The organism is Nisaea sediminum (assembly GCF_014904705.1).
Classification (GTDB): domain Bacteria; phylum Pseudomonadota; class Alphaproteobacteria; order Thalassobaculales; family Thalassobaculaceae; genus Nisaea; species Nisaea sediminum.
The window spans coordinates 114,653-170,963 of the sequence record NZ_JACZCQ010000013.1; the positions used below are offsets into that span (position 1 = coordinate 114,653).

A 56,311-nucleotide genomic window follows, 5' to 3' on the forward strand; every position below is an offset into this window, starting at 1 on the left:
AAAGACTTGTAGGTCAGGATGAATTCCTGGTGACCGAGATCCTCGGACCGGGTCTTGGCACCGCCCGCGACCGCGAGAACGAGATCGCGGATCTCCGCGCCGACCTCGTCCAGTTCCGCGTGTCCTTCGAGGATCCGGCCGGCATCGACATCCATGTCGTCCGCCATCCGCCGGTAGGTCTCCGGATTGGCGCAGATCTTGATCACCGGCGAGATGGCGGAGCCGACGACGGAACCGCGTCCGGTGACGAAGAGATTGATATGCGCGCCGCAGGCCATCAGCTCGGCGATCTCGGCATTGTCGTTGATGTTCGGAAAACCGAAGCGGACCTCGCCGTCCGGCACCACGTCGAGCAGGTAGAGCCCGCCCGTCGGCGGCAGGTCGCCGGGTTTCAGCAGACCGACGATGGGCGAGGCGCCGGACTTGGCATAGGCGCCCATCGACTTCTCCTCGATGGTGGTCAGCCCGCCGGTCGCGTTGCCTGCCGCGAAGGATCCGTAGCCGAGCGTCGCGTAATAGCGCGCCGCCTTTGCGACGCTCGCCTCGAGCTCGGCGGCCAGCGCCGGGGTCGCGGCGCGGGCCGCCATGATGTGCTCGCAGCCGATCAGCTCGCCGGTTTCCTCGAAGATGCAGGCCGCGCCTTCCGCGATCAGCTTATCGAAGGCACGGCCGGCCGCCGGGTTTCCGGTGATCCCGGAGGTGCCGTCTGAGCCGCCACAGATCGTGCCGATTACCAGCTCAGACGCCTCCATCGGCAACCGCTCAGCCGCTTCGAGCGCGGGGAGATGCTCCGCAACAAAGGCCTCGCCCTCGTCGATGGCGGCGCGCGTGCCGCCGACCTGCTGGATCGTGATTGTCTTCACCGGACGACCTGTCGCGGCGATCTCCTCGCGCAGAAGCCGGGCGTTGAAGGACTCGCAGCCGAGCGAGAGCAGCAGCGCGCCGCCGACATTCGGATGGGTGCAGAGCGCCCGCATCATGCGCTGGGCATAGTCGTTGGGATAGCAGCCGGGGAAACCGATGAGATGCACGTCCCGGTCCCGGAACCGAAGTGTAATCTCCCGCGCCACATGGTGCGCGTACTCGACCAGATAGGCGACGACGAGGACGTTCCGGATCCCCTTCCGCCCGTCGCTGCGAGGATATCCGGCGAACGCGCTCATGTTCCCTCGTCCGGCAGCGAGTAGGTCGGTGTGTAGTTGCTCCGGACATTGTGCACGTGGACATGCCCGCCGGCGGCGATCGGCTCGGTCGCCACGCCGATGACAGCACCGTATTTCAGGATCGGTTCTCCTGCGGCGATGTCCCGGCGGGCGACCTTGTGGCCGAGACTGAGACTCCGGTCGGCAACCGCTTCCCCCGCCCCGAAATCGAAACGCTCTCCGGCCTCTATGCCCCGGCGGAGGACGAGGACATTGTCTTCTGGAGAGAGCAGCAGCAGGCGCGGGTCGGTCATGGCGCAAGGATGCGCGTCTCCCGAAAGGAACCGCAAACGAAAAACCGGTTGTATTACTGCGCCACGGGCATTTCAGCGTTCGATCCCGATCCGCCCGGGGTTTTTCCAATTGGAAATTTTGGAAATTCCAAATTTTCCCAAAATTCCAATCTTTTCCGAAACTTATCCCATGATATGCGGACCAGACTTGCTCCTCGGACAGATATGGCCGAGGAGCATGCGGGCCGTCACATCTGTCCGCGAGCAAGCGCTTTCTCCGAGCCGCGCGAGCTGTGGATCGGTCTCCTGCAATCCGAAAGGCGTGAGGCTCTGCAATGCAGTTTGCGATTGAAACAGGCGGAACAGGCAGCGATTTCGGCAACGCGATCCAGGTCGACAGCAGTGGCAACAGCTACGTCACCGGGTATTTCAACGGCACGGTGGATTTCGATCCCGGCGCCGGCATCACCAACCTGACCAGCGCTGCCGGGGACGATATATTCATCGCCAAATACAGCAGCAGTGGCGAGCTCGTCTGGGCGAAGAGCGTTGGAGGAACGAGTACTGATCAGGCTCTGTCGATCACAATCGACAGCAGCGGTAACAGCTACCTCACCGGAAAATTCGCGGGAACGGCGGATTTCGATCCCGGCCCGGGCACCACGAACCTGACCGGCTCCGGGTTCGACATCTTCGTCGCCAAGTACGACAGCAGCGGAAACCTCGTCTGGGCGAACAAAGCCGGTGCCGGAGGTAACGATGAAGGCGTTTCGATTGCGGTAGATGGCAGCGGCAACAGCTACGCCGCCGGAACGTTTCGCTTCACGGTGGATTTCGATCCCGGCGCCGGCACCACGAATCTAACCAGCCTCGGCCAGGACGATATCTTCATCGCCAAATACGACAGCAGCGGCGCCCTGACCTGGGCGAACAGGATCGGCGGAACAAGTCACGACACCATCGGCTCGATCAACGTCGATAACGCCGGCAATCACTATGTCTCCGGATCCTTCATCGGCACGGTGGATTTCGATCCCGGCGCCGGCACCACCAACCTGACCAGCGCCGGTGGCGGCAACCCTGACATATTCATTGCCAAGTACGACAGCAGCGGCGCCCTGGTCTGGGCGAAAAATGTCGGCGGGACCACATCCGACAAGGCCTTGGCGAGCGCGCTCGACAGCAGCGGCAACAGCTACGTCACCGGATTTTTCAACGGCACTGTGGATTTCGATCCCGGCGCCGGCATCAGCAACCTGACCAGCTCCGGTCTGACCGACATCTTCATCGCCAAGTATGACAGTAGCGGCAACTTCGTCTGGGCAAGAAGCACTGGCGGTACGAATGATGAACAAGGCGTATCGATCGCGGTTGATGGCAGCGGCAACAGCTATGCCACGGGAAAGTTCGCGGGAACGGTAGATTTCGATCCCGGCGCCGGCACCACCAACCTGACCAGCTCTGGTTCGGACGACATCTTCATCACCAAATACGACGGTAGCGGCAACTTCGTCTGGGCAAGAAGCGTCGGCGGCACCGGCAGCGATCTAGCGAACTCGGTCAAGGTCGACAGCAGCGGCAACACTTACCTCACCGGATACTTCCAGGGGACGGTGGATTTTGATCCGGGCAGCGGGACCAAGACCCTGACCAGCGCCGGCGGGGCCGACATATTCCTGCTGAAGCTCGACAGCGACGGTAATTTCGTCTCGGTCTCGTCGCAATCCTCGAGCAGCTCCGGCAGCGGCCTGACGGTCACGAGCCAGTCGCTCACCGGGTCGGAACTCAGCCAGACGCTGACGAACAATACCGGTACCGACGCGACCGGCCTGCTGGTGAGCGACACCGGGAGCGGCAATACGATCACCGCCACCCTGCCGGCCGGACTCTCCCTGACGCAGACCGGCACGGTTTCGGCGGTCAGCGGCACGGCAGCGGGAACGGTTCTCAGCGGGCAGGTTCAGGCAAGCGCTGCATCGGCTTCGAACCAGAGTTTCCTCGATGGCCACGGCCAAGCCTACATCAACGGCCTCGGCGGAACTCCGCTCGACATCCGGACCATCACCTTTTCCGATCCGAGCGGCGCGCAACAAACGGTCCAGTTCACCGGGACCACCAATGGCGGCGGAGAGGCCTTCGTCATCGACACCTCCGGGCTCGCGCCGGGCTCGACTGTGAAACTCGATCATATCGACTTCGCCGCCGTGCTCGGCAATGCCACCGTCAGCGGTGGCGATGGCCCGGGCTATGCCGTCGGCGACGATGCAGTACAGTTGATCTCCCTCGGCGCCGCGAACGACACGATCGCGGGCGGCGGCGGTGACGATACGGTCGGCTCCGGCTGGGGCGAGGATATCCTCTACGGCAACCAGGGGGCGGACCTGGTTTTCGGCGGCGGCGGCAAGGACACGCTCTATGGCGGACAGGGCCGCGACATCGTACGCGGCGACAACGACAATGACCTGCTCTACGGCAACAGGGGTGAGGACACGCTCTCCGGCGGCAACGGCGACGATCTGCTCTACGGCGGTCAGGACAACGACATCGTCTACGGCAATGCCGGCAACGACCGCCTGTTCGGCAATACCGGCGCCGACACGCTCTGCGGCGGCCGCGGCGACGACGTCCTCGCGGGCGGCAACGGCGACGACCGGCTGGAGGGCAACACGGGCGACGATACCCTCTCCGGCGGCGACGGGGCGGACACCTTCGTCTTCAGCTTCAACGGCGGGAACGAGACGGTGAGCGACTTCGCGGCGGGCACCGACACGCTGGCTCTACAGGCCGGGCTCGGGGTCAGCGACGGGACGGAGAGCGGCGGCAATACCGTCGTCACCTTCTCCGACGGCGGCACGGTGACCGTGATCGGCGTCAGCAAGACCGATCTCGCCGCGGCAACAGGCTGGGAACTCGGGTAACGCAAGCGACCGGCGAATTTCCGAATTTGTCCATTTTGGAAATTCCAATTCTTCCAATTATTCCAACAAAAAGACCCATAATTCCAATATCTTAATTGTCTTTATGCCCGCATGCTGGTGCGCTGGATGTTTCCTGAAAAAACACGGATCGCGCGCGGTATGATTGTCGGCAAAGACTATCTGTTCATCGATCTATCGGTCCGTGAAGCGGATCACCTGGTCGCCGGCCTACGCGCCGGCACGACGGTCCACCGGCTCGCCGTCTCGGGAGACCCGCTGTCGGAAATCGCGGCGGTGCTCACCGGTCGCGCAGGCGTCCGGCGAATCTCGATCCTCGCACACGGCGCTCCCGGCACGGTCGAACTCTCGGGACGACGGATCGACGCCGCCGCCCTGAGGGCCGCCCCGAACAGTCTCAGCCGCATAAGATCCACTCTGGCACCAGGCGCCGAACTGGCGCTGATCTCCTGTGAGGCCGGCGCCGGACGCGCCGGGGGTGAACTGGTCGATGCTCTTGAAGCAGCGCTTGGCGCGACCGTATGGGCCTCCAGCCTCCCGCTCGGCGGCGATGCCGGATGGTCCGGTCTCCCGGTTGCGGGAGCCTTCTTCTCTGCCGAAGCGCTGCACGCCTACCCGGAGCGCCTCGCCGTCACCGGGACTCCCTCCACCGGAAACGACACGCTGACCAGCGATGGCGCGGCGGACAACATCGATGCGCTCGGCGGCAACGACATTGTCTACGGCAACGGTGGCAACGACACGCTGTCCGGCAATGGCGGCAACGACACGCTCTATGGCGGTACCGGCAACGATTCCCTCCGTGCCGGGACCGGGAGCGACGTGCTTTTCGGCGGCGACGGAAACGATACGCTCCACTCGTTATTCGACAGCGGTGCCGACACTTTCTATGGCGGCGACGGGGACGATTTCACCCAGAGCTTCGTCTCGAATGCCGGTGCGGTCTTCTATGGCGGCGACGGGAACGACACGTTTCACCCGCTCGGCGGCGCCGGGACCGGGACGTCCACCGGGATCACGATCTACGGCGATGCCGGCGACGATTTCATCTCCTCGGACGACGGCGCGGACACAATTTATGGGGGCACCGGCAACGACACGATCTACGGAGACGACGCTGGCGGCAAGGCCCTCAACCTGATCTATGGCGACGACGGAAACGACGTACTCTATTCTGGTGCTTTCCCCGTAGACGGTGACGGAGGAACCGGAAGCACGGTTTATGGCGGCTCCGGCGACGACACCTTCTATGCCTGTTCGGACAGGGACATCCTTGTCGGCGGATCGGGCGCCGATGTCTTCGCCGGCCAGTTCAACGTCACGAATTTGAACGGTGATACGATCTACGGCCTCGAGGTCGGCGACGCGATCTTTGCCAAGAGCACCGACCTCAGCTCCCTCAACGGATCGATCGTCGGCAGCACGATCAGTCTCGGCGGCTCGAACGCGGTGAACATCGCGAACGCGTCCGGCAGCCTGCAGATCTCCGTCTCGTTCGACGGCACGCATTCCACCCTGACATTCTCGCTGGCGCCCCCGTCTTCCGCCACCAGCCTTAGCGTGCGCGACCAGAGTGCCGGGGACGGCACGGTGACGAACCAGACCCTGACCAACAATACCGGCGCCACGGCGAGCGGCCTGCTGATCGGCGGCACCGGCAGCGGCAACACGATCACCGTCACCCTGCCGGCCGGGCTCTCCGTGACGAACGCAGGCACCGCGACCGCCGTCAGCGGCAGCACGGCCGGGACGACCCTGACGAGCCAGCTCCGGGGAAGCGGCGCTTCGACCGCAAACCAGACCTTTCTCGACACCCACGGCCAGGGCTATGTCAACGGCCTCGGCGGAACTCCGCTCGACATCCGGACCCTCACCTTTTCCGGATCCGACGGCACGCAACAGACGGTCCAGGTCACCGGCACCGCCAACGGCGGCGGAGAGGCCTTGATCATCGACAGCTCGGGACTGATGCCGGGCTCCACGCTGCAGCTCGACCATATCGATTTCGCCGCCGTGCTCGGCAACGCCACCGTGATCGGCGGCGCGGGCACGAACTATGTCGTCGGCGACGACGCCGCCCAGTTCGTCTCGCTCGGCACCGGGAACGACACAATCGCCGGCGGCGGAGGCAGCGACACGCTCAACTCCGGCTACGGCGAGGACCTGATCTACGGCAACCAGGGCGCGGACTCGATGCTAGGCGGCGGCGGCAGGGACACGCTCTTTGGCGGACAGGACGGCGATGTCCTGCTCGGCGGAAACGACAACGACCTGCTCTACGGCAACAAGGGCGCGGACACGATTTCCGGCGGTGGAAACGACGACGTGCTCTTTGGCGGGCAGGACAACGACATCCTCTACGGAAATGCCGGCAACGACAGCCTCTTCGGCAATCTGGGGGCCGATACGCTCTGCGGCGGTCAGGGCAATGATACGCTTGCCGGAGGAGACGGCGCCGACCGGATTGAAGGTAACCGGGGCGACGACGTGCTGAGCGGCGGCGCGGGTGCGGACACCTTCGTTTTCAGCTTCGGCGACGGGAACGAGACGGTCACGGATTTCGCGGCCGGCACCGACACGCTCGCGCTGCAGAACGGTCTCGGCGTCAGTGGCGGAGCGGAGAGCGGAGGCAACACCCTTGTCACCTTCTCCGATGGCGGCACGGTGACCGTCATCGGCGTCAGCAAGACCGACCTCGCAGCCGCGACAGGCTGGGATCTCGGGTAACGATCCCCTGGCCCCCGGCCTCCGCCGGGGTTGACGGTCGGAACAAGTTATCCCCGCATCAAGCTGCCTTTCGGGTCGTGCAACGGTGTATCGACCCGATGCGCCTTCAGGATCTTGCCGAGAATCTCGACCTCGAAGCCATCTGTCTTCTCCGTATATTCCCGTGGCACGTAGCCGAGCGCGATGCTCTTGCCCACCGTGTGGCCGTAGCCGCCGGACGTGATCCAGCCCACCGCCTTGCCGCCGTGGAAGATCGGCTCGTCGGCGATAGGATCGATCTCCTCCACGTCTATGGTCAGCGCGATCAGCCGGTATTTGCCGCCGCCCGCCGCCTGCTCGGCGGCCAGCGCCTCGCGGCCAATGAAGCTGTTCTTCGACATGTCGACGAAGCGCTCGAGCCCCGCCTCGAAAGGCGAATAGTCGGGCGTGAATTCGCGGAGGAAGCCGCCGAAACTTTTCTCCAGGCGAAGGGAATTCAGCGCCCGTCCGCCGAAATGCCTGAGCCCGAATTCGGCGCCGGCCTCGACCAGCAGGTCGTAGAGCGCGATCAGATAGTCCGGCCGCACCCAGATCTCGTACCCCCGCTCGCCGGTGAAGGAGAGCCGGCCGACCATGGCATGCAACAGGCCGATATTCGTCTCGCGGAAGGACATGAAGGGCATCGCCGCAGTGGAGACATCCTCGTGCGTGACCTTGGCCAGCAGGTCCGCCGCCTTCGGCCCGGCGATGGAAAGACCGACGAGATCCTGGCAGCGGCTGCGGATCTCGACCCCGCTCTCCGGCAGATGGTCCCAGAACCAGCGGAGATGGAACATCTCGGCGACGCCGGAGCCGAAGATCATGAAGTGGTTCTCGGCCAGCTTGGCGATGGTGAAGTCGCCGATGATCTTGCCCTGCCGGTTCAGCATCGGCGTCAAAACGATGCGTCCGGTGCGCGGCATCCTGTTGGCCATCAGTTCGGAGAGCCAGGCTTCCGCCCCCTCGCCCGTCACCTCATACTTGGCGAAGTTTGAGATCTCCAGCAGGCCGACACCCGATCGCACCGCCCGGCACTCCTCGCCCACCGGGCCGAAGGCGTTGGAGCGGCCGAACGTCACGTTCTCCACCGGCTCCATGCCTTCCGGCGCGAACCAGAGCGCGTGCTCCAGCCCGTAGGAGGCGCCGAAGACCGCGTTCTTCGCCTTCAGCCGGTCATAGATCGCCGTCATGCGATGCGGCCGCGCCGCCTTCAGTTCCTCGTTCGGGAAAGTGATGGAGAAGCGGCGGGAATAATTCTCCTTCACCTTCTCGTAGGCATAGCCCTTGGTCGCATAGTTGCCGAAGCGGGCGCAATCCATGGCAAAGACGTCCATGTCCGGTTCGCCCTCGATCATCCACTGGGCGAGCGCGAGACCGACACCGCCGCCCTGGCTGAAGCCGGCCATCACGCCGCAGGCGAGATACATGTTCTTCAGCCCCGGCACCGGCCCGACCAGCGGGTTGCCGTCGGGCGCGAAGGTGAAGGGCCCGTTGATCATCGACTTCACCCCCGCCTGCGCCAGGAAGGGGAAGTGCTGGTAGGCGACGTCGAGCGAGGGCGCGATGCGGTCGAGGTCCGGCTGCAGCAGCTCGTGGCCGAAATCCCACGGCGTCTCGTGCGGCGACCAGGGCACGCAGGCCTTCTCGTAGGTCCCGAGCAGGAAGCCGACGCCCTCCTGGCGGGTATAGATCTCCGCCTCGAAATCGATCAGATGCGGCAACTCGTTTTCCAGCGCCTTGATCTCGTCCAGCGGCTCGGTGATCAGGTAGTGATGCTCCATCGCCAGCACCGGCAGTTCGAGCCCGACCATGCGGCCGACCTCGCGGGCCCAGAGACCGCCCGCATTCACCACCTTCTCGCAGCGGATCGTGCCCTTGTCGGTGACGACGGACCAGGTGCCGTCCTTTTCCGCGACCAGCTCCTCGACCTTGGTGTGGCGGTAGATCTCCGCCCCGCCCTTGCGCGCCGAGATGGCATAGGCGTTGGTCACCCCGGAGGGATCGACATGGCCCTCGTTCGGATCGTAGACCGCGCCGACGAAATGCTTCGCATCGCAGAGCGGATGCAGGCGCTGCACCTCGTCGAGCGAGATGAAGTCGATGTCGAGGCCCATATATTTCGACTTCGCGACCATGGTCTTCAGGTAGTCGACACGGGATTGCGTGCCCGCCGCCATGATGCCGCCGGAGAGATGTACGCCGGTCGCCTGCCCGGAGATCTCCTCGATCTCCTTGTAGAGGTCGATGGTGTATTTCTGCAGCTTGGTGACGTTCGGGTCGCTGTTCAGCGTGTGCATGCCGCCCGCGGCGTGCCAGGTCGAACCGGAGGTCAGCTCGCTGCGCTCCACCAGGACCACGTCCTTCCAGCCGAGCTTGGTCAGGTGATAGAGCACCGAACAGCCGACGACGCCCCCGCCGATGACCACGACCTGCGTGTGCGATTTCATGAAGCCTCTCCCCTGCCCGACATCATTGTGCAGGGGTTAGTCCAACAGGTCCGCACCGAAGAGGCGAGCCGCACGGCGACACCGGCCCGGTGCGCCACGTCGCAATTGGAGCATTGGCCGCAACGCAAGAAAGCCCCGCCCGAGTTTGGTCCTTGGGCGAAGCCTTCCCGGATAGCGGATTAAAAATTTTAGCATGGATCAGTTATTCTTCACGACCTTGAAGACGTAGACCTGCGCCTTCCAGTTCGAGGAATGCTCCACCCGGTATTGATTGCAATAGTCACTGAGAGTTGTGATCTGACTGTGCATGAACGTATATGGGGGATCGGCGACCCGTATTTCACATGAATTGTCGCCGTCCTGCATCAGGATCGTGCAGTCTTCCTCGTCGCCAGCGCTGTTTGAGACACCGTCGACCAACCAAACACCATCACTGTCCTGGCCTTTTGCGGTCGCCTGACAGTACTCGATCACGCCAGGGTCCTGATGCTTCACTGTCAGCTTGAACGGCGCCTGCAATTCCCAGACATTAGTCGCGGATGCGCTTCCGGCAAAACCCAAGACCATACACAAGACCAAAAAACTAAATGCTGCCTTCACGGCGCCCTCCTCTATTGAACAACCGAATAGAGGACCTTCAACTCATACGCGTCAATTCTGATTGTGTATCAACTTGTGACACTCATCATTGGCGCACTGGCCGGAAAGCGAAGGCCACAAAACTTTCGTCGCACGAAGACAAGATATGTTTGACGAGATCACGCGAATCATTTGCCAATTTCCCCATTCACCTTAGGCTCTCCCGCAACGACACCGAAGGAGGTTTCGATGGCGACAGTCGATATGAGTGTGAAACTGGCGGCACCGGCGGCCGATGTCTGGGCCGTGGTCGGGGATTTCCTCAATATCCATGAGTGGCATCCGGCGGTCGACCGGATCGAGGCGATGGGCGCCGGCGGGATCCGGCGGGTCCATAGCGCCAATGGCGGGCCGGTCTTCGACGAGGTCCAGCTAGAACGCGACGAGGAAGGCCGCCGCATGCGCTACGCCATCCTCGGCAAACCCTTTCCGCTGGAGAATTATTCCGCCTGGATGAGCGTCGAGGATGCGGGCGGCGGCTCGGTCGTTCGCTGGCACTCCGCCTTCGCCCCGGACGAGGGACGCGAGGAGAAGGCGGCCGGCATCGTGAAGTTCATCTACAAGAGCGGCTTCGACGCGCTTGTGGAGAGGTTCGGCGCCGGCTGAACCGCAGGCCGCGCCGGCAGATTGATCAGCGCGACCCCAATCATCGCGGCGAGAATGCCGAGACCGGTGGAGAGCGTCAGTTCCTCGCCGAGGATCGCCATGCCGAGACAGACGCCGACCCCGGCCCGCAGATAGGCCTGGCTCGCCACGCCCATGGAGCCGAGGGTGCGCACCAGGCGGAAATAGAGGATCAGCGCCGTCCCGGTACAGAAGAGACCGAGCGCAAGCGCCGCGCCGAGCGCCTCGGCGGACGGCTGCAGCTCCCAGGGCCGGTCGACGAGGCAGGCGAGCGGCACGAGCACCGCCATCGCCCAGAGCATCGTGCCGGCAGCGGTGACGGGCGCCGGCATGCCGGAGAAACGCCGCCCGTAAATGGCGGCGCCCGCGTAGAGCAGCGCGCCTCCGATGGCGGCGAGCTGCCCCAGGACACCCTGTCCGAGGCCATCGAGCGCATCGAGGCCGACGATCAGCACGACACCGATCAGGCCGAGCAGCGCCCCCCCGAGCCGCGCGAGGCCGGTCCGCTCGTGACGGGTGAAGAGCAGGGTGATGAAGAAGATGAAGATCGGCGCCGTCGAGTTCAGAACGCTGGCGAGGCCGCTGGCGATGAACTGCTGCCCCCAGGCCAGCAGGGTCCAGGCGCCGATGCTGTTGAAAAATGCCTGCACCAGAAGGCGCCCCCAAGTACCGGCATCGGAGGGCAGGCGCAGCTTCCGGAACGAACAGAGGCACAGCAGAAAGAGTGCGGCGATGGTGACGCGCGCGGCGATCAGGGTAAGCGGCGGAATCTCCGCCAGCGCCACTTTTGTCAGGATATAGGAGGACCCCCAGAGCAGCGCGAGCGCCCCCAGCAGGCCGAGTTCGAGGGGAAGGAAAGGTTTGTCGTCCATCGTCGCGCTCTCCGGGAGAAGGAAAGACGCGATGATAGAAGCGGACTCCACAAATATGCTTCGCCGAACATCGAACTATGGAAGATTTTCAGCGAACCCGATCGACTGAACGGACGGCGGCAGCCACCAGCAGGCCGAGGAGACCGACGCCGATCATCGGCAGATGGCCGTTCGACCAGCCGCCGAAATAAGTCACGACGGTGGCGAAGATCGGTGCCGCCAGCAGGTTGCCGAGATTGGAGCCGTGCACCACGACGCCGCTGCAGGTCGCGACCTCGGTCGCGTTTCGGGCATGTGCCGGCGCGCCGGCGAGGCAGGCCGCCGGGAGCACGCCGCAGATGCAGGACATCGCCACCGCGGCCGGCACACGGAGAATGTCCGGTGCGCTTCCGGCGAAGACGAACCAGGCCGTCGCGATCGCGCCGAGAAAACTGATCGCGATGATGACCCAGCGCGGCAGGCCACGGTGCATCAGCCAGGCCGCCCCGAGATTTCCGACCACATTTACCAGCACGACGAGCGCACCGAGGAGCGCCGCGCGCTCAAGCGAATAGCCCAGGCGCTCGATCAGGAAGGTCGGCATCCAGGTCATCAGGGCGAAGACCGCGCAGGCATAGAAAAAGAAGGCGAGCGCGAAGAGATAGGGGGCGGGCAGGCGCAGCGTCTGGAGCACATCGCGAAGGCCGCGGCCACGGTGCGGCTGCGGCACCCCGGACCAGCGGCCGGGCCGGACCATGATCCAGAGAAAGAGGGCCATGGCGATGCAGATGACCGTGTCCGCGAACCAGAGCCCACGCCAGCCCCAGGCGCCGAGAAAGGCCGGAGCCGCGACCATGGCGATGGCGGCACCGACCGGGAAATAGGCTGACCAGCAGCCGAGCGCGAGGGAGCGGTCGCGTGGGCGGGCGGCGGCAACGATCAGCGTCGGCGCGGCAATCGAGGTCGCAAGGAATCCCAGACTTTCAAGCGCGCGGCCGGCGAACAGCAGGGAAGCCGAACCGGACACCACGCCGAGGGCAGAGCCCGCCGCCATGATCAGCATCGCCCAGACCAGAAGCCGCGCCGGCCCGAGCCGGTCGGTCGCCATGCTCATGCCGATGGCGAGGATCGCGGCGAAGACATGCAGAAGAGAGGCGAGCCAGCCGCCGCCGACCAGCGAGAGACCGAGATCGGCACGCAGCTCCGGCAGTGCCGGCGGCACCTTGCCTACCTGCAGCGCGGAGACGACACCTGCCAGGACCGCGAGGGTCACGATGTCCCAGCGGGTCTTCCCCTCCGCCCTGGCGCTCACGGTATGGCCAGGCGGGCCAGCTCGTCCGCGCGCTCGTTCTCCGGGTGGCCGGCATGGCCCTTGACCCAGTGCCAGTCGATCTCGTGCCGTCCGCAGGCCGCCTCGAGCCGCTGCCAAAGCTCGACGTTCTTCACCGGCTTCTTGTCGGCGGTGCGCCAGTCGCGCTTCTTCCAGCCGTGGATCCACTTGGTGATGCCGTCGCGGACATAGGTGCTGTCGGTATAGAGATCGACATGCATCGGCCGGGTCAGCGTCTCCAGCGCGGTGATCGCCGCCATCAGCTCCATGCGGTTGTTGGTGGTTTCCTTCTCGCCTCCGGAGAGTTCCTTCTCGGCCTCGCCATAGCGCAGGATCGCGCCCCAGCCGCCCGGACCCGGATTGCCGCTGCAGGCGCCGTCCGTGAAGATCTCGACCCTCTTCGAGACCATCAGATGCCGTAGCCCGCGCTCGAGGAGACGGTCTGATGGAAGCTCAGCTTGCGGTGATATTCCATCGGGTCCTTCGGCTTCACGAAAGCGCCTTCCGGGTGATTGATCCAGTCATAGAGGCGGGTCAGCAGGAAGCGCGTGGCGGAGCCGCGGGCGAGCACCGGAAGCGCGTCCAGCTCCTCTTTCGAGAGCTTGCGGACGGCGTCGTAGGACGAGATCATCTGCCGCGCCTTGGTCACATTGAAGCTGCCGTCGGTCTCGAAGCACCAGGCGTTGAGGCAGATCGCAAGGTCGTAGACCAGCATGTCGGTGCAGGCGAAATAGAAATCGATGAAGCCCGACAGCCTGTCGCCGAGGAAGAAAACATTGTCCGGGAAGAGATCGGCATGGACCACGCCGCGCGGCAGGTCCTTCGGCCAGTTCCTCTCCAGGAAATCGATCTCGGCCTCGAGAAAGGCATAGAGCCCGGCCTTCACCTCGTCCGACTGCGGACCGCAGGATCGGAGCAGCGGACGCCAGGAGGCGACGGAGAGATTGTTTTCCCGCACCATCGAGAAATCGGCGCCGAGCGCGTGCATCCGGGCAAGCTCGCCGCCGAGCGCGTGGCAGTGCGCGGGCGTGACTTTCCGGTGCCAGACACCGTCGAGAAAAGTCACCACCGCCGCCGGCCGGCCGTTCAGCGTACCGAGCACCGTGCCGGAGCGGGCGCGCACCGGCTGCGGGCAGGACAGCCCCTTGGCCGAGAGATGATCCATCAGGTTGAGGAAGAAGGGCAGATCGTCGGGGTTAACCCGCTTCTCGTAGAGCGTGAGGATGTAGGTGCCTACGGTCGTCCGGACCATGAAATTCGAGTTCTCGACCCCCTCGGCGATGCCTGCGAAGGAGATCGGCTCGCCGATATCGTAGGTCTTCAGGAAGGATGCGAGATCCTCGTCGGAAACGGAGGTATAGACGGCCACGGGGTCAACTCGCCAGTTCGCGGGGCAGTTTGAAACGGACGTCCTCACGGGCGACGGTGACTTCCTCGATGGTGACGTTCCGCTGCGCCCGGCAGGCCTCGATCACCTCGTCCACCAGCACTTCGGGCGCGGAGGCACCGGCGGTGATGCCGAGCACGCTCACATCCGCCATCCAGTCCCAGTCGATGTCGGTGGCGCGCTGGATCAGCAGCGCCTTCTCGCAGCCGCGGGTCCTTGCGACCTCGACCAGACGCTTGGAATTGGAGGAGTTCGGCGCGCCGATCACGACCATCCCGTCGCAGCGCTCCGCGATCGCCTTCACCGCCTCCTGGCGGTTGGTGGTGGCGTAGCAGATATCTTCCTTGGCCGGCGCGACCATCTTCGGAAAGCGGCTCTGCAGCACCGAGACGATCTCCGCCGTGTCGTCCACCGAAAGCGTCGTCTGGGTGATGTAGGCGAGATCGGGATCGCCCTCGAAACTGACGGCCTCGGCATCCGCACGGGTCTCGACCAGCGTGATCGTCCCCTCGGGCACCTGACCCATGGTGCCGATCACCTCGGGATGCCCGGCATGGCCGATCAGCACGATATGGCGGCCCTGCTTCAGATGCCGCTCGGCCTCGAGATGCACCTTGCTGACCAGCGGGCAGGTCGCGTCGAGATAGACCATCTTGCGCCGCTCGGCTTCCGCCGGGACCGATTTCGGCACCCCGTGGGCGCTGAACACGACCGGCGCATCGAGCGGCACCTGGTCCAGCTCCTCGACGAACACCGCGCCCTTCTTCTCCAGCCCTTCGACCACGTAGCGGTTATGCACGATCTCGTGCCGCACATAGACCGGCGCGCCGTATTTCTCGAGGCTGCGCTCGACGATCTGGATCGCACGATCCACCCCGGCGCAGAAACCGCGCGGCGTTGCCAGCAATATGGTGAGATCGGCTCGGGTCATGCCTCGCGATGTAGTCCCTCTGCCGGAACTTGTCCATAGAAGAGAGGCCATGTCGCCGAGGACGCTCCGGGCCATTTGCGGGCGCGGAGTGAAAGGGTTAGTGTGGCCGCGTTTCAACCCTGACAGAGCTGGCTCCATGTTTTCTCGTCCGCGTTTCCGCTCCGTGACCCGCATCGCGCTCCCGTTGGCGCTGCTGGCTCTTGTGGCGGCCTGCTCCTCGGACAAGGGCCCGCCGCCGGGATGCCCGAAAACCGATTTCGTCAGCGACCTCGACCACATGACGGCCTTTGCCGATGGCGCGGTCGGCGACCTGACCGACGTCCGATTCGATGCCCGCCTCGGCGGCCTCACCGCCATCTGCAATTTCGAGAAGAGCGAGCTGGTGATGGATGTCGCCTTCCAGGTCGTCGCCACGCGCGGCCCGGCGAACAGGGACAACCAGGCTGAGGTCACCTATTTCCTCGCCATCGCCGACGAGACCGGCGCGGTCATCGCCAAGGAAACCTTCAGCAACACCCTGCCCTTCAAGGGCAACCTCCGCCGCGTCGCCATCACCGACGAGTTCGCGCCGAGGATCCCCTACACGGCGGACAAGCTGACCCTGAACAGCTACCGGGTGCTGATCGGCTTCCAGCTCACCCCCGAGCAGCTTGCCTACAATCGCCGGCAACAGCGCTAGGGCCACGGTTTCCGATTCGGCGCGACAACGGCGGCTTTCGCAGCCGCAGTCAGCCGCGAGCGTCGGCGATAAGGGAAATCAGCCGGTCGAACTCCCGCGGGCTGGTGAACCGATGCTCGCGACAGAACGCGCTGCTCAGGCCCGCCTCCGTGCGGCAGTCCAGCACAATCCGCTCCAGCGCCGCGTCACCGTCCACACCCTCCCTCTGGAGTGCCAGCCACCGTTTCAGGAACTCCGATGTATCGGACTGGTGGACGATCACGGTGTTCCAGGCGGGAATGACGAACACCGTCTGCTGGCCGAGTCCCCAGGCGAAGAAGCTTCCCTCGGGCAGACCGGTGTCGCGCGACGGAACCCACCAGAGATAGCCATGCCCGGCGCGCAGCCCCTCAATTCCCGTCTCCGCGTAGTCCGCCGTGATGCGGTGCACCCAGGACGCCGGCATGACGGCGCGGCCATCCACGACACCCCGGTCGAGAAAGAGCTGCCCGAACCGGGCAAAATCGCGCGCCGAAATCCGGAACATGGCGGCCCGGTGCCGGGACAGATCCGGTGCCGTGCTGTATGAGACCGAGGCCAGTGTGAAATCCTGCATACCGACGGGACCGGCAACGCCATCGCGGAACGCTTCGGCGACCGAAAGCCCCGTGCGCCGCTCGAAGATCGTCGTCAGGGCGTTATAGTCCCAATTGTTGTACGCCCAGATCGTGCCCGGCTCGTTTTCCCCGGTTCCGAGCCGGCGCTCCTTCTCCGCGGTCAGACCGCCTTCCGCGGCGGCGGGGTGGTTGATCCCGGACATGCTTTTCAGAAGATGCAGCACCGTCGCCTGCCGCTGCAGCGGGGTGAGTGGCCCGGGATCGTCGTCTATGCCGAGATCCGCGAGCGTCGCGCCCAGCGGGATCTCGTCCGGCCCGCCGCCGACATGCTGCCCGACGACGGCACTGAGGAATGCCTTGCGGGCGGAGTGGACGCTGTAGGGCACCGTGAGATCGCCGAGCGACGCGACGATCTGCCCGTCGGTCATCAGGATGAACGAATCGGCACTCAGCCGGCTCGCGTAGTCCAGAACGCGGTCCAGCCCGTCCGACGACCAGCCGAGCGCCCGGGCCCGCTCGGGATCCAGGCGGCTGGTCGGAACGTCCCGCGGCGGGAACGGTGACAACGGACGTCCGGACGACAGCCCTCTTTCCCCCGTGGCGACGAGGTATCCGAGGATCAGAGCGGGCACCAGCAGCGAGGCGGCGATGATCGATAAGCGGCGGAGGGTCATGCAGCTCACTCCAATGAATTGAAGAAAATGAATTTTTGTCGAATTCTGTCTGCGACATGTACGGGGGCCGGTCGAAACGCAGGCCGGCCCGACTTGGAAAAGAATTACGTGAAACCCACAAAAGCCCGGCTCCATAAGCCGGACACTTATTAAGGGATATGCGAACACCCATGAATGCAATCAAGCGACAAATCGTTCGGTGGGCATCTCCCGGGATGAAGCGACGATCCCACCCCGAACAGCTTACCGGGGGCTGATCGGTTTCCAACGGACACAGGAGCAGCGCGCCTGCAATTGTTGGCAACGGCGCAGGGAGAGGTTCACCCGCCCGCCAGCCGCTTGCTCATTCTGACAAAGCGTATGCCGTCCAGACTTTCTTCTGCCCCATCGGCGAAGCCCGCTTTTCGATAAAATCCAACCGCTGTGAGCGAAGAATTCACGTGCAGAACCTGGATCCCCCGACGAAGAGTCGCTCCCTCTAGGGCGGCTAGAAGCTCGCGACCGATTCCGGCACCTTGATATTCGGGAAGGACGAACAAACGGCGCACTGTTTCGTCGACCAGACCGGCAGCGGCGACGATCCGGCCACCGTGCTCCACAACGAAGAAATCTCCCTCGCGAATCAGCGCCTCGATGCGCCCGGGACTGCTGCTCGAGACCACGGTCTCGATCGTTTCAGGCGCGTAATCCGCGGCATTCGATTCGCGCGACGTAACGGCAATGACGTTACTGATGCCTTCTGCATCCGCCACAACGGCCGGTCGTGTCACGCTTTCTAACTTCACTCTCCACCCTCTCAGCCATCTGATGTCGGCAGCTTCCGACGTCCGGGCCAAACTCTCGTAGCGTCGCTCAGCGGCGCCTTGGCGTCCAGCCAGCCGGCATGGCCGGCGTTCGCATCGCCCTTTTCTTTTCCTGCAGGCACGATTATCCTCGCGCCACTACCGACGACCCTCGAGGGAGAGACCGGCCCGCTTCTAGCCACTGGGCCGGCGCCGAAGGAGCAACCGCCCCCGGAAACTCTCAGGCAAAAGGACTTCGAGGCGAGGACAATCTGGAAAGTAGGCGGGAAACCGTCTCACCCACGGTGAAAGCCCGGCACAGAGTTCGCCGGGTGAATCTCTCAGGTTAGCGACAGAGGGGGCTGGTTCCGGCATTTCGCCGGGATGCCTTACGCTGACCGGAGAGATTTATGGCCGATACCGACCTCTTGAAGACTCCCCTTTACGACCTGCATGTCGAGCTCGGCGCCAAGATGGTGCCGTTCGCCGGCTATGACATGCCGGTGCAGTACCCGATGGGCGTCAAGGCGGAGCATCTCCATACCCGCGCCAAGGCCGGGCTCTTCGACGTCTCCCACATGGGACAGGTGAAGCTGACCGGTCCGGACGCGGCGCGCGATCTCGAACGGCTGGTGCCGGGCGACCTCGACGGGCTCGGCCACGGGCAGATGCGCTACACGATGTTCACCAACGAGGCGGGCGGTATCCTCGACGACCTGATGGTCTGCCGCATCGAGAATGGCCTGATGGTCGTCGTCAACGCGGCCTGCAAGGACGCCGACATCCGCCATATGCGCGCGCATCTCTCCTCGGAGATCGAGGTGCTGGAGGACCGCGCGCTGATCGCCCTGCAGGGCCCGGGCGCCGAGATGGCGCTCTCCGCCCTCGCCCCCGCCGCCGCGACCCTCACCTTCATGACCGGCCTGGAAATGGACATCGACGGAGCGGCCTGCTTCGTCACCCGCTCCGGCTATACCGGCGAGGACGGTTACGAGATTTCCGTGCCCGCCGACGAGGCCGAGGCGCTCGCCCGCAAGCTGCTGGCGCAGAACGACGTCGAGGCGATCGGCCTCGGCGCGCGCGATTCGCTGCGCCTCGAAGCGGGGCTTTGCCTCTACGGCCACGATATCGACGAGACCACGACCCCGGTCGAGGCCGCGCTCACCTGGTCGATCGGCAAGCGCCGGCGTACCGAAGGCGGCTTCCCGGGCGCCGACGTCATCCTGAAACAGATCGCCGAGGGCACGGCCCGCAAACGCGTCGGCATCCTGCCGGAAGGCCGCGCCCCCGCCCGCGAGGGCACCGAGATCCAGGCACCGGACGGTTCCACCATCGGCGCCATCACCAGCGGCGGCTTCGGGCCGACGCTCGAGGCGCCGGTCGCGATGGGCTACGTGACGGCGGAGCATTCCGCCGCCGGAAGCGCCGTAAATGTGGTCGTTCGGGGCAAAGCCCTGCCGGCCAGAACTGCCAAGATGCCGTTCGTTCCGAACGGCTACAAACGTTGAAAACAAAGCACCCGAGGGGAACAGAGAGATGAGCGAGCGTCGCTTTACCGAAGACCATGAATGGATCGATCTCGACGGCGAGATCGGCACCGTCGGGATCACCGATTTCGCCCAGGAACAGCTCGGCGAGGTCGTCTTCGTCGAGGTTCCGGACGTCGGCAAGACCGTTTCCAAAGGCGACGAGACCGCCGTGGTCGAATCCGTGAAGGCCGCGAGCGAGCTTTACGCCCCCTGCGCCGGCGAGGTCGTCGAGGCGAATGACGCGCTCGCCGATACCCCGGATCTGGTCAACAGCGATCCCGAAGGCGCTGCCTGGTTCTACAAGATCAAGATTTCCGACAAGGCGGAGTTCGACGCCCTGATGGACGCCGACGCCTACAAGGCCCACACCGAGGCCTGATCCACGGGCGCGGCCACCCGCACGGGACCGGCCGCGCTCCAACAAAGCAAAGAATGACGCACGGCCCCCGGGCCGGAAGGAGCTGACGCGATGAGCGCGATGACGGACAACAGACTGGCTTTTGCCGAGCAGGAAGAGAGCGACGAGTTTATCCGCCGCCATATCGGTCCGAGCACCGAGGAACAGGCGGTCATGCTGAAGGCCCTCGGTTACGAGAGTCTCGACGCCCTGATCGACGATGCCATTCCGCCGAAGATCCGCTCCAAGGACCCGCTCGCCCTGCCGCCGGCCCAGACCGAAAGCGCCGTGCTGCAGAAGCTCCGGCAATATGCCAACAACAACGTGCTGAACCGGTCGCTGATCGGCATGGGCTATTACGGCACACGGGTCCCGGCCGTGATCCAGCGCAACATCCTGGAGAACCCCGCCTGGTACACGGCCTATACGCCCTACCAGCCGGAAATCAGCCAGGGCCGGCTGGAAATGCTGCTCAATTTCCAGACCATGATCGCGGACCTGACCGGGCTCGAGATCGCCAACGCCTCCCTGCTCGACGAGGGCACCGCGGCGGCCGAGGCCATGGCCTTCTGCCAGAAAGCCTCCAAGAACAAGGGCATGGTCTTCTTCGCCTCCGAAAACTGCCATCCGCAGACCATCGACGTGCTGAAGACCCGCGCCGAGCCGATCGGCGTTTCCGTCGTCGTCGGCAATGTAAACGATGGATTGCCGGAAGACGCCTTCGCCGTGCTGCTCCAGTACCCGGACACCTACGGCGCGGTCGCGGACTATGCCACCGTGGTCGAGAAGGCCCATGCCCAGGGCGCGCTCGCCGTGGTCGCGGCGGACCTGCTTGCCCTGACCCAGCTCACCCCACCGGGCGAGTTCGGCGCCGACGTCGCGATCGGCACCAGCCAGCGCTTCGGCGTACCGCTCGGCTTCGGCGGCCCGCACGCCGCCTATTTCGCGACGAAGGACGAGTACAAGCGCTCGATCCCCGGCCGTATCGTCGGCGTCTCGGTCGACCGCAACGGCGACAAGGCCTATCGCCTCGCGCTGCAGACCCGCGAGCAGCATATCCGGCGTGAGAAGGCGACCAGCAACATCTGTACGGCCCAGGTCCTGCTCGCGGTCATGGCCGCCGCCTATGCCTGCTATCACGGGCCCGACGGGCTGCGGAAGATCGGCCGGCGAGTGCATCGCCGGACCGCGATCCTGGCCCAGGGCCTGCGCGATCTCGGCTACAAGATCGCCCATGACAGTTTCTTCGACACGATCCTCGTCGAAACCGACGACTGGACCGGCTCCGTCGTCGAGGCGGCGCGGATCGAGGGCGTGAACCTGCGGATCTTCGAGGACAACAAAGTCGGGATCTCGCTCGACGAGACGTGCACCAGAGAGCTGGTCGAGCGTCTCTGGGCCATGATGGCCTTCGACTCGATGAAGGAACTGACCTACGAGGAGGTCTCCGGCCGCACGCCGGACGCGCTTCCGGAGAAGCTGCTGCGCAAGAGCGATTTCCTCACCCACCCCGCCTTCAATACCTACCATTCCGAGACCGAGATGCTGCGCTATCTGCGCCGCCTCGCGGACAAGGACGTGGCGCTCGACCGCTCGATGATCCCGCTCGGTTCCTGCACCATGAAGCTGAACGCGACCACCGAGATGATCCCGGTCACCTGGGCCGCCTTCTCCGACATCCATCCTTTCGCCCCGCGCGACCAGGTCGAGGGCTATCACCAGATGATCTCGGAGCTGGAGCGGATGCTGGCGGAGATCACCGGCTATGCCGCCGTCTCGCTGCAGCCGAACGCCGGCTCCCAGGGCGAATATGCCGGCCTGCTGGCGATCCGCGCCTATCACGAGAGCCGGGGCGACAGCGGACGCAACATCTGCCTGATCCCGAGCTCGGCCCACGGCACCAACCCGGCCTCCGCCGCGATGGCGGGCATGAAAGTCGTGGTCGTCAAATGCGACGAGAACGGCAACGTGGACATGGAGGACCTGAAGGCGAAGGCGGAGCAGCACAGCGCCAGCCTCGCGGCCCTCATGGTCACCTACCCCTCGACCCACGGCGTCTTCGAGGAGACCATCACCGAGATCTGCGACCTGATCCACGAGCATGGCGGGCAGGTCTATATGGACGGCGCCAACCTCAATGCCATGGTGGGCGTCTGCAAGCCGGGCAAGTTCGGCTCCGACGTCAGCCACCTCAACCTGCACAAGACCTTCTGCATCCCGCATGGCGGCGGCGGCCCCGGTGTCGGCCCGATCGGCGTCGGCGCCCATCTCGCCCCGTTCCTGCCCGGCCACCGCACGCTCGGCGCGCCGGAAAGCGCGATCGGCCCGGTCAGCGCGGCGCCCTATGGCAGCGCCGGCATCCTGCCGATCTCCTGGTCCTATATCGAGCTGATGGGCGCCAACGGCCTCCGCAGCGCGACCGAGGTGGCGATCCTCTCGGCGAACTACGTCGCCCGCCGGCTCGAGGAGCATTATCCGGTGCTCTACAAGGGCAAGAAGGGTCTCGTCGCGCATGAATGCATCATCGACCTGCGCCCGCTGAAGGACGCGACCGGCGTCACCGTCGAGGACGTCGCCAAGCGGCTGATGGATTACGGCTTCCACGCCCCGACCATGTCCTTCCCGGTCGCCGGCACGCTGATGATCGAGCCGACCGAGAGCGAGCCGCTCTCCGAGCTGGAGCGGTTCTGCGAGGCGATGATCGCGATCCGCGGCGAGATCCGCGAGATCGAGGAGGGCAAGCTGACCCACGAGGAAAGCCCGCTCGCCTTCGCGCCGCATACCGCGTCCGACCTGCTGGCCGATGATTGGGACCGGAAATATTCCCGCGAACGCGGCGCCTTCCCGGTGAAATCCCTCCGCGAGGCGAAATACTGGCCGCCGGTCGCCCGGATCGACCAGGCCTACGGGGACAAGAACCTGATCTGCTCCTGCCCGCCGCTCGAGGCCTATCAGGACGCGGCAGAGTAAAGACAGCGAGATGAGCAAGAGCGTCAATCGCGTGAAGGCGGCAGCGGAAGCGGCCGGCCTCGCAACCGAGATCCTGCGCATGCCGGACTCGACCCGGACCGCCGAGGAAGCGGCGACCGCCTGCGGCTGCGAGGTCGGGCAGATCGTGAAATCGCTGATCTTCAAGGGGGCGGAGAGCGGCGAATTGAAGCTGCTGCTGGTCTCCGGCAGCAACCAGGTCGATCTCGGCAAGGCCGCCGCTTTGGCCGGCGAGCCGCTGGAACGGGCCGACCCGAAGGAAGTTCGTGAAATTACCGGCTTCGCCATCGGCGGCGTCGCACCGATCGGGCATCTGCTTCCGGTTGCCAGCTGGATGGACGAAGACCTGCTCGGCTACGGGAAGATCTGGGCCGCGGCCGGCGCACCGAATGCCGTGTTCGAGACCGAGCCGGACGCCCTCAGGGACGCCGCCGGCGCGACCGTCGCGAAACTCAGCTAGCGGCGGCGGGCGGCTTCCCGCTTTCCGGAGGGCCCATCCCGGCGAGCGCGCCGCCGAGCAGATCGTCGATGAAGAGACTGACGAGCTGCGAGCGGCCCGCGACTCCGGCCTTGGCGTAGATGCGGGTCAGCTGGGCCCGCACCGTGCTCGCGGCGGTGTTCCGGAATGCCGCTATCTCTCCGATTTCGAAGCCCTTGATCGCCAGCAGGGCGACATCCCGCTCCGCTTCGGTGAGGTCCCATTTCCGGAAATGCTCCTCGATCACCGTGCCGAGCGCGCCGGACGCCACCGTGACCGCGGTTTCCGCGCGTCCCGCCCGGTCGAGCACGCGGCGCATCTCCCGCGCGCCGAACACCACGCCGATGATCAGAACGAGGCCGATCACCGCTTCGAACGCATTGTGCGGGTTGAGCTCGTCGACCCGAAGGTCCTCGATCGAGTCGACGATGAAGAAGACGGCGCAAAGCGCCTGCAGGACGAGCACGGCTGCCAATCCGTAGGTTCGCCCCCGTGACTGGCCGCTCGTTATCTGTCCGCTCACGCCGGTTCCTTTACGTTTCTTCGGACTTCCGGCCGGAGAGCCAGGTCATCTGCCTGACGAGGTTGGTCCCGGTCAGGCGGGATTCGAGCAGGACGCCGCTCACATGGATCGCCGCCATCACGATCAGCAGCGTTGCCGCCACCTCGTGCGTCTCCTCGGCGGCTTCACCGAGCATCCCGTATTCGCCCACGATGTCGAGCACCATACCGGTGGCACCGACGAGGAACAACATGGCCCAGAGGCCGTAGACCATAAGCGCGCCGAGCGGATTGTGCGACGTATGCGCCCGCCTTGACCCTGAGAACATCGATCCGAGATGGGCGAGCGCCGCACGCGGGCTCGGCGGGAAGGATGTGAACCTTGCGCGTTCGGTCCCGACAAGGCCCCAGATCATTCTGAGTCCGAGCATGGCGAGCGCGACATAGCCGATCCAGACGTGAAGCACCGACTCCTCGTCGACGATCGCGTAATTCAGGAGGACCGACAGGGCGATGGTCCAGTGGGTGATCCGGACGAGCGGGTCCCAGACCCGCTCCTCCGCCTGAAGCTGGGCGGACATCAGTCCTCGCGCTCCTTCTTCAGGATCTTGCCGGTCGCGGGGTCAAGCTTGAGTTCCCACTTTTCGGATCCCTGGGTCGCCTTGACCTCGATCCGGCCGTGTTCTTCACGCTCAACGCGGATCACCTTGTAGCCCTCCTTCGCGAGCATCTCGGTAATCTGCGCTTCGCTCAGCTTCGAGGCATCCGTGGTGGAATAGGAACTGGCAAGGGTCTGCCCGGCGAGCGGGACAGCAATCATCGCGGCGGCCGTCAGACCGAGTAGCATTTTTTTCATCGGAGGCTCCATCCTCTGTGATCGCCCGGCTGCCGATCGGTGCCGGTGGTTCAAAGATGGAGGGGCTTGGCGCCCCGCGGAATGCGCCTTCCGCTTACGTAGAGGGCCATAAGCAATAGCTTACGGCCTGGGATACGCGCTTTTCCGAAATTTACTGCGGATCAGAGCTTCAGCCCCTTGTTGTCGTCATCCCCGCTCTTTTTCTCCTCCTGCTTCGGCGCGCCGGGTTTCACCCGGCGGATAATGATGTCCCCGTTGGGGAGAACCTCCGGCGGCTCGTATTGCGGGATCGCGGCGAAGAACGCCCGGAGGCCGTCGATCACGAGCTGCGCCCCGCGCTCGATGGTATCGGCCGGCGCCTCTTCGGACGCGGCGCGTACCGGGCCGGCGGCAACGGCCAGCGAAAGCCCAAGCAGGAATATGGTCGGCTTAACAATACTCATGGCGAAGCTCCTCGGTCAGGGCACCTCATGATAGCGATGATTTGGCCAACAAAAAGGCGATGCGATCAACCTTCGCGGTCCGCCACCAGCGTGTCGGCGACGGCGGTCACGCCGGAAACCAGCGGCCGGACATCCTCGCGCGCCATACCGAGCGCATCGGAAATGCATTGCGCCACCCCTTGCGACTTTTCCCGCATCGCCCGCCCGGCCTCCGTCAGCGAGACCATGACCTGCCGCTCGTCGTTGGCCGCTCTCCGGCGGTGGACAAGACCCGCCGCCTCCAGACGCTTCAGGAGCGGCGTCAAAGTGTTGGATTCCAGATGCAGCAGCGCGCCAAGCTGGCCGACATTCTGATCGTCCCGCTCCCAGAGCGCGAGCAGCACGAGATACTGCGGATAGGTCAGGCCGAGCTCGCCGAGCAGCGGTTTGTAGACCCGGTTCATCGCGTGATGCGCCTTGTAGAGGGCGAAGCAGAGCATATCCTCCAGGGGTGGACGCGCGAGCCGGTCGGTCGGTGCAGAGGGCATGTCTTTCTCCAGGCAATGTATCATCCAAATTTAATCGCGTGCGATTAAATCGCAAGCCCTTGACATTGGCTTCACGATGATTATTTATATCGCACACGATTTAATCGTCCACAATCAAACGGAGATGAACCATGTCTGTGAATGTCCTCTACACCACCGGCGCCACCGCAACGGGGGGCCGCGAAGGCACCGCCAAGACGGTCGACGGAATCCTCGATGTCGCACTGGTGAAACCGAAAGAGCTCGGCGGAACCGGCAAGCCGGGCGTCAATCCGGAACATCTCTTCGCCGCCGGATACGCGGCCTGCTTCCTCGGCGCGATGAAGTTCGTCACCTCTCAGAAACAGTCCGACGTGAAGATCACCGACGAGACCACCGTCACCTCTTCGGTCGGCATCGGTCCGCGCGCTGAAGGCGGCTTCGGTCTCGAGGTATCGCTGGAGATTTCTGTGCCGGGCGCCGACAAGGCCGCGGTCGAGGACCTGGTGGAGAAGGCCCATCAGGTCTGCCCGTACTCCAACGCGACGCGGAACAATCTCGACGTGAAACTGTCGGTCGCCTGAACCGTCGAAACCTGAAACGGACATTGAGGGTCGCTCCTGACGGAGCGGCCCTTTTCCTATTCGTTCCGAAGCAGCGGCGCCGCCTTCTGGGACAGTGCGCTCCAGGTGCCGACTAGCCCGAGCCCGATCGTCAGCAGCGTGGAGAGAGCGGCGGTCGCGGTGACCGAGACCGCATCGAAAGCGAAATCGGCGCGCATGAGAAGCGCGATCACCAGATAACCGATGACGGTGCCGATCAGGGCCGAGACCAGCGAGGTCGCGAGGCCCAGTAGCCCGTATTCCATGACATAGGCCGTCAGGACCTTGCGCCGCGTCGCGCCCAGGACCTTCAGCACCACCGCATCGTAGATCCGCCGCTGGTGTCCCGAGATGACCGCCCCGGCGAGGACCAGCACGCCGGCCAGCAGAGTTACGGAGGCGGTAATCCGGATCGCGATGCCGACCGCGTCCATGATGCGGCCCGCATTCTCCAGCGCGTCCTTCACCCGGATCGCGGAGACGTTGGGGAAGCGGTCGGTCACGGCGCGCTGCACCGCCTCCTCCGCCTCCGGCGTCTCGGCATAGACCGTCGAGATGATGCTGTGCGGCGCCGCCTCGAGCGTGCCGGGCGCGAAGACGAAGACGAAATTCATCCCGAGCGACTGCCACTCGATGTTGCGCAGATTGTGCACCGTCGCGGTGATCTCGCGGCCGAGCACGTTCAGCTTGATCGTGTCGCCGATGCCGATGCCGTAGCCGCGCGCGATCTCGGCGTCGAAGGAGAGCAGCGGCGGCCCCTTGTAGTCGGTCGGCCACCATTCGCCCTCGACCAGATCGGTGCCCGGCGGCGGCGTGGCGGCGTAGGTCAGCCCCCGGTCGCCGTTGATGGTCCATTGCACGTCCGGATCGACCTTGCGCTCGCCCGCGGGCACGCCCGCGATCTCGACGATCCGGCCACGCACCATCGGCGTGCGCTCCATCTTTGTGATGCCGGGCACGTTCTCCACTGTCCGGATGAAGTCCTCAACCTGGTGCGGCTGGATATCGATGAAGAAATAGGACGGCGCCTTTTCCGGGATCTGTTCCTTGAGCTGGCGAGAAAGGTTCGCCTCGACCAGCGCAATCGCGACCAGCACCGTCAGGCCGAGACCGAGCGAGAGGATGACGCTCGCGGTCGGCGCGCCCGGCCGGTGCAGGTTGGCGATGGCGAGCCGAAGGTCCGGGCGTTTCGGCGCCGGGATGGCGCGGGCCGCGCGGACGATCAGGAGCGCCCCGCCACCGAAGAGGAGCAGCACGCCGACCGCGCCGGCGATGAAGGACCCGGCGAGTTTCGGATCGCCGGTCGTGACCAGCACCAGGGCGGCGAGCACGGCGGCGCTGATTGCGCTCCAGAGAATGTACGGGCCCGGCGGACGCCCGCCCGGCGGCACGATCAGGGCGCGGAAGAGCTGTGCGGCCCGGACCGACCCGGCACGCCCGAGCGGCCAGAGCGAAAAGGCGATGGTGGTGAGATAGCCGAATGCGCCGGCGGTCAGGAGCGGAGCCCAGTAGATCCCGCCCGGAACCTCGAACGGCAGCATGCCGGAGACGAGCTTGCCGGCAACGAGCGGCGCCACGGCGCCGAACAGCAGACCGAGTCCGATGCCGACGGAGGCGACCACCATGATCTGGATGAAATAGGCCGTGAACACCGTCGAGGTCGAAGCCCCGAGACATTTCAACGTGGCGATGGTCGCCATCCGGCGGTCGAGAAAGCTGCGCACGGCATTGGCGATGCCGACCCCGCCGACGAGAAGCGCCGTCAGTCCGACGAGGGTCAGGAACTGGGTGACGCGGGAGATGAACCGGTCGAAACCGGGCGCGGCGCGGTCGAGGCCGCGGATCCGCCAGCCGGCGTCGGGGAACCTCTCATTTGTCTGTTCGATCCATGCCGCCCCGTCGGTGCCGGGGGCAAGGGCGACGCGGTAATGGAAGCGGATCAGGCTGCCGCGCTGGACAAGTGCTGTCTCCGGCAAGGCTGCCGTGGACACCATCACCCGCGGCCCGAAGGACGCAAAACTGACCGCCCGGTCCGGTTCCTTGACGATGATGTCGCGGACCTCGATCTCGGCCTCGCCGATCCTCAGACGGCTGCCCGGCTGGAGATCCAGCCGCGCCGCGAGCGAACTGTCGATGACCGCGCCGTAGACGCCGTCACGCGCTGCCAGAATCTCCCGGATCGACCCGCCCTTCTCGAGTTCCATCGCTCCGAACAGGGGATAACTGTCGCTGACGCCCTTCAGCTCGACCAGCGTCCGGCGGTCGCCGTCGGACTTGCGGGCCATGGCGCGCATCTCCACCGTCTCCGCGACACGGCCGGACTGGCGGAACCAGTCCTGCTGCTCTTCCGTCGCCTCCCGGTGGCTGAAGCGGATGTCGATATCGCCGCCGAGGATCTCCCGCGCGTCGCGCTCGACCCCGGCCATCATCGCGGAGGAGACGGACCCGACGCCGGCCATCGCGGCGACGCCGAGCGCGAGACAGGCAAGGAAAACCCGGAAGGAGGACGCACTGCCGCGCAGCTCGCGACGAGCGATCTTGAGGGCAACGGAGAGGTTCTTCATCAGGCGCGCTGCCGTTCGTCCGCGGTCTCGCCCGCTTCCGCGACCTTCGGGGCCGGGCGACGACGGGTATCTTCGACGATCTTGCCGTCGGCCATGGAGATCACCCGGGCGCAATGCTCGGCAAGCGCCGTGTCGTGGGTGATCAGCACCAGGGTAGTGCCGTGACGTTCGCTCAACTCGAAAAGCAGTTCCATGATCCGGTCGCCGGTCGCACCGTCGAGATTGCCCGTCGGCTCGTCCGCCAGCAGCAGTTTCGGGCGGGTGACGAAGGCGCGGGCGATGGCCACGCGCTGCTGCTCGCCGCCGGAGAGCTGGTCCGGGTAGTGCGTCACCCGATGCCCGAGGCCTACCCGCTCGAGGCTTTCCCCGGCGAGGGCGAATGCATCCGAACGGCCCGCCAGTTCGAGCGGGATGGCCACGTTCTCCAGCGCCGTCATCGTCGGCACCAGACGGAAGGCCTGGAAGACGATCCCGACCGTGTCGCGGCGGAACTCGGCGAGCGCATCCTCGTTCATCTTCGAAAGATCGTGGCCCGCGACCGAGACCGTGCCGGAGCTCGCCTGCTCCAGCCCGCCCATCACCATCATCAGGGTCGACTTTCCGGCGCCGGACGGACCGACGATGCTGACGGTCTCGCCCGCGCTCACGTCGAGATCGATTCCGCGCAGGATATTGACCTCGCCCGCCCCGCTTCTCAGGTTAAGGTGCAGGTCGGACAGCCGGATCAGTGACATGAGTTCCTCTTCGATAATCCGTCGGCAAGGCGGGCCGGGCTTCCCGGACATGCCGGGAAAAAGCGCGTCATCGGGATATGGGGCGGGCGGTTCATATTGCAACGCCGCATGGCGCACGCTCCGCGCCGCTTTCCTCGGGGTTTTCGCGTTTCTCACGGTTTCCTACGCGGGAATAACGCTGGCGGATGCCGAAACCCGGATCCTCGGGCTTGGCGACAGCCTCATGGCCGGCTACGGGCTGCCGCCGGGCGAGAGCTTCCCCGACCAGCTCCAGCGCGCGCTGACGTCGGATGGCCTGCAAGTCGAGGTGACGAACGCCGGAGTGTCCGGAGATACCAGCGCCGGCGGCCGGGCGCGGCTCGACTGGGCGCTCGCTTCCGATCCGCACGCGGTGATCCTCGAACTCGGCGCGAATGACGGATTGCGCGGCCTCGATCCGGCGGAGACGCGGCGCAATCTCGACGCTATCCTGACCACGCTCGGCGAACGGGGCCTGCCGGTCCTGCTGGCGGGCATGCTGGCGCCGCCCAATCTCGGTCAGGAATACGGCGCGGAGTTCGAGGCCGTGTTCCGCGATCTGGCGGAAAAGCACGGCGCGCTGTTCTATCCGTTCTTCCTCGATGGCGTCGCAAGCGATCCGGCGCTCAACCAGGCGGACGGCATTCATCCGACGGCGGACGGCGTCGCAATCATCGTCGAGCGCATCATGCCCCTGGTGAAGGAGCTGATTGCGCGGAGCGAAACAGCGACCCGTTGATCCCCGGCAAAGACAGCGACTAAACTCCGCCCCTTCCGGGCCCATTCTGCCCGCCCGAAATCAACGGAAGAGACATATCGATGGAATACCGCCCGCTCGGACGAACGGACCTGCGCGTCAGCGTGATCTGCCTCGGCACAATGACCTACGGCGAGCAGAACACGGAGGCCGAGGGCCACGAGCAGATGGATTACGCGCTGGAGCGCGGGGTGAACTTCTTCGACACGGCGGAGATGTATTCCGTGCCGCCGCGCGCCGAGACCTACGGCCGCACCGAAGAGGTGATCGGCACCTGGTTCAAGGCCAGCGGCAAGCGCGACAAGGTGATCCTGGCGACCAAGGTGGTCGGCCCGGGCGACCGCTTCGCCCATGTCCGCGACGGCAAACCCAAATTCGACCGGGCGCATATCACGCAGGCGGTCGAGGACAGCCTGAAGCGGCTGCAGACCGATTATATCGACCTCTACCAGCTGCACTGGCCGGAGCGCAGCGTGAATACCTTCGGCAAGCTCGGCTATACCCATGTCGAGGACGAGGACTGGACGCCGCTGGAAGAGACGCTCGGCGTGCTCGCCGACCTGATCAAGCAGGGCAAGATCCGCCATGTCGGCCTTTCCAACGAGACCCCCTGGGGCGCGATGAAATGCATCGCGCTCGCGGAGACGCTGGGCCTGCCGCGCGTGGTCTCGATCCAGAACCCCTACAACCTGCTGAACCGCAGCTTCGAGGTCGGTCTGGCGGAAGTCGCGATCCGCGAGGATTGCGGGTTGCTCGCCTATTCGCCGATCGCGGGCGGGGTCCTTAGCGGCAAATATCTCGACGGCGCGCAGCCCGAAGGCGCACGGATGACCAAATTCCCCGGCAATTTCTCCCGCTATTCGACGCCGAACGCCGAGCCCGCCACCATCGCCTATGTCGAGCTCGCGAAAGAGTTCGGATTCGCGCCCGCGGACCTCGCCAACGCCTTCGTCAACACCCGCCGGTTCACCACGTCGAACATCATCGGCGCGACGACGATGCAACAGCTAAAAAGCAATATCGATACGTGGGATATGACCCTTCCGGACGACGTCCTGGAGGAGATCGAGCGCATCCATCACCTCTACTGCATGCCCTGTCCTTGACAGGAAACGCGGGCGTGATACGCAGCTTGTATGAACAGGCTGTTCGTCGCGCTCGCGCTGCCCGAGCATGTCAGGTCCGCCCTGACAGGTCTGCGGCGCGGTTTTCCCGGGGCCCGCTGGGTCGCCGAGGAGAATTTTCACCTCACGCTCCGCTTCATTGGTGAGGTCGACAACCGGGCGATGGACGATATCGCGGACCAGCTGGACCGGATCCGCGAGCCCGGCTTCGACCTCGAGATCGACGGCTTCGGCTGTTTCGAGACCAAGGGCAAGGTCCGGGCACTCTGGGCCCGCACGGTCGGCAGCGACGAACTCTCCCACCTGCAGCGCAAGATCGACACCGCACTTGATGCCGTCGGCGTCCCGCGGGAGACCCGCAAATTCAAGCCGCACATCACGCTGGCACGGTTCAAGGACGCGCCGCTCGACCAAGTGAACCGCCTGATCTGCGAGGCAAGCCCGTTCCGCATGGCGCCTTTCCCCATCGGATCCTTCACGCTATTCCGGAGCTTCCTGAACCGGGACGGGCCGATCTACCGTCCGGAAGTTGTCTATCCGCTCGATGGCGACGACTTCTCGGACCCCTATTTCGACGAGTTCCGGGACGACGAGGAAACCGACTGGGAAGAAAGCGAAGCGGCATCGTCACATTAGCCGCCGGACGACACGGATTCTTCACATTGTCCTGCAAGGATGGGAGCAGACCAGAACAGCCACGGTGAGCCATGCTGCGCCTCGTCCTTACTGCTCTCTGCCTCCTGACCGTCGCGCCGGGCATGGTCCGGGCCGAAATTCCGGTCGATATCGAACTCCTGCTGGCGATCGACTGTTCCTCGAGCGTCGATGACGAGGAATTCATCCTCCAGGTCCAGGGCATGGCGAATGCGTTCCGGGATCCGATGATTCAGGAAGCGATCCAGGGTGGCCCCGAAGGCGTGGTCGGGATCTCGGTGATCCAGTGGTCGAGCGACCGGTTCCAGAACGTCGCGATCCCGTGGCGGTTGCTCGCCGGCCCGGCGGATGCCGACAAGCTGGCGGACGAGATCGCCGCCATGCCGCGCACCATCGGGACCGGCGCCACCTCGATCGCCAACGCCCTGCTGTTCGCCGCCGAGAGCTTCAACGGCAACGGCATGGAGGGCTACAGACGGGTCATCGACATGTCGGCGGACGGCGAGAACAACCAGGGACTCGATATCCACATCGCCCGGGCCCAGGTACTGGCCCGCGGCATCGTCATCAACGGGCTCGCGATCCGCAACGAGTTCCCCAATCTCGACATTTATTTCCAGGACCGGGTGATTGGCGGCGACCGGGCCTTCGCCGAGTCCGCGAAGGACTACGTGGACTACCGGAACGCGATCTTCCGCAAACTCTTCCGTGAGCTGCGCGATGTGCCGGTTGCGGTCGGACCGGAGCTTGACCCATCATGGAAGGAAGCGTCGCTTCTGCCGCATCCCTGAGGCGGAAGCCGAAGAGCAACGATGCAGGTGACGGTTTGCGCATATTGAAAACGGTTCTGGGCCTTTGTCTCCTGCTGCTCGCCCCGTCCTCCGTTGCGCAGTCCGAATATCCCGTCGACGTGGAGCTCGTCCTCGCGCTCGACTCCTCCGCCAGCGTCGACCGCTTCGAGTTCGACCTGCAGCTCCGGGGCCTCGCGCTTGCCTTCAGCGATCCCGAGGTCCAGGAAGCGATCAAGGGTGGTCCCTTCCAGGCCATCGCGGTCACCATGCTGGAATGGTCCAGCGCCGACCGGCAGGCGGTCAGCATTCCCTGGCGGCTGATCGACAGCCCCGAGAGCGCCAACGCGCTGGCAGCCGAGATCGCCGACTCGCCCCGGAACGTGGAGACCGGCGCGACCTCCCTCTCCGCCGCACTGTTCTATTCGGTCCCGCTTTTCGCCGCGAACAGCTACTCCGGACAGCGTCAGGTCATCGATATCTCCGGCGACGGTTTCAACAATTCCGGCCGCACCATGCGCGACGGGCGCGAGTTCGCAAGAGGGGCCGGCGTAATCGTCAACGGGCTGGCGATCCAGAATCAGGTGCTCGATCTCGGCGGCTATTTCGAGGACTACGTCATCACCGGCCCCGGCAGCTTCGTGATCACCGCGAACGACTACCAGGACTACGTGAAGGCGATCCGGCAGAAGCTGCTGAGGGAAATCCGGGCAGGGCCGATTTCCTAGCCGCGGGCCTGCTCGAAACCGCCGAGAAACGCCGCGAGATTGGCGCCGAGCTGATCGGAGATGTACCCACCCTCCTGCACCAACAGGCTCGGATGCCCGGCTTCCGCGATCGCCCGTCCCATGCGCCGAAACCCGTCCGTCGTGATCTTGCAATAGGCGAGCGGATCCGCTTCGGAGGCATCCAGGCCGAGAGCCACGACCAGAGCGTCGGGCTTGTAGGCCGCGACACCGTCGAGCGCGTCCTTGAGGATCTCCAGATAGGCGTCGTCTCCGGTACCGCGTGGGAGCGGGTAATTGACGTTCGCGCCCGCCCCGTCGCCCTCCCCGGTCTCGTGCGCGAAGCCGGTGAAGAAGGGGTAATAGTCCGCTGGGTCGCCGTGCAGGGAGACCGTCAACACGTCGCCGCGGGTGTAGAAGATTCCCTGCGTGCCGTTGCCGTGATGCACATCGACATCGAGGATCGCGACCTTTGCGGCCCCGCGGTCGCGCAGGCGCTGGGCGGCGATGGCGGAGTTGTTGAGGAAGCAGAAACCGCCCGCCTGGTCGGCATAGGCGTGATGCCCCGGCGGGCGGCAGAGGGCGTAGAGATAGGCGCCACGCTTGCCCGCATCGAGATCGTCGGCGAGCAGGTCCGCCGCCGTCACCGCGACGTCGGAGGAGGCCAGCGCCCCCTGCCAGGTCCCGGCCCCAATCGGGCAGGCGGTATCCGCCTGGTAGTGCCCTGCCTGGGCCACGATATGCTGCGGCGGCTGGGACATGTTGCGGCCGGAATGCACGTTCGGGACGATCTCGTCGGCATGGTCCGGCAGCTCGCACCACCGCGCCCAGCCGTTTTCAAGAAAATCGAGATAACCTTCATCATGGATCCGAGCCGCCGGGCCGACGCCGTGCGTCTTCGCCGGTACCGTCTCGTGCCCGGCCTCGCGCGCCGCCTTGAAAAGGATCTCCGCCCGCTCCGGCTTTTCCGGGCACTGCCCGATCGCGCCGCGCATGATGAAGCGCTTGGGGGCATGCGCCGCATGCCCCTCCGTATAGACCACTCGCATGTCCGGTACTCTCTCTAGAGCGGGATGTTGTCGTGCTTCTTCCAGGGATTCTCGAGCTGTTTGTTCTTCAGCATCGAGAGGCCCCGGCAGATCCGGCGCCGGGTATTGTGCGGCAGGATGACGTCGTCGATATAGCCGCGCGCGCCCGCCACGAAGGGATTGGCGAACTTGTGGCGGTATTCCTCGGTGCGTTCGGCGATCTTCGCCTCGTCGCCGAGATCGCCGCGGAAGATGATCTCCACCGCCCCTTTCGGCCCCATCACCGCGATTTCCGCCGTCGGCCAGGCGAAATTTAGGTCTCCGCGCAGATGCTTGGAACTCATGACGTCATAGGCGCCGCCATAGGCCTTGCGGGTGATGACCGTGATTTTCGGCACCGTGGCCTCGGCATAGGCATAGAGCAGCTTGGCGCCGTGCTTGATGATGCCGTTGAACTCCTGCGAGGTGCCCGGCAGGAAGCCCGGCACGTCGACGAAGGTGACGATCGGAATGTTGAAGCAGTCGCAGAAGCGCACGAAGCGCGCGGCCTTCTTCGAGCTTTCGATATCGAGGCAGCCGGCCAGCACCATCGGCTGGTTGGCGACGATCCCCACCGTCGAGCCCATCATGCGGGCGAAACCGACGAGGATGTTGCCGGCGAAGTTCGGCTGGATCTCGAAGAAATCGCCCTCGTCGACGACCTTCTCGATCAGTTCCTTCATGTCGTAGGGCTTGTTCGGATTGCTCGGCACCAGGGTGTCGAGCGACAGTTCCGGACGGTCCATCACGTCCGAGGTCGGGCGGACCGGCGGCTTCTCGCGATTGTTGGCCGGCAGAAAGTCGATGAAGCGGCGCAGCTGCAGCAGCGCTTCCACGTCGTTCTCGAAGGCGAGATCGGCGACGCCGGACTTGGTCGAATGCGTCACCGCGCCGCCCAGTTCCTCCTGGGTGACGGTCTCGTGGGTCACCGTCTTCACCACGTCGGGGCCGGTGACGAACATGTAGGAGCTGTCCTTCACCATAAAGATGAAGTCAGTCATGGCCGGCGAATAGACCGCACCGCCGGCGCAGGGGCCCATGATCATGGATATCTGCGGCACCACGCCGGAGGCGAGCACGTTGCGCTGGAACACCTCGGCATAACCGCCGAGGGAGGCGACGCCTTCCTGGATCCGCGCGCCGCCACTGTCATTGAGGCCGATCACCGGAGCGCCGACCTTCATCGCCTGGTCCATCAGCTTGCAGATCTTCTCCGCATGGGCTTCCGAGAGGGAGCCGCCGAAGACCGTGAAATCCTGACTGAAGACGAAGATCATGCGGCCGTTCACGGTGCCGTATCCGGTCACCACGCCGTCGCCGGGCACTTTGTTCTCGGCCATGCCGAAATCGGTGCAACGGTGCTCGACGAACATGTCCCATTCCTCGAACGAGCCTTCGTCGAGCAGGACCTCGATCCGTTCCCGCGCCGTCAGCTTGCCTTTCGAGTGCTGCGCCTGAACGCGCTTCTCGCCGCCGCCGGCCCGCGCGCCCGCGCGCATTTCCTCAAGCCGCTGAATGATGTCCTGCATATGCGTCTTCTCCCCTGAACGCGCAACGATAGGCCCAGCTTGTGCAGCGCGTCAAACCCGGCACATGGCGGCAAATCGCGCGGCGTTTTCCATGTCGCGCGCGAGCGTCCGGCGCCTCTCGGCGGCTTCCGAATCCTCGCCCCAGCGCTCGGCCTGGAACAGCTCATCGAGCAGGGCAAACTCGACGCCCTTCGCCGCATCGATCCTGCCTTCGACCACCGCGAGCGCGATGATCAGCGAACCGAGCCCGGTGGTCAGCTGGTAAAGGCCGGAGAGCACGAGATCGTCATAAGCGGCGACGCCGAGACGCAAGGCCTTGAGCGCCGGTTCCGGCTGCACCGCCGGCATGATCCCGGCGGTCACAGTGAGCCGGGCGTCGAATCGCCCTTCCGCCCAGTCGAGGAGAGGCTGCCAGGAGGCCATCTGGCGTTCCGCCAGGTCCGCCGGCGCCTCGGCCCGGTAGCAGACCAGGTCGGAGCCGCCATAGGCCGCGATCTGGTCGATCACCGCCTCGCGCTGCGTCGTCACCCGGTCGATCCCGGTCGCGGCGAGCGACATGAAGGGCATCGAGCCGGGCTCGACCTTCTCCCCCTGCGCCTCCCATTCAGCGGCGATCGCAGCGGCCAGCGCCTCGCCCTGCAGCAGCATCTGGGCCTTTGCAGGCGTCCGGATCGGCCGCCCGTCCAGCAACACCTGATATCCGCCGTCCGCCAGGCCGACCGACGCGGTCTTGTAGAAACGTTTCACGCGTTACTCCAGAAGCTTCTTGATCCCGCCAAAGATACCGTCAACGGCCTTTCCGGGAAGCTTGATGACTTCGTCGGCCGATTTCGAAACTCCGGCCGGCTTGTCGGCGCCCCCGTTGGCCTCGGCGCCGATCTTGGCGGCCTCCTCCGGGCTCATGCCTTCCGCCAGGGCGATAGCGGCCGGACAAGGATCCTCGCTGGAGCCGGACGAAACAAAGGGCAGCATCAGGGCGAGCGGGTTGAGCGCCGTCAGGGCCACCGCACCCGCGCCGAGCACCGCCGATTTCGCGGCACCGGCCGGGTCGGGATAGATCTTCGGATCGGTCATCGGCCCGGAAATCCGGATCGGGGTCGCGAGACTGACGAAGCTGAAATCCTTCGGTTTCGGCTGCAGGAGGAAATCCACCGTCTCTTCGCGCAGGTTGACGGTACCGTCACCGCCCACCGTCACACGGGAGCTGTCGACAAGGAAAACCACGGAATCCGCATTCCCGTCCTTGATGTCGAAGCGCGTCGCCATGCAATTGAGTTTGCCTTCCTTGTCAGCGGTTTTACCGATGAACGGCAGCAGGCTGGTGACGAGGTCGGCGGCGATCAGCTCCCAATAGGTGTTCGAGACCTTCCCGTCCTTCATGTAGACGGCCGCATGCCCGTTGACCGTATCCATCGTCTCCCGCGGCGTCCGCCCGCTGGCGGTCAGCGCCAGGGACGCGTTGCCGTAGCCGCTGATCACGTCGCTGTCGAAATATTCCCGGACCACATCGCCGAAATGGGCTCCGGTCCATGTTCCGTCGAGTGAGATCGCCGCCAGCGGCGCCTTGCTGCCGTCGAGCGATGCCTCGAACTTCGCGAGCCCCTCGTTCAGGATCCCTTCGGATGGGAAAACGGTCAGCACGCGGTCCGACAGAGAGGCGCGCAGGTCGAGGTTCTTCGCCGTAAGCCCGGGCATCCGAAGCTCGCCGGCCTTGAGATCGAGCGATCCGTCGGCGAGGTCAAGAATTTCGACCGGCAACGGTTTGTCGAGTGGATCGTTCTGTTTCTCGGTCGGACCACCGGCCGCCGGTGAAGACTGCGCGCCCGCCGTCATCCAATCGTCGAGATAGGGCTCGAGGTCGAGCAGGTCGCTCTGCAGAACGACATCGATCTTCGGACGCTTGCCCTCGAGGCCAAGCTTCACCGAGCCGGTCAGATCGGACCGTCCGATGCGCGCATCGAGGCCAGAGAGGGTGAGGCTGGTGAACCGGTCCTCGATCTGAACAAGGGTGACCTGCCCCTTGACCGCCACCTTCTCCCCGGAAATCCGGCCGGTGATGTCGAAGGGAAGCGCCTGCCCTTTCTCGACCAGTGCCTTCAGCGAAGGGAAGCGGCCGGCAATGTCGATCTCCTCGGCGCCGAAACGGCCGACGACCTTTCCGACGAACGGTTCGGCCATCGAGGAGGCCTTGAGGGACAGGGTCTCGACCCTGATCCTGTCGGCTTCCGCCGCGCCGTCAGGCAGATAGGTCGCGCCCGCCATATCGAGCGCGAATTTCCCGTCAATGGCCGAGAGAATGGACGCGATCGTGCGGCCTTCTCCGGCCAGGTCGACATCGACATCGGCCCGGCCCGACGCCCGCCCGTCGATGCCGAGCCGGCGTGACGCAATGTCCAGATCGACGTTCTTCCAGAGCACGCGGGACGAGAACCGGGTCCTCTCGCCCGCCGGCTCGATGCGCACGGCGGCCTGGAGGTGCGCCCGCGCGAGCATCATGTCCGGGATCGAAAGGGAGAGAACCTCGTCGTTCAGACTGACCGCGATATCGAGGTCGCGCACCTTGTCCTGCGCCGTCGAGACGTCCGCCGCCCGGATATGCGCCTCGCCGGATAGCCCTTTCAGGACGACGTTCCGAAGCGGGGTGTCCAGTCCGATATCGCCCGCGTGCTCGATCAGGTTAAGGACCGCCTTCGGCTCTGTTCCGACGACATCGAGCGAGACCGCGAGCTTGGAGATCGAGAAATCCCGCCCCGCGTCGGGGCCGGCCGGGTCCTGATAGCGCACCAGCGGCACCGCCGCTTCGCCTTTGACGCGGGCACCGGCGATCAGCTCGCCGAGGCGGCTGCCCGATGTCTCGATCTGCAGGCTAAGATCTCCGCCGGCTTCGAACCCGGCGGCATCGATGGCCGTGCCGGCGAGCCGGTCGAAATCCGCCCCTTTGATGGAGAGGTCCGCGCGTCCGGAAAGCCCGCGCCCCTCGCGGGTGACATCCGCTTCAAGACGGATCGGGGATCCTGCATAGACAGCCCAGAGCGGCGCAACAGAGAGTTTTCCGTCCCGCATTTCCGCCGTCAGAGTAATATCGGAAGCATCCGCGGCGGTGCTTTTCAGATGTTTCACATTCAGCGAGAGCGACACCTCCGCGGCGTCGAGCCAGTCGGCCGGTACGCGTTTGTCGAGCATGTCCGCGATCCCGTCCGACGCATTCTCCCTCGAAGCGCCCCGGCCGGATCCTTTCGCCATCGCTTCGAGCGGACGCAGATCGATCACCTCCGACTTCAGTGCGGCGGAGATCCTCGGGATCCGGCCGGAACCGTCGAACTTGAACTCGCCGGAGAGATCGGAGGAGAGCGCGGCGACCTTCAGATCCTGAATCGCGATATTCGCCGGGATGCCGTCCTCGTAGGCGAAGAGAAGCTTGCCGGAGACCTTGAACGGTTCGCCCATGGCTTCGCCGGTGATGTCGAACGGCTGCGGCACGCTTGCGTCCCCGAGGGAAACGGCGGGCGGCAGCTTGCCCGACAGGGCGATCCGCTTGCCGTCCACCGACATGTCCACGATCGCGTCCACGGGGTTTTCCATATCCGGCGCATCGAGATCGATCGAGGTGATGTCCACCTCGTGGCGAATCCCTTCGAGCCGATCGTCGTAGACGATGTCGACATCGATGAGCGTCACGCTCTCGACAACGGGGAACATGCCGTCATGTCCGCCCGAGGAGGAGGAGTCCTCTTCCCCGGAACGCTCCATTCCTGGAAACACCCAGTTCGCGCGCCCGCCGGGGTCACGCTCGAGAGTCACGCTGGCATGTTCGACGAACAGGCTCTCGACGATCACGATGCCGTCGAACACCCGGTTCAGATCCAGATCCGCTTCCAACACTCCGATGCGCACCATTTCAGGGGCCTCGCCCCAGGCGGCATTCTGGAAGCTGACATCCTCAACGCGGATTTTCGGAGTCCAGGAGAGTTCGTAGCTGAGCGGCCCCGAGATCTTCAGCGAGCGGCCCGTCGCTTTCTCGACCTGCTCGGCCAGAAGCTTTTTCACATCATTGGAGTCGAGCGTGAAGACATAGACCGCCGTGCCGGCGACCGCGACGATGACAAGCGCCAGAAGGCCGAGGAGGCCATATTTCAGAAAGCGCATCACATCGCTCCTATCTGTTTGCCAAGAGCCGCTCGACTGCCGCATCCAGATCGTCGAAATGGTCGATGAGCGCGCCCGCCCCGTAAGATTGGAGCGCGTCCCGCTCGTGATAACCCCAGGTCACACCGACAGATGCCACCGACGCGTTCCGCGCCGTCTCGAGGTCGTAGACCGTGTCTCCGACCATGACCGTGTCGCGCGCTTCGACTCCGGCCTCGTCCATGGCCTGGAGAAGCATACCCGGATGCGGTTTTCCGGGCGCCGTGTTCGCTGTCTGGATACTGACGAAATAGTCGATCAAGCCATGCACCTCCAACGCATGACGGGCGCCTCTGGTTCCCTTCCCTGTCGCCAGGGCTATGAGATATCCGACCGCATCCAGTCGCTCGATCACTTCGCGGGCCCCGGGCATCAGCGGTTCGTGCCTCTCGCCCCGATCAAGCTTGTCGTGATGATCGACCCGGTAAGCTTCCACCAGCCGTCCGTAAACGGCCGGCTCCTGCCCCGGCAGCAGCGACCGGAAAATGGTCTCGAGCGGTAAACCGACCCCGGCTCTAACCGATGCCGGGTCCGGGGCGGCGAACCCGTTCTCCAAGAATGCGCGGGTCATTGAGGCGATAATATGGTGCTGACTGTCGATCAGCGTGCCGTCCATGTCGAAGACCACGAGCCGCAGAGGGTCGCCCGCCGTCATCTAGATCTCCTCGCGCAGCGCATCGGCGCCGCCATCGGGATCGAAGCCGAAGAACTGCCAGGCCTTCAGCATGTGTTCCGGCAAAGGAGCCGTCACCCTCAGCACATGCCCGTTCGGGCGCGTGACCTGGACCTCGCGCGCATGCAGATGCAGCTTCCGGGACAGTCCCTCGGCGACGAGGAACGCCTCCTGCCCGCCATATTTGCCGTCGCCGACGATCGGCGTGCGGCGTTCCATCATGTGAACGCGGAGCTGGTGGGTCCGGCCGGTTACCGGGCTGAGCGCCACCCAGGCGACGCGCTTGGCAAGCTGCTCGACCACCTCGTAGTCGGTCTGGGCCTTCTTGCCCTCCTCGAAATCGACCGCCATCTTCTCGCCCGCCTTGCCCGGCAGCTTGGCAATCGGCAGGTCGATGCGGGCCGCCTTCGGCTTGACCTCGCCGACCACCAGCGCCCAGTAGATCTTGCGCGCGGTCTTGGCACGGAAGGCCGCGGTCAGCCACCGGGCGGCGGCCGCGGAACGCGCAATCAGCAAGACGCCCGACGTATCCTTGTCGAGCCGGTGCACCAGCTTCGGCCGTTCCGATTTGTCGAAGCGCAGGGCATCGAGCATCGCGTCCAGATGGACCTTCTGCCCGGTGCCGCCCTGGGTCGCGAGACCGGCCGGCTTGTCGAGCGCGATGACGTCATTATCCATGAAGAGGATACGCTGGCGCAGTTCCTCGGCGAGTGCCTCGTCGATTTCCGGCTTTTTCTTCTCCCGCTTGTCGGCCGCGGGCGCGGACGTCTCGGCGTCGCCCATAGGCGGCACCCGGACTTGCTGGCCCGCTTCGAGACGCTGGTTGGCCTTCGCCCGTTTGCCGTCGACCCGGATCTCCCCCTTGCGCAGCAGCTTCTCCAGCCGGCCGTGCGCGAGGCCCGGATAGTGTTTCCGGAACCAGCGGTCGACCCGCATATCGACCTCGTCCCCGGCGATCGCAACCGTCTTGACACCGCTCATGCGAAGATCGTCCTCATCATTGCGAGCCCGCCGAACATGGCCAGGATGGCGCCCGCCACCGAGATCGCGACGTAAACCCCGGCGAGCATCAGGTTGCCGCGTTCCGTCAGGGTCGCGAAATCGAGCGCGAAGGTGGAGAAAGTGGTGAACGCCCCGCAAAAGCCGACCATGAGGAAGGCCCGGGCCTCGAGCGGCAGGTTGAACCTGAACGCCAGACCGCCGGTCAGCAGGCCGAGCAGGAAAGACCCCGCGAGATTCACCGCAAGCGTCCCGTAGGGAAAGCCGCTGCCGAGCCAGTGCATGGCGAGGGAGCCGACCTTGTGCCGGGCGAGCGCTCCGAGAGCGCCGCCGAGCGCGATGGCGAGGAGCATTTTCATCCGCGCTTGCTATCCCAAGCGGCGCCGAATATCCAGCCTTCCCTTGCAGCGGCGGGTTGCCGCGACTGCGCCCAGAGCGATCCGTCGCCGCTGAGGGCCCGCAATCCGGCCGCCGTGACCAGCGCGTCCGCCTCGTCCTCCGTCCCGATCTGTGGTACCGCGCCGTCAGTGACACCGTAGTGCCTGCAGACAGCCATCAGGTTGTCCCGCGAGTTCCAGGCCCGGGGGTCGCCCGACGCGCGCTTGTAGAACAGCCGGGGGAAGATCTCGGTCACCGTCAGGCTGCCACCCGGCCCCGCATCGAACGGCCAGATCCGCACCCTGTCGCCCCAGCCGCGTAGCCGGTGCAGCAACCGCATGCCGGCAAGCGACCCGGTTCCGACATTGGCGGCCCCGATGCATTTGAAGACCGGATGCGGCGTAGTCACGGAAGCGGCCGCCAGCTCGGTCTCCCGCTGGCGATGGCGGTAAAGGTCTCCCTTATGGCCCGGCGCCATGAAATAGTCCCGGTACGGGAGGTCCGTGCGCTGGTAGACCGCGGCACCATAGAGTTCCGCTACGCCCTCCGCCGATCGCTCGACAAGGCTCCAGACCTCCTCGGGACGCTCAGGCGCCTGCTCCAGACCGGGGAAATACGTTCCCTCGTCCTCGAACGGATAGCAGAAGGCGAAATCGAACCCGGCAAGCACCCGCATGCCCTCCTCGACCCGTGCCTCGAGGAAGGAGAGCACGTCGAGGCGCGACCAGATACCGTGCTCCCTGAAAGGGTTGGGCAGCAGTTCCGGCATCGCCCCGCCCGGCAGGGCCGCCGCGACCTGGATGCCCTTCGTCCGCGCGCCTTTCGCTCCGGACCAGTCGATCCCGAGATAGAGATCGAAAGCGCCGTCAGCCGTCATCGCCGCTCCGCTGGCGGCGCAGCTTGTCCCAGTAGGCGAGCCGCTTCTGCACCTCGCGCTCGAAGCCGCGCTCGACCGGATTGTAGAAACGCTCGCGCTGCATGCCGTCCGGGAAGTAGTTCGCGCCCGAGAACCCGTCCGGCGCGTCGTGGTCGTAGGCGTAGTTCTTCCCGTAACCGAGGTCCTTCATCAGGTTCGTCGGCGCGTTCAGGATGTTCGCCGGCGGCATCAGCGAGCCGGTCGCCTTGGCGGAACGCTTGGCGGCTCCCGCGGCCTTGTAGGCGGCGTTCGATTTCGGCGCGGTGGCGAGATAGATCACGCATTGCGCCAGCATCAGGTCGCCCTCGGGCGAGCCGATGCGGTCGAAGGCGTCCCAGCAGGCGAGCGCCTGGGGCAGCGCCGCGGGATCGGCCATGCCGATATCCTCGGAGGCGAAGCGGGTCAGCCGGCGCATGATGTAGCCCGGATCCTCGCCGCCCGCGAGCATGCGGGAGAGCCAGTAGAGCGCAGCGTCCACATCCGAGCCGCGCAGCGACTTATGCAGCGCGCTGATGAGGTTGTAATGCTCTTCCCGGTTCTTGTCGTAGACCGGCGCCCGGTGCTGGACGGTCTGGGCAAGCGCCGCAGCGTCGAGCAGCGGCTCCGGCGGCAGCAGGAAGACCTCCTCGGCGAGATTGAGCAGGTAGCGCCCGTCGCCGTCCGCCATCGCCTTCAGTGCCTCGTAACCGAGATCGGTCAGTGGCAGCTTGCGCCCCTCGATCTCCTCCGCCCGGGCGATCAGCTTGTCGAAGGCTGCGTCGTCGAGGCGCCGCAGCACCAGTACCTGGCAACGCGAGAGCAGCGCCGCGTTCAGCTCGAACGACGGGTTCTCCGTCGTCGCCCCGACCAGCACCACGGTGCCGTCCTCGACATAGGGCAGGAAGCCGTCCTGCTGGGCCCGGTTGAAACGATGGATCTCGTCGATGAAGAGCAGCGTGCCGCGCCCCATCTGCCGCCGTTCCTTCGCCCGCTCGAACACCTTGCGGAGATCGGCGACGCCCGAAAAGACGGCGGAGAGCGGCTCGAACTCCATGTCGGTGCCGTCGGCGAGCAGGCGGGCGATGGTGGTCTTGCCGCAGCCGGGCGGGCCCCAGAGCAGGATCGAGGCGACGCGCCCGCGCGCCATCATCCGGCCGAGCGGCGCCTCCGGGCCGAGCAAATGATCCTGCCCGACCACTTCGGAAAGCGTCTGCGGCCGGAGCCGGTCCGCGAGCGGCCGCGGCGCTTCGGTTTCGAACAGGCTTGCCACGCTCTATCCCTTGATTTCCGTCGTCAGGACCTGGCCCTCGCGCCGGATCGAGATGCGCCAGGCATGCTGGCCGGCCAGCATCGCCTGCTCAAGCGTCGCGACCAGCTCAATCTTGGTTCCGTTGACCTCGGTCACTATGTCGCCGGGCCGGAGACCGACCCTCGCCGCCGGCGATTGCCTGGCGACCTTCAGGACCACGACCCCCCGGGCCATGTCGTCCAGGCCCTGCTCCAACGCGAAGGCCGGGGAAAGGTTCGCGACCCTGGCGCCTGCCAGCGGATGCTGGCCCTGCATGTCGCGCACGTCCGGCTCGGGCTTGGCGAGCGGCGGCCGCATCGGAACCTGCACGGTCTGCAGTTCCCCGCGGCGCAGGATCTCGATCTCCGCGATGCTTTCGAGAGGACGGGTCGCGACCCGGTAACGCAGCGCCTGCTCGTCGACGATTTCCCGGCCGGAGATCTTGAGAATGATGTCCCCGACACGAATCCCCGCATTCGCGGCAGGCGCGTCCGGATAGACGTCCGTCACTGCCACCCCGACCGGACGCGGCAGGCCGAACTGCTCGGCAAGCGCCGTCGTCATGGTCTGGCCCGAGACTCCGAGCCAGGGCCGGACGATCACGCCCTTGTCCACCCCTTCGAGGATGGTGCGCACCATGTTGGACGGCACGGCGAAACCGATGCCGACCGAGCCGGCGCCGCTTCCGCGCTGGTTGCTGAAGATCGCGGTGTTCACACCGACCAGCTTTCCGTCCATCGAGATCAACGCACCGCCGGAATTGCCCGGATTGATCGCCGCGTCGGTCTGGATGAAGAAGCTGTAGTCGGTGATCCCGAGCGCGGTGCGCGCGAGGGCCGAGATGATGCCGCTGGTCACGGTCTGGCCGACCCCGAACGGGTTGCCGATCGCCAGCACGATATCGCCGACCTCCAGCTCGTCGCTGTCCCGGATCTCGAGGAACGGCAGGTTCTCGCCGTCCGTATCGAATTTCAGCACCGCAAGGTCGGTGCGCTCGTCCTGGATCAGGATCTTGGCGTCGAACTCCCGCCGGTCCGCCAGCACGACCGTGATCTCGTCGGCGCCCTTGATGACATGCGCGTTGGTCACCACGAGACCGTCCGCCCGCATGATCACGCCCGAGCCGAGGGACTGGGCGGTGCGCTTGCGGGTCTCGCCCGGGAACACGTCGCCGAAGAAACGGCGGAAGAAGGGATCGTCGAACAGCGGGGAGGCCCGCCGCTCCGTGACCTCGGCGCGGGCGTAGATGTTCACGACGGCCGGGCCGACCTTCCGGACGAGCGGGGCGAAGGAATAAAGGATGTCCTCGCGCGAGGACGGCACCTGCTTGACGGTCTGGGCAATTGCCGGAGCGCCCGCCAGAAGGGGCAAGAGAAGTCCCGCCGCGAGCGCCAGACGTACCGTCCCGGCGAGGCGTCGGGCCAGGGAAATGTGAAAAAACCGATTGGAATCAGGTCCCCGCATCAGTCGCTTTTCCGTTTGTTGTCACAAAAACCGGTCGAATGTACGCTACCCTATATGGGCTGACGGTGCATGGGGCAAAAGGGACGCACCAGAGGCGCCGGGCCGGGAACGGAGGGGTTCATGCCAGGCGGACAGAGCGCCGGGAAATCCACGATCTCCAGGGCCGGGGAGCTCGCAGATGCGCTCAGCCATTTCGGGGACAGCGACCGCGAGATCGCGGAAGCGCAAGCCTGTTACGATTCACTTTACGAAATCGCCCGCGACCACAGTGGATCCGCCGACATCCGGGACCGCCTGATCTGCGGCGCGCTGCGTCTCGCGGCCTGCCATGCCCGGCGCAAGGAGATCGCTGCCATCCGCGATGTCCGCACGCGGCTCGAGAGCTACGCAAGCGCACATCCGGACGACCCGGGCATGCGGCGCGGCTATTGCGAACTTTCGGTCACGCTCTGCCTCGAATATGCCCGCCAGGGCAAGGACCGGGAAGCCGACCAGACCTTCGAGGAGATCCGCACCATCGCGGCCCGGCATCCGACGGACCGCCTGTTGCGGTCGACCCTCGCCAAGGCGATATCGAACCGCATCGCCGCCCACTGTACCGAACGCCGCACCCGGCAGGCCCGCCATCTGCACCGCTCCCTCTGCGCGCTCGCGGAAGTGCCGAACAGCCGTCCGGACACGATGCTGCATCGGGCGAACGGCAGCTACAATCTGGCGACCTATCTTGCCCGCTCCAACGCACCGGAGAAGGCGCTTGAAATCTATTTCGATCTCGCCCGCTTCGTCGAACGGCGCGGCCCCGATCCCGAACTTGCCGAGGTGCTGGCCGACGCGGGCTTCGCCCTCGTCACCGTGTTCGGCGACAAGGACGATCTCAGCTCGGCGGAAGCCGTCTACCGGGATCTCCAGCACCGCGCCGCCCTCGACGATGCGATGACCGGCAAGGCGGCGCTGGCGGCCTTCAACCTGATGACGGATTTCTGCCGGGACGGGAATGTCGGAAAGGCAAGGCAGGTCTATGACGATATCCTCGCGCTCTCGGCGGCACGGCCGGAGGACGAGCATATCGCCCTGGTCCATGCCAAGGCCTGCGCCAACCTGCTGCTCACCGCCGACGCGCTGGACGATGCCGCGCACGCCGACCTCTTGAGCCAGGAACTGACCCAGCTTGTCGCGGCTTGGCCGGACGACCCGGAAATCTGGGAAATCGCCGCCAACCTGGCGCCGCTCGATCACGCCTGAGCGAGGCCTCCCTAGAGCAGAATAGAGGCGTCCGACGAGCGGCCGGCCAGGATCTCGGCGACAATGCGGAGTCCTTGCTCTACCCGTGCCGCTTCCGGTTCATGGGACAGGCACAGCCGCACGGCGTTCGGGGCATCCGCCGGGCTGATCGAAAACGCACCGCCGGGGATCATCCTCACTCCGCGCTTCTCCGCCTCCATCAGGAACATGGCCGACGGCCATTGTTCGGGCAGCTCAAGCCAGAGGTGGAAGCCCTCCGGAACCGGGCCCCGCACATGATCCTTCAGGATCTGCCGCGCCAGGCTCTGCCGACGACGGATCTCGCCCCTCTGCCCGATCGCCAGCCGCCGCGCCGTCCCGTCCGCAATCCACCTGTTCGCGATTTCCAGAGTAAGGGGCGGCGGCATCCAGACCGAAAGACTGGCAGCGGCCTTCACCGCCTCCAGATATCGCTCCGGCGCCCGGACATACCCGACCCGCAGACCGGGACCGAGACACTTGCCCGCGCCGGTGACATATATCGTCCGCTCCGGCGCGAATTCCGCGAGCGGCGGCGGCCGGTCTTCGGGCAGGAACCCGAACACGTCATCCTCGATGATGGTCAGGTCGTTGCGGCGCGCGACCTCCGCGACGGCACGGCGCGTCTCGGGCGCGAGCGTCCGCGCCGTCGGTGTGTGGAGCGTCGGGGTGCAGAACAGAGCCTTGGCACCGGTGCGCCTCGTAATCGTCTCAAGCTGGTCCGGGCAGATATGCGCGTTCGCCCCCGCGGGGATCGCGGCAATCCGGACCCCGAGGTGACGCGCCATCGCCTTGATCGGCGCGTAGGTCAGATGCTCGACGAAGAGCGTGTCGCCCGGCCCGAGCACCGCCATCATGGCAGCCAGAATCCCGTGCTGCGCGCCGACCGTCGGCACCACTTCGTCCGGAGAAACCTTCATACCTGAGCTGAAGGCGATCCAGTCCGCGCCCGCCGCCCGGCAACGCTCCTTCTGGCCGGCGTCCTCCTGCTCGAAATCGAGATATCCCGCCGCCCCGGGCGCGTCGGCGAGATCGCGCAGGGCGGTGGCAAGAAGGCCCGCCGCCGCTCCGGGAGCCGGCAGGTTGCGGGCGAAGTCAATCGGCCCCTGCCGCGCACGGGCAAGACTGGCCTCCGGCACCGCTGCCCCGTCTCCGGCCGGCTCCAGCACATAGGTGCCGCGCCCGACCTCACCGGCCAGAAGCCCCCGCTTCACCGCCTCCTCGTAGCCGCGCGTCACAGTGTTGAGCGAGACCCCGAGCCGAAAGGCGAGATCGCGCTGGGGCGGAAGGCGCGTACCCGGCGCGAGGTGGCCGGCCGCGATGTCCGCTCCGATCGCATCGCAGATCCGGCGATAAATCGGACCGGCCCTGTCGCGAAGATCTGGAACCCATATTGTCATATGGCAATGATTCGATTGCTTCACCCATTTGTCAATGCAATCGATGCATTTTGCAATGCCTCGAAAGACGACGAAATGTCCCAGACCCGTTCCTCGACCGGTATCTTTCTCGCCTTCCTCTGCATGGTGCTTCTCGGCACCTTGCCGGTGCTCTCGAACAACCGCCCTTTGGGGTCGGACCCGCTGGTCTTCGCGCTGCTCCTGTCGCTCTGGCAGGTGGCCGTCGCCCTTCCGGTAATGCTCTTCGAGCGCAAATTCATGACCCCAGGGCTCTTCGGCCCCCAGGTGACGCCGGCCGCGCGCCGCCGCACGCTCATCGTCCTGCTTTTCACCGGCGCGATCTTCGGGCTCTCGACCTATGCCTACGTGCTCGCGGCGGAGAAGGCCGGGGCGGTCAGTGCCGCCATCGCGATCCAGGCCTATCCGGTGTTCGCCATGATCTGGGAAACGCTGTTCCTGAAGCGGAGAAAGAGCTGGGCCGAACTCGGCTTCACGCTGCTGCTGATCGCTGCCCTCTACTATCTCGGCACCGGCGGCGAATGGGCGATCCGTGGCCTCTCCCCCTGGATCCTGGTCGCTCTCGCGGTTCCGCTGCTATGGAGCATCGCCCACGTCATCATCAAAGAGGTGCTGGGCGTAAGCCCCGTCACCCCGGCGCAAGTCACTCTTATCCGGGTCCTCGCCTCGACATTGCTGCTCGGCGCCACTCTCTTTGCGGTACAGGGTACCGGGCCCGTCCTGGATGCGCTCTCCTCGCCCGCTCTTCAATCGAGCGCCTTCCTGATGGGTATTGTCTATTACCTCGAGCTGCTCGTCTGGTTCTATGCGATCAGGCATATCGATGTGTCGGTGGCGAGTTCCGTCACCGTGCCCTGGCCGGTTCTGACGCTCGTCCTGGCCGTCCTGTTCCTCGGTGAACCGGTCCATACCTACCAGGTCATCGCGCTGGTCGCCGTCGCCGGAAGTCTCTACGGCCTGCTCGCCGCCGGCGCAAGGAAGCGCCGTGCGGCCGATTGAGCCTCCTGCCCGCTCTTCCGCGCCCCGGCCATCGGATGGCATGAAATGTCCGCTCTTTGTCCCGAGCCTGCCTTTCGCCTTTTCTTCCGCGGCGTAATCTGGCCTCATCACTCACCAGATGGAGGCCAGAAATGTCCACCCCAAGCTTTGCCAACACCGCCCTTCTCGTCATCGACGCACAGGAATCCTTCCGCCAGCGCGACTATTGGGACGAGAGCGTGGCCGCACCCTATCTGGCGGCCCAGCAACGCCTGATCGACGGCGCGCACGACCGTGGGATCCCGGTCGTGCAGATCTTCCATCTCGAGGACGGCAATTTCTTCGACGAGGCCAATGGCTTCGTGAGGACCATCGCACCGCTCAGCTATGTCCCCGATGCCCACTTCAAGAAGCGCCGGCACAGCGCGCTCGTCGGTAGCGGGCTCGATGTCTGGCTCGCGAGCAACGGCATTCGCAAGCTGATCGTCTCCGGGATCCGCACGGAACAGTGCTGCGAGACGACGACGCGGCATCTGTCCGATTCCGGCTACAAGGTCGACTTCGTGACCGAGGCGACACTGACCTTTGCGATGACCCACGCTGACGGCACCGTCTTCAGCCCGGAAGACATCAAGCGCCGCACCGAACTGGTCCTGAGCGGCCGCTTCGCGCGCATCTGCACGATCGAGGTGGCGCTCGCCGCTCCCCGTTCGGCCGTGGCGGCCTGACGCGATGGCTAGAGCACCGCGGGTCATTCCTGTCATCGCGGTGCTGCCGCCGAGAACGCTCCTGCTCGATGTCGCCGGACCGGTCGAGGTCCTGCGCAAGGCCAATATCGAGCAGGACGCGATCCGCTTCGAGATCTCCTATGTCAGTCCGCGTCCCGAGCTGATGACATCGGTCGGTCTGCCGCTCTCGGGACTGGCTCCCCTGCCCGGAACACTTCCGGAGGATGCGATGATCCTGCTCTCCGGCAATACCGAGGAGACCCTCGGGCCGGAAGGCGCCGGGGAGGACGAGGCGGCTGCCGAAAGCGAGATCGTCGCCTGGCTCGCCCGCATTGTCGGGTCCGAACACAAGCTGGTCTGCATCTGTTCCGGCGCCGTGCTGGCGGCTCGGGCGGGGTTGCTCGACGGCCGTGCCTGCACCACGCACCATTCCTGCTGCGCCCAGCTTGCCGCGATCGCCCCCGCCGCCCGGGTGCTGGAAAACCGGCTCTATGTCGAGGACGGAAACCGCCTGACCAGCGCCGGCATCACCGCCGGGATCGACCTGATGCTGCATCTGGTCGCCCGGCTCACGGAACCGGAAACCGCCCTCGCCGTCGCCCGCTATCTCGTGGTCTATCTCCGGCGCGGTGGCGGCGACCCGCAGCTCTCTCCATGGCTGACCGGACGCAATCACATGCATCCGGGCATTCACCGCGCCCAGGACCTCATCGCCGGCGATCCGGCGCACCCCTGGCCGGTGCCCGACCTCGCCCGGGCCGCCGGGGTCAGCCCGCGTCATCTCTCGCGGCTCTTCAACGAACATGCCGGGATGAGCATCCCGGATTATGTCAACGGACTGCGCGTCGCGCTGGCCCGAGATCTGATATCCCAGACCCGGCTCGACATGGAACATGTCGCCGAGCAGGCGGGCTTCGGCTCGACGCGCCAGCTCCGCCGCGCCTGGGGCAGATTGCACGACGCACCGCCGAGCGCACTCCGGCGCGGAGCCGCTCAGGCCGGATAACAGGCAAAAGAAAAGGCGGCCCAGAGGCCGCCTTCGCTTTTCGTCGGAACGATTGGCGCGATCAGATCGCGGCCGGCATCGCGCCTTCGAGTTCTTCTTCCTCGACATGGACCGGACCGGAGTCCTGACCGCGGGCGTCCTCGTCCCGGTCGACCAGTTCGATCACCGCCATCGGGGCGCTGTCGCCATAGCGGAAACCGGCCTTCAGGACGCGGGTGTAGCCACCCTGGCGATCCTTGTAGCGTTCGGCGAGAACGTCGAACAGCTTGCGGGTCATGCCCATGTCCTGCAGCTGCGACATCGCCTGACGGCGCGCGTGCAGGTCCTGGCGCTTGCCGAGGGTGATCAGCTTCTCCACGACGCTGCGCAGGTCCTTCGCCTTCGGCAGGGTGGTGACGATCTGCTCGTGCTTGATCAGCGCGTTGGCCATGTTCTTGAACATTGCCTTGCGGTGGCTGGCGGACCGGTTGAACCGGCGGCCTTTAAAACGATGTCGCATCGCGAAAACTCCAGTTTCGTATCTTCAAGTGCCTCACGGCACTGCGCGTTACGGCTTTAGGCCGCTCAGAACGGCTCTTCGAGCCGCTTGGCAAGCTCTTCGATGTTGTCCGGCGGCCAGTTCGGGATATCCATGCCGAGCGCCAGGCCCATTTGCCCCAGAACCTCTTTGATCTCGTTGAGGCTCTTGCGGCCGAAGTTCGGGGTCCGCAGCATTTCCGGCTCGGTCTTCTGAACCAGATCGCCGATATAGACGATGTTGTCGTTCTTCAGGCAGTTCGCGGAACGCACGGAGAGTTCCAGCTCGTCCACCTTGCGGAGCAGATTCTTGTTGAACGGCAGCTCGGTCTTTTCCTCGGTCTCGACCACCTGCTGCGGCTCTTCGAAATTGATGAAGAGCTGGAGCTGGTCCTGGAGGATGCGGGCGGCATAGGCCACCGCGTCTTCCGGGGTCAGCGAGCCGTCGGTCTCGACGGTCACGGACAGCTTGTCATAGTCAGTGACCTGGCCGACGCGGGTGTTGTCGACCTTATAGGTGACCTGGCGCACCGGAGAGAAGATCGCATCGACCGGGATCAGGCCGATCGGCGCGTCTTCCGGGCGGTTGGCGCTGGCCGGAACGTAGCCCTTGCCGGTCTCGACGGTGAATTCCATCGACAGGCTGGCGCCATTGTCGAGGGTGCAGATCACCAGATCCGGGTTCATGACCTCGATGTCGGCGCCGGCTTCGATCATGCCCGCGGTGACTTCGCCGGGGCCTTCGGCCTTCAGACGCATCTTGCGCGGGCCTTCGCTGTGGGCGCGCAGCGCGATGGCCTTGATGTTGAGCACCATGTCGGTGACGTCCTCGCGGACGCCGGCGACGGAGGAGAACTCGTGAAGCACGCCGTCGATCTGGACCGCCGTCACCGCCGCGCCCTGGAGGGACGACAGCAGGATGCGACGAAGCGCGTTGCCGAGGGTCAGACCGAATCCACGCTCCAGCGGCTCCGCCACGATCGTTGCCTTGCGGGCGGGATCCGAACCCGGTTGCACATCGAGCTTGTTCGGCTTTATCAGAGCCTGCCAGTTCTTCTGAATCACGGGAGTGACCTCATCGCTATCGAGACCCGCGGGCCTCTAACTTATGCTTTCGGCCCCGAAACCGACTGCTTCGGGGCCAAGGCGCTATCGGTCGGACGGCCGAAGCCGTCCGTTCCTTAGACCCGGCGCCGCTTCGGCGGCCGGCAGCCGTTGTGCGGGATCGGCGTGACATCGCGAATGGAGGTCACGGCAAAGCCGACAGACTGCAGCGCGCGCAGAGCGGACTCACGTCCCGAACCCGGGCCGCTGACTTCGATCTCAAGGGTCTTCATGCCATGCTCGGCGGCCTTCTTGCCGGCATCCTCGGCCGCGACCTGCGCCGCGTACGGGGTGGACTTACGGGAGCCCTTGAAACCCATCGCACCGGCGGAGGACCAGGAGATCGCGTTGCCCTGGGCGTCGGTGATGGTGATCATGGTGTTGTTGAAGGATGCGTTCACGTGCGCGACACCGGAAGTGATGTTCTTCCGCTCGCGGCGCTTGACGCGACCCTGGGTCGGTTGCTTAGCCATTTACTGCCCTTCCGGCTTTTCGGGTCGAACCCGAAATTACTTCTTCTTACCAGCGATAGCCTTCGCGGGGCCCTTGCGGGTCCGCGCGTTGGTGTGGGTCCGCTGACCTCGCACCGGCAGGCCCTTGCGGTGCCGCAGGCCGCGATAGCAGCCCAGGTCCATCAGACGCTTGATGTCCATCGCCACCTTGCGGCGCAGGTCACCCTCGACCACCTGATCGCGGTCGATGACCTCGCGCAGGCGCGCGACTTCGTCTTCGGTCAGTTCATGTACACGGCGCTCGCGCGGGATACCGACGCTCTCACAGATCTTTGTGGAGGTGGTCCGGCCGATACCATGAATGTATGTCAAAGCAATCTCGACACGCTTTTGCGTCGGGATATTCACGCCTGCGATGCGCGCCACGAGCAAACTCCTCAGTACAACGCTTGTCAGCGTCCAACAAAATTACGGGTCATCTGACCCAGGCACCGAACTCGGAAAATTCGCGCAAGCGAATACGCACGGTTTCTCCGAAACCGAGGGCGCGGATTATACGCAACCGAATTGCCGAGTCAACCGGTTTACCCGCACCTCAAATCCCAAACTCAGGCCGCCGCGATCGCGTCGATCTGAGCACTCACCTCTTCGATGGAGGCCATGCCGTCCACCGTCTTCAGCGCTCCCTTGGCCGCGTAATACGGCGTGATCGGAGCGGTCTGTTCCTTGTACACATCGAGCCGCTTCTTCAGCGTCTCTTCGTTGTCGTCGCTGCGACGCTCGGCTTCCGGTGTCTGTGCGATCCGGGTACGGATGCGATCAAACAGGATGCTTTCGTCGACCTTGAGTTCGATCACGTGATCGATCTTCAGGCCCTTGTCGGCCAGCATGACGTCGAGCGCTTCCGCCTGCGCCACGGTGCGCGGGAAGCCGTCGAGAATGAAACCGTTCTTGCAATCCGGCTCGTCGACACGTTCGGAAATCATCTGAACCATGATGTCGTCGGAGACCAGACCGCCTGCGTCGATGATGCTCTTCGCCTTCAGGCCGACATCGCTGCCAGACGCGATCGCCGCGCGCAGCATGTCACCGGTGGAGAGCTGGACGATCTTGAACTTGTCCTCCAGGCGCTTCGCCTGGGTCCCCTTTCCGGCACCCGGAGGGCCGAGCAAAATCAGATTCATCGACGTTTCCCCCTCAGTTTTGATTTTTTGATCAGGCCCTCATACTGATGCGCCAGCAGATGCGACTGGATCTGGCCCACAGTATCCATGGTCACCGTCACGACGATGAGCAGGCTCGTTCCCCCGAAATAGAAGGGCACCTGATATTGGCTGATCAGGATCTCGGGAAGGATGCAGATCGCGGCGAGATAGCCGGCACCCAGCACCGTGAGCCTGGTCAGAACGTAGTCGAGATAATCGGCCGTGTTCTTGCCGGGACGGATCCCGGGCACAAAGCCGCCGTATTTCCGCAAGTTGTCCGCGGTCTCCGCCGGATTGAAGACGATGGCGGTATAGAAGAACGCGAAGAACACGATCAGGCTGACGAAGATCGCCATGTAAAGCGGCTGTCCGCGGCCCACCATCGCGGTGAAGGTCGTGAGCCACTCCGGCCCGCCGCCGCCGGCCGTGGTCATCTGCGCGACCGTCACCGGCATCAGCAAAATGGAGCTAGCGAAGATCGGCGGAATGACGCCCGAGACGTTGATCTTGAGCGGAAGATGCGAGTTCTCTCCGCCGAACATCCGGTTGCCGACCTGGCGCTTCGGATACTGCACCGTGATCCGGCGCTGCGAGCGCTCAACGAACACGATGCCGGCGATGACGGCGACCGCCATGATCAGGATCAGCACGATAACAGCAGCGGAAAGCGCGCCGGTCCGGCCGAGTTCCAGCGTGCCAGCAAGCGCTGTCGGAAGCTGCGCCACGATACCGGCGAAGATGATCAGCGAAATGCCGTTGCCGACGCCGCGCGCGGTGATCTGCTCACCGAGCCACATCAGGAAGACGGTCCCGCCGACCAGGGTGATCACCGCAGTCGCGCGGAAGAAATAGCCCGGATTGCCGACAGCCGTGCCGTCCGCCATGGACTCGAGCCCGGTAGCGATGCCGTAGGCCTGGAAGGCCGCCAGCAGCACCGTCAGATAGCGGGTGTACTGGTTGATCTTCTTGCGCCCGGTCTCGCCTTCCTTTTTCAGGGTCTCGAGGCTGGGCGACACCGCGGTCATCAGCTGCATGATGATGGCCGCGGAGATGTACGGCATGATGTTCAGCGCAAAGATCGTCATGCGGCCCAGCGCACCGCCCGCGAACATGTCGAACATGCCGAGGATGCCGCCGGAATTCTGCGAGAAGATCTGCTCCAGCACCGCCGGGTCGATGCCCGGGATCGGGATATAGGTCCCGAGGCGGTAAACGATCAACGCACCCAGTGTGAACCAGATGCGTTTCTTGAGTTCCGTCGCTTTCGCGAAGGCCCCGAAGTTGATCGATGAAGCGTATTGCTCGGCGCTGGATGCCATGTCGCTGAACCCAATCGGTGGATGTCAGGTTACTCGCTGGAGGAGTCGCCCGCTTCTTTGCCCGGCTTCGCGGCGGCGGCCGCAACCGTAACGGAACCACCGGCCTTCTCGACCGCCGCGATCGCGG

At 65.1% G+C, this 56,311-nt stretch carries 54 protein-coding genes and 2 riboswitches (2 of these 56 cut by a window edge); of the genes, 18 read left to right on the forward strand and 36 right to left on the reverse strand.

Annotation, left to right across the window (positions count from 1 at the left end; genetic code table 11):
• Positions 1 to 1,163, reverse strand: partial view of a UxaA family hydrolase gene (locus tag IG122_RS21615; protein ID WP_193188548.1) — the 5' portion only. It extends 40 nt beyond the left edge of the window; only the first 1,163 of its 1,203 coding nucleotides appear in the window; its start codon is at positions 1,161 to 1,163; its stop codon lies beyond the left edge, outside the window.
• A complete protein-coding gene (locus tag IG122_RS21620; protein ID WP_193188550.1) occupies positions 1,160 to 1,456 on the reverse strand; it encodes a UxaA family hydrolase in 297 nt (98 codons plus the stop codon). The genes IG122_RS21615 and IG122_RS21620 overlap by 4 nt, the downstream gene beginning before the upstream one ends.
• Before the next feature lie 314 nt (positions 1,457 to 1,770).
• On the opposite strand from IG122_RS21620, the gene IG122_RS21625 reads away from it, so the two are divergent.
• Together IG122_RS21625 and IG122_RS24350 are read left to right on the forward strand one after the other, a co-directional pair.
• Positions 1,771 to 4,353 carry a hypothetical protein gene (locus IG122_RS21625; RefSeq protein WP_193188552.1) on the forward strand — a complete coding sequence of 861 codons (2,583 nt, stop codon included), beginning with the start codon at positions 1,771 to 1,773 and terminating at the stop codon, positions 4,351 to 4,353.
• A gap of 159 nt (positions 4,354 to 4,512) precedes the next feature.
• The gene (locus IG122_RS24350) at positions 4,513 to 7,098 is read left to right on the forward strand and encodes a DUF4347 domain-containing protein (protein ID WP_193188554.1); all 2,586 of its coding nucleotides are present in this window, start codon (positions 4,513 to 4,515) and stop codon (positions 7,096 to 7,098) included.
• Positions 7,099 to 7,145: 47 nt separating this feature from the next.
• On the opposite strand, the gene IG122_RS21635 is transcribed toward IG122_RS24350, so the two are convergent.
• Both IG122_RS21635 and IG122_RS21640 read right to left on the reverse strand, forming a co-directional pair.
• Positions 7,146 to 9,563, reverse strand: coding sequence for a GcvT family protein (locus tag IG122_RS21635; RefSeq protein WP_193188556.1), 2,418 nt, complete (start codon positions 9,561 to 9,563; stop codon positions 7,146 to 7,148).
• 198 nt (positions 9,564 to 9,761) lie between these two features.
• Entirely contained in the window at positions 9,762 to 10,163 is a 402-nt protein-coding gene (locus IG122_RS21640; RefSeq protein ID WP_193188558.1) for a hypothetical protein, read from the reverse strand.
• A gap of 228 nt (positions 10,164 to 10,391) precedes the next feature.
• Here IG122_RS21640 and IG122_RS21645 point away from each other — a divergent pair, with 228 nt between their 5' ends.
• Positions 10,392 to 10,808, forward strand: coding sequence for an SRPBCC family protein (locus IG122_RS21645; RefSeq protein ID WP_193188560.1), 417 nt, complete (start codon positions 10,392 to 10,394; stop codon positions 10,806 to 10,808).
• Here the strand turns inward: IG122_RS21645 and IG122_RS21650 are convergent.
• The 5 genes from IG122_RS21650 to ispH form a co-directional block, all read right to left on the reverse strand.
• A complete protein-coding gene (locus tag IG122_RS21650; protein WP_193188562.1) occupies positions 10,760 to 11,698 on the reverse strand; it encodes a DMT family transporter in 939 nt (312 codons plus the stop codon). The two genes, IG122_RS21645 and IG122_RS21650, sit on opposite strands and share 49 nt — an antisense overlap.
• An 88-nt stretch (positions 11,699 to 11,786) precedes the next feature.
• The gene (locus IG122_RS21655) at positions 11,787 to 12,989 is read right to left on the reverse strand and encodes an MFS transporter (RefSeq protein WP_193188564.1); all 1,203 of its coding nucleotides are present in this window, start codon (positions 12,987 to 12,989) and stop codon (positions 11,787 to 11,789) included.
• Positions 12,986 to 13,417, reverse strand: coding sequence for a ribonuclease HI (gene rnhA, locus IG122_RS21660; protein WP_193188566.1), 432 nt, complete (start codon positions 13,415 to 13,417; stop codon positions 12,986 to 12,988). The genes IG122_RS21655 and rnhA overlap by 4 nt, the downstream gene beginning before the upstream one ends.
• Complete coding sequence (locus IG122_RS21665; RefSeq protein WP_193188568.1) at positions 13,417 to 14,376, reverse strand: homoserine kinase; 960 nt, start codon at positions 14,374 to 14,376, stop codon at positions 13,417 to 13,419. The genes rnhA and IG122_RS21665 overlap by 1 nt, the downstream gene beginning before the upstream one ends.
• A gap of 4 nt (positions 14,377 to 14,380) precedes the next feature.
• On the reverse strand, positions 14,381 to 15,325 hold the full coding sequence (gene ispH / locus IG122_RS21670) for a 4-hydroxy-3-methylbut-2-enyl diphosphate reductase (RefSeq protein ID WP_193188570.1): 945 nt from the start codon (positions 15,323 to 15,325) through the stop codon (positions 14,381 to 14,383).
• A gap of 136 nt (positions 15,326 to 15,461) precedes the next feature.
• Between ispH and IG122_RS21675 the strand changes: the two genes are divergently transcribed.
• On the forward strand, positions 15,462 to 16,004 hold the full coding sequence (locus tag IG122_RS21675) for a hypothetical protein (RefSeq protein ID WP_193188572.1): 543 nt from the start codon (positions 15,462 to 15,464) through the stop codon (positions 16,002 to 16,004).
• A 49-nt stretch (positions 16,005 to 16,053) separates the two neighbouring features.
• Here IG122_RS21675 and IG122_RS21680 read toward each other — a convergent pair whose 3' ends face one another.
• Both IG122_RS21680 and IG122_RS21685 read right to left on the reverse strand, forming a co-directional pair.
• On the reverse strand, positions 16,054 to 17,274 hold the full coding sequence (locus IG122_RS21680) for a serine hydrolase domain-containing protein (protein WP_193188574.1): 1,221 nt from the start codon (positions 17,272 to 17,274) through the stop codon (positions 16,054 to 16,056).
• Between the two features lie 320 nt (positions 17,275 to 17,594).
• Positions 17,595 to 18,059, reverse strand: coding sequence for a GNAT family N-acetyltransferase (locus tag IG122_RS21685; protein ID WP_193188576.1), 465 nt, complete (start codon positions 18,057 to 18,059; stop codon positions 17,595 to 17,597).
• A 162-nt stretch (positions 18,060 to 18,221) separates the two neighbouring features.
• Positions 18,222 to 18,323, forward strand: a riboswitch (glycine riboswitch).
• A gap of 4 nt (positions 18,324 to 18,327) precedes the next feature.
• Positions 18,328 to 18,413: riboswitch (glycine riboswitch) on the forward strand.
• 53 nt (positions 18,414 to 18,466) lie between these two features.
• Between IG122_RS21685 and gcvT the strand changes: the two genes are divergently transcribed.
• From gcvT to IG122_RS21705, 4 genes are all read left to right on the forward strand, one after another.
• Complete coding sequence (gene gcvT, locus IG122_RS21690) at positions 18,467 to 19,564, forward strand: glycine cleavage system aminomethyltransferase GcvT (RefSeq protein WP_193188578.1); 1,098 nt, start codon at positions 18,467 to 18,469, stop codon at positions 19,562 to 19,564.
• Positions 19,565 to 19,592: 28 nt separating this feature from the next.
• Positions 19,593 to 19,964, forward strand: a complete 372-nt coding sequence (gene gcvH, locus IG122_RS21695; protein WP_193188580.1) for a glycine cleavage system protein GcvH — start codon at positions 19,593 to 19,595, stop codon at positions 19,962 to 19,964.
• A gap of 90 nt (positions 19,965 to 20,054) precedes the next feature.
• Positions 20,055 to 22,952: an aminomethyl-transferring glycine dehydrogenase gene (gcvP, locus tag IG122_RS21700; RefSeq protein WP_449867122.1), complete on the forward strand. Its 2,898-nt coding sequence runs from the start codon at positions 20,055 to 20,057 to the stop codon at positions 22,950 to 22,952.
• Positions 22,953 to 22,962: 10 nt separating this feature from the next.
• Positions 22,963 to 23,430 carry a YbaK/EbsC family protein gene (locus IG122_RS21705; protein WP_193188582.1) on the forward strand — a complete coding sequence of 156 codons (468 nt, stop codon included), beginning with the start codon at positions 22,963 to 22,965 and terminating at the stop codon, positions 23,428 to 23,430.
• On the opposite strand, the gene IG122_RS24510 is transcribed toward IG122_RS21705, so the two are convergent.
• The 5 genes from IG122_RS24510 to IG122_RS21730 all read right to left on the reverse strand — a co-directional run bounded on the left by IG122_RS24510 (position 23,423) and on the right by IG122_RS21730 (position 25,775).
• Entirely contained in the window at positions 23,423 to 23,971 is a 549-nt protein-coding gene (locus IG122_RS24510; protein ID WP_193188584.1) for a helix-turn-helix transcriptional regulator, read from the reverse strand. The genes IG122_RS21705 and IG122_RS24510 overlap by 8 nt on opposite strands.
• Positions 23,972 to 23,981: 10 nt before the next feature.
• The gene (locus IG122_RS21715) at positions 23,982 to 24,530 is read right to left on the reverse strand and encodes a cytochrome b/b6 domain-containing protein (RefSeq protein ID WP_193188586.1); all 549 of its coding nucleotides are present in this window, start codon (positions 24,528 to 24,530) and stop codon (positions 23,982 to 23,984) included.
• Positions 24,530 to 24,805: a PepSY domain-containing protein gene (locus IG122_RS21720; RefSeq protein WP_193188588.1), complete on the reverse strand. Its 276-nt coding sequence runs from the start codon at positions 24,803 to 24,805 to the stop codon at positions 24,530 to 24,532. Before IG122_RS21720 ends, IG122_RS21715 begins: the two co-directional genes overlap by 1 nt.
• A gap of 161 nt (positions 24,806 to 24,966) precedes the next feature.
• Complete coding sequence (locus IG122_RS21725) at positions 24,967 to 25,248, reverse strand: hypothetical protein (protein WP_193188590.1); 282 nt, start codon at positions 25,246 to 25,248, stop codon at positions 24,967 to 24,969.
• Between the two features lie 65 nt (positions 25,249 to 25,313).
• Positions 25,314 to 25,775, reverse strand: a complete 462-nt coding sequence (locus IG122_RS21730; protein WP_193188592.1) for a MarR family winged helix-turn-helix transcriptional regulator — start codon at positions 25,773 to 25,775, stop codon at positions 25,314 to 25,316.
• 131 nt (positions 25,776 to 25,906) lie between these two features.
• Here IG122_RS21730 and IG122_RS21735 point away from each other — a divergent pair, with 131 nt between their 5' ends.
• Entirely contained in the window at positions 25,907 to 26,338 is a 432-nt protein-coding gene (locus IG122_RS21735; RefSeq protein WP_193188594.1) for an organic hydroperoxide resistance protein, read from the forward strand.
• Between the two features lie 56 nt (positions 26,339 to 26,394).
• Here IG122_RS21735 and IG122_RS21740 read toward each other — a convergent pair whose 3' ends face one another.
• Both IG122_RS21740 and IG122_RS21745 read right to left on the reverse strand, forming a co-directional pair.
• Positions 26,395 to 28,920 (reverse strand): ABC transporter permease, encoded by a 2,526-nt coding sequence (locus IG122_RS21740; RefSeq protein WP_193188596.1) that lies wholly within the window; start codon positions 28,918 to 28,920, stop codon positions 26,395 to 26,397.
• On the reverse strand, positions 28,920 to 29,654 hold the full coding sequence (locus tag IG122_RS21745) for an ABC transporter ATP-binding protein (protein WP_193188598.1): 735 nt from the start codon (positions 29,652 to 29,654) through the stop codon (positions 28,920 to 28,922). The genes IG122_RS21740 and IG122_RS21745 overlap by 1 nt, the downstream gene beginning before the upstream one ends.
• Positions 29,655 to 29,703: 49 nt before the next feature.
• On the opposite strand from IG122_RS21745, the gene IG122_RS21750 reads away from it, so the two are divergent.
• The 5 genes from IG122_RS21750 (at position 29,704) to IG122_RS21770 (ending at position 33,723) form a co-directional block, all read left to right on the forward strand.
• The gene (locus tag IG122_RS21750; RefSeq protein ID WP_193188600.1) at positions 29,704 to 30,411 is read left to right on the forward strand and encodes an arylesterase; all 708 of its coding nucleotides are present in this window, start codon (positions 29,704 to 29,706) and stop codon (positions 30,409 to 30,411) included.
• A gap of 80 nt (positions 30,412 to 30,491) precedes the next feature.
• On the forward strand, positions 30,492 to 31,535 hold the full coding sequence (locus IG122_RS21755; protein ID WP_193188602.1) for an NADP(H)-dependent aldo-keto reductase: 1,044 nt from the start codon (positions 30,492 to 30,494) through the stop codon (positions 31,533 to 31,535).
• A 30-nt stretch (positions 31,536 to 31,565) separates the two neighbouring features.
• Positions 31,566 to 32,189, forward strand: a complete 624-nt coding sequence (thpR, locus tag IG122_RS21760) for an RNA 2',3'-cyclic phosphodiesterase (protein ID WP_193188604.1) — start codon at positions 31,566 to 31,568, stop codon at positions 32,187 to 32,189.
• 71 nt (positions 32,190 to 32,260) lie between these two features.
• Positions 32,261 to 32,998, forward strand: coding sequence for a DUF1194 domain-containing protein (locus tag IG122_RS21765; RefSeq protein WP_193188606.1), 738 nt, complete (start codon positions 32,261 to 32,263; stop codon positions 32,996 to 32,998).
• Positions 32,965 to 33,723 carry a DUF1194 domain-containing protein gene (locus IG122_RS21770; RefSeq protein WP_193188608.1) on the forward strand — a complete coding sequence of 253 codons (759 nt, stop codon included), beginning with the start codon at positions 32,965 to 32,967 and terminating at the stop codon, positions 33,721 to 33,723. Before IG122_RS21765 ends, IG122_RS21770 begins: the two co-directional genes overlap by 34 nt.
• On the opposite strand, the gene IG122_RS21775 is transcribed toward IG122_RS21770, so the two are convergent.
• Genes IG122_RS21775 through IG122_RS21820 form a run of 10 tightly spaced genes read right to left on the reverse strand, consistent with a single transcriptional unit; the run spans position 33,720 to position 46,198 of the window.
• Complete coding sequence (locus IG122_RS21775) at positions 33,720 to 34,769, reverse strand: histone deacetylase family protein (protein WP_193188610.1); 1,050 nt, start codon at positions 34,767 to 34,769, stop codon at positions 33,720 to 33,722. The genes IG122_RS21770 and IG122_RS21775 overlap by 4 nt on opposite strands.
• Before the next feature lie 14 nt (positions 34,770 to 34,783).
• Complete coding sequence (locus tag IG122_RS21780; RefSeq protein WP_193188612.1) at positions 34,784 to 36,316, reverse strand: acyl-CoA carboxylase subunit beta; 1,533 nt, start codon at positions 36,314 to 36,316, stop codon at positions 34,784 to 34,786.
• Positions 36,317 to 36,367: 51 nt separating this feature from the next.
• Positions 36,368 to 37,063 carry an ATP12 family chaperone protein gene (locus IG122_RS21785; RefSeq protein ID WP_193188614.1) on the reverse strand — a complete coding sequence of 232 codons (696 nt, stop codon included), beginning with the start codon at positions 37,061 to 37,063 and terminating at the stop codon, positions 36,368 to 36,370.
• Positions 37,064 to 37,066: 3 nt separating this feature from the next.
• A complete protein-coding gene (locus tag IG122_RS21790; RefSeq protein ID WP_193188616.1) occupies positions 37,067 to 40,462 on the reverse strand; it encodes an AsmA family protein in 3,396 nt (1,131 codons plus the stop codon).
• Between the two features lie 10 nt (positions 40,463 to 40,472).
• Complete coding sequence (locus IG122_RS21795; RefSeq protein WP_193188618.1) at positions 40,473 to 41,156, reverse strand: HAD-IA family hydrolase; 684 nt, start codon at positions 41,154 to 41,156, stop codon at positions 40,473 to 40,475.
• On the reverse strand, positions 41,157 to 42,155 hold the full coding sequence (locus IG122_RS21800) for an RluA family pseudouridine synthase (protein WP_193188620.1): 999 nt from the start codon (positions 42,153 to 42,155) through the stop codon (positions 41,157 to 41,159).
• Positions 42,152 to 42,532: a fluoride efflux transporter CrcB gene (gene crcB / locus IG122_RS21805; protein ID WP_193188622.1), complete on the reverse strand. Its 381-nt coding sequence runs from the start codon at positions 42,530 to 42,532 to the stop codon at positions 42,152 to 42,154. The genes IG122_RS21800 and crcB overlap by 4 nt, the downstream gene beginning before the upstream one ends.
• Positions 42,529 to 43,428, reverse strand: a complete 900-nt coding sequence (locus IG122_RS21810) for a hypothetical protein (protein WP_193188624.1) — start codon at positions 43,426 to 43,428, stop codon at positions 42,529 to 42,531. The genes crcB and IG122_RS21810 overlap by 4 nt, the downstream gene beginning before the upstream one ends.
• Positions 43,418 to 44,716 carry a replication-associated recombination protein A gene (locus IG122_RS21815; protein WP_193188627.1) on the reverse strand — a complete coding sequence of 433 codons (1,299 nt, stop codon included), beginning with the start codon at positions 44,714 to 44,716 and terminating at the stop codon, positions 43,418 to 43,420. Before IG122_RS21815 ends, IG122_RS21810 begins: the two co-directional genes overlap by 11 nt.
• A gap of 3 nt (positions 44,717 to 44,719) precedes the next feature.
• Entirely contained in the window at positions 44,720 to 46,198 is a 1,479-nt protein-coding gene (locus IG122_RS21820; protein WP_193188629.1) for a Do family serine endopeptidase, read from the reverse strand.
• Between the two features lie 120 nt (positions 46,199 to 46,318).
• Between IG122_RS21820 and IG122_RS21825 the strand changes: the two genes are divergently transcribed.
• Complete coding sequence (locus IG122_RS21825; RefSeq protein ID WP_193188631.1) at positions 46,319 to 47,440, forward strand: hypothetical protein; 1,122 nt, start codon at positions 46,319 to 46,321, stop codon at positions 47,438 to 47,440.
• Between the two features lie 11 nt (positions 47,441 to 47,451).
• Here IG122_RS21825 and IG122_RS21830 read toward each other — a convergent pair whose 3' ends face one another.
• Positions 47,452 to 48,858: an aminotransferase-like domain-containing protein gene (locus IG122_RS21830; RefSeq protein WP_193188633.1), complete on the reverse strand. Its 1,407-nt coding sequence runs from the start codon at positions 48,856 to 48,858 to the stop codon at positions 47,452 to 47,454.
• Between the two features lie 75 nt (positions 48,859 to 48,933).
• Between IG122_RS21830 and IG122_RS21835 the strand changes: the two genes are divergently transcribed.
• The 3 genes from IG122_RS21835 to IG122_RS21845 all read left to right on the forward strand — a co-directional run bounded on the left by IG122_RS21835 (position 48,934) and on the right by IG122_RS21845 (position 51,588).
• A complete protein-coding gene (locus IG122_RS21835; protein ID WP_193188635.1) occupies positions 48,934 to 49,875 on the forward strand; it encodes a DMT family transporter in 942 nt (313 codons plus the stop codon).
• Between the two features lie 131 nt (positions 49,876 to 50,006).
• Positions 50,007 to 50,582 carry a cysteine hydrolase family protein gene (locus tag IG122_RS21840; protein ID WP_193188637.1) on the forward strand — a complete coding sequence of 192 codons (576 nt, stop codon included), beginning with the start codon at positions 50,007 to 50,009 and terminating at the stop codon, positions 50,580 to 50,582.
• Between the two features lie 4 nt (positions 50,583 to 50,586).
• A complete protein-coding gene (locus IG122_RS21845) occupies positions 50,587 to 51,588 on the forward strand; it encodes a GlxA family transcriptional regulator (protein ID WP_193188639.1) in 1,002 nt (333 codons plus the stop codon).
• Positions 51,589 to 51,649: 61 nt separating this feature from the next.
• Here IG122_RS21845 and rplQ read toward each other — a convergent pair whose 3' ends face one another.
• The 7 genes from rplQ to rplO form a co-directional block, all read right to left on the reverse strand.
• Entirely contained in the window at positions 51,650 to 52,087 is a 438-nt protein-coding gene (rplQ, locus tag IG122_RS21850) for a 50S ribosomal protein L17 (RefSeq protein WP_193188641.1), read from the reverse strand.
• A gap of 65 nt (positions 52,088 to 52,152) precedes the next feature.
• On the reverse strand, positions 52,153 to 53,169 hold the full coding sequence (locus IG122_RS21855; RefSeq protein WP_193188643.1) for a DNA-directed RNA polymerase subunit alpha: 1,017 nt from the start codon (positions 53,167 to 53,169) through the stop codon (positions 52,153 to 52,155).
• A gap of 116 nt (positions 53,170 to 53,285) precedes the next feature.
• Positions 53,286 to 53,681, reverse strand: a complete 396-nt coding sequence (gene rpsK / locus IG122_RS21860; RefSeq protein ID WP_193188645.1) for a 30S ribosomal protein S11 — start codon at positions 53,679 to 53,681, stop codon at positions 53,286 to 53,288.
• Positions 53,682 to 53,717: 36 nt separating this feature from the next.
• Entirely contained in the window at positions 53,718 to 54,086 is a 369-nt protein-coding gene (rpsM, locus tag IG122_RS21865; protein ID WP_193188647.1) for a 30S ribosomal protein S13, read from the reverse strand.
• 182 nt (positions 54,087 to 54,268) lie between these two features.
• Positions 54,269 to 54,844, reverse strand: a complete 576-nt coding sequence (locus tag IG122_RS21870; protein ID WP_193188649.1) for an adenylate kinase — start codon at positions 54,842 to 54,844, stop codon at positions 54,269 to 54,271.
• Complete coding sequence (secY, locus tag IG122_RS21875) at positions 54,841 to 56,184, reverse strand: preprotein translocase subunit SecY (protein WP_193188651.1); 1,344 nt, start codon at positions 56,182 to 56,184, stop codon at positions 54,841 to 54,843. The genes IG122_RS21870 and secY overlap by 4 nt, the downstream gene beginning before the upstream one ends.
• A 29-nt stretch (positions 56,185 to 56,213) precedes the next feature.
• Positions 56,214 to 56,311 carry the 3' portion of a 50S ribosomal protein L15 gene (gene rplO / locus IG122_RS21880; protein ID WP_193188653.1) on the reverse strand. The gene runs 406 nt beyond the window's last position, so the window shows 98 of its 504 coding nt (coding positions 407-504); its start codon lies off the right edge, out of view — the gene reads right to left on this strand; it ends in the stop codon at positions 56,214 to 56,216.

Bases quoted from the DNA above. Each gene is read 5' to 3' on its own strand.
- gcvT (WP_193188578.1), top strand. From the start codon at position 18,467: ATGGCCGATACCGACCTCTTGAAGACTCCCCTTTACGACCTGCATGTC.
- IG122_RS21825 (WP_193188631.1), top strand. From the start codon at position 46,319: ATGCCAGGCGGACAGAGCGCCGGGAAATCCACGATCTCCAGGGCCGGG.
- IG122_RS21625 (WP_193188552.1), top strand. From the start codon at position 1,771: ATGCAGTTTGCGATTGAAACAGGCGGAACAGGCAGCGATTTCGGCAAC.
- IG122_RS21715 (WP_193188586.1), bottom strand. From the start codon at position 24,530: ATGTCCGCCCAGCTTCAGGCGGAGGAGCGGGTCTGGGACCCGCTCGTC.
- thpR (WP_193188604.1), top strand. From the start codon at position 31,566: ATGAACAGGCTGTTCGTCGCGCTCGCGCTGCCCGAGCATGTCAGGTCC.
- IG122_RS21680 (WP_193188574.1), bottom strand. From the start codon at position 17,274: ATGACCCTCCGCCGCTTATCGATCATCGCCGCCTCGCTGCTGGTGCCC.
- rplQ (WP_193188641.1), bottom strand. From the start codon at position 52,087: ATGCGACATCGTTTTAAAGGCCGCCGGTTCAACCGGTCCGCCAGCCAC.
- IG122_RS21870 (WP_193188649.1), bottom strand. From the start codon at position 54,844: ATGAATCTGATTTTGCTCGGCCCTCCGGGTGCCGGAAAGGGGACCCAG.
- IG122_RS24350 (WP_193188554.1), top strand. From the start codon at position 4,513: ATGATTGTCGGCAAAGACTATCTGTTCATCGATCTATCGGTCCGTGAA.
- gcvH (WP_193188580.1), top strand. From the start codon at position 19,593: ATGAGCGAGCGTCGCTTTACCGAAGACCATGAATGGATCGATCTCGAC.
- IG122_RS21765 (WP_193188606.1), top strand. From the start codon at position 32,261: ATGCTGCGCCTCGTCCTTACTGCTCTCTGCCTCCTGACCGTCGCGCCG.
- IG122_RS21790 (WP_193188616.1), bottom strand. From the start codon at position 40,462: ATGCGCTTTCTGAAATATGGCCTCCTCGGCCTTCTGGCGCTTGTCATC.
- IG122_RS21755 (WP_193188602.1), top strand. From the start codon at position 30,492: ATGGAATACCGCCCGCTCGGACGAACGGACCTGCGCGTCAGCGTGATC.
- IG122_RS21620 (WP_193188550.1), bottom strand. From the start codon at position 1,456: ATGACCGACCCGCGCCTGCTGCTGCTCTCTCCAGAAGACAATGTCCTC.
- IG122_RS21845 (WP_193188639.1), top strand. From the start codon at position 50,587: ATGGCTAGAGCACCGCGGGTCATTCCTGTCATCGCGGTGCTGCCGCCG.
- IG122_RS21705 (WP_193188582.1), top strand. From the start codon at position 22,963: ATGAGCAAGAGCGTCAATCGCGTGAAGGCGGCAGCGGAAGCGGCCGGC.
- IG122_RS21730 (WP_193188592.1), bottom strand. From the start codon at position 25,775: ATGCCCTCTGCACCGACCGACCGGCTCGCGCGTCCACCCCTGGAGGAT.
- IG122_RS21745 (WP_193188598.1), bottom strand. From the start codon at position 29,654: ATGTCACTGATCCGGCTGTCCGACCTGCACCTTAACCTGAGAAGCGGG.
- gcvP (WP_449867122.1), top strand. From the start codon at position 20,055: ATGAGCGCGATGACGGACAACAGACTGGCTTTTGCCGAGCAGGAAGAG.
- crcB (WP_193188622.1), bottom strand. From the start codon at position 42,532: ATGAAAATGCTCCTCGCCATCGCGCTCGGCGGCGCTCTCGGAGCGCTC.
- rnhA (WP_193188566.1), bottom strand. From the start codon at position 13,417: ATGGTCTCGAAGAGGGTCGAGATCTTCACGGACGGCGCCTGCAGCGGC.
- IG122_RS21810 (WP_193188624.1), bottom strand. From the start codon at position 43,428: ATGACGGCTGACGGCGCTTTCGATCTCTATCTCGGGATCGACTGGTCC.
- secY (WP_193188651.1), bottom strand. From the start codon at position 56,184: ATGGCATCCAGCGCCGAGCAATACGCTTCATCGATCAACTTCGGGGCC.
- rpsK (WP_193188645.1), bottom strand. From the start codon at position 53,681: ATGGCTAAGCAACCGACCCAGGGTCGCGTCAAGCGCCGCGAGCGGAAG.
- IG122_RS21675 (WP_193188572.1), top strand. From the start codon at position 15,462: ATGTTTTCTCGTCCGCGTTTCCGCTCCGTGACCCGCATCGCGCTCCCG.
- IG122_RS21750 (WP_193188600.1), top strand. From the start codon at position 29,704: ATGCCGGGAAAAAGCGCGTCATCGGGATATGGGGCGGGCGGTTCATAT.
- IG122_RS21780 (WP_193188612.1), bottom strand. From the start codon at position 36,316: ATGCAGGACATCATTCAGCGGCTTGAGGAAATGCGCGCGGGCGCGCGG.
- IG122_RS21635 (WP_193188556.1), bottom strand. From the start codon at position 9,563: ATGAAATCGCACACGCAGGTCGTGGTCATCGGCGGGGGCGTCGTCGGC.
- IG122_RS21650 (WP_193188562.1), bottom strand. From the start codon at position 11,698: ATGGACGACAAACCTTTCCTTCCCCTCGAACTCGGCCTGCTGGGGGCG.
- IG122_RS21795 (WP_193188618.1), bottom strand. From the start codon at position 41,156: ATGACGGCGGGCGACCCTCTGCGGCTCGTGGTCTTCGACATGGACGGC.
- IG122_RS21830 (WP_193188633.1), bottom strand. From the start codon at position 48,858: ATGACAATATGGGTTCCAGATCTTCGCGACAGGGCCGGTCCGATTTAT.
- IG122_RS21725 (WP_193188590.1), bottom strand. From the start codon at position 25,248: ATGAGTATTGTTAAGCCGACCATATTCCTGCTTGGGCTTTCGCTGGCC.
- IG122_RS21735 (WP_193188594.1), top strand. From the start codon at position 25,907: ATGTCTGTGAATGTCCTCTACACCACCGGCGCCACCGCAACGGGGGGC.
- IG122_RS21770 (WP_193188608.1), top strand. From the start codon at position 32,965: ATGGAAGGAAGCGTCGCTTCTGCCGCATCCCTGAGGCGGAAGCCGAAG.
- IG122_RS21800 (WP_193188620.1), bottom strand. From the start codon at position 42,155: ATGAGCGGTGTCAAGACGGTTGCGATCGCCGGGGACGAGGTCGATATG.
- IG122_RS21820 (WP_193188629.1), bottom strand. From the start codon at position 46,198: ATGCGGGGACCTGATTCCAATCGGTTTTTTCACATTTCCCTGGCCCGA.
- IG122_RS21775 (WP_193188610.1), bottom strand. From the start codon at position 34,769: ATGCGAGTGGTCTATACGGAGGGGCATGCGGCGCATGCCCCCAAGCGC.
- IG122_RS21720 (WP_193188588.1), bottom strand. From the start codon at position 24,805: ATGAAAAAAATGCTACTCGGTCTGACGGCCGCCGCGATGATTGCTGTC.
- IG122_RS21840 (WP_193188637.1), top strand. From the start codon at position 50,007: ATGTCCACCCCAAGCTTTGCCAACACCGCCCTTCTCGTCATCGACGCA.
- IG122_RS21835 (WP_193188635.1), top strand. From the start codon at position 48,934: ATGTCCCAGACCCGTTCCTCGACCGGTATCTTTCTCGCCTTCCTCTGC.
- IG122_RS21740 (WP_193188596.1), bottom strand. From the start codon at position 28,920: ATGAAGAACCTCTCCGTTGCCCTCAAGATCGCTCGTCGCGAGCTGCGC.
- ispH (WP_193188570.1), bottom strand. From the start codon at position 15,325: ATGACCCGAGCCGATCTCACCATATTGCTGGCAACGCCGCGCGGTTTC.
- IG122_RS21645 (WP_193188560.1), top strand. From the start codon at position 10,392: ATGGCGACAGTCGATATGAGTGTGAAACTGGCGGCACCGGCGGCCGAT.